51 protein-coding genes (2 of these 51 running past the window's edge) are annotated in these 57,671 nt (G+C 57.0%); 43 read left to right on the top strand and 8 right to left on the bottom strand.

What is annotated here, in order from left to right:
- From G439_RS0104050 to G439_RS0104005, 10 genes are all read left to right on the top strand, one after another.
- Nucleotides 1-390 carry the final stretch of a carboxylate--amine ligase gene (locus G439_RS0104050; RefSeq protein ID WP_022867910.1) on the top strand. The gene continues 867 nt to the left of window position 1, outside the view, so the window shows 390 of its 1,257 coding nt (coding positions 868-1,257); the start codon falls outside the window, past its left edge; the stop codon is at nucleotides 388-390.
- Between the two features lie 18 nt (nucleotides 391-408).
- Nucleotides 409-1,428: a lipid II:glycine glycyltransferase FemX gene (locus G439_RS0104045; protein WP_022867909.1), complete on the top strand. Its 1,020-nt coding sequence runs from the start codon at nucleotides 409-411 to the stop codon at nucleotides 1,426-1,428.
- A gap of 98 nt (nucleotides 1,429-1,526) precedes the next feature.
- Nucleotides 1,527-3,551: a threonine--tRNA ligase gene (gene thrS, locus G439_RS0104040; protein ID WP_022867908.1), complete on the top strand. Its 2,025-nt coding sequence runs from the start codon at nucleotides 1,527-1,529 to the stop codon at nucleotides 3,549-3,551.
- Between the two features lie 14 nt (nucleotides 3,552-3,565).
- Nucleotides 3,566-4,129, top strand: a complete 564-nt coding sequence (locus G439_RS0104035) for an HIT family protein (RefSeq protein ID WP_026459372.1) — start codon at nucleotides 3,566-3,568, stop codon at nucleotides 4,127-4,129.
- A complete protein-coding gene (gene pgsA, locus G439_RS0104030; protein WP_022867906.1) occupies nucleotides 4,129-4,746 on the top strand; it encodes a phosphatidylinositol phosphate synthase in 618 nt (205 codons plus the stop codon). The genes G439_RS0104035 and pgsA overlap by 1 nt, the downstream gene beginning before the upstream one ends.
- Entirely contained in the window at nucleotides 4,743-5,675 is a 933-nt protein-coding gene (locus G439_RS0104025; RefSeq protein ID WP_022867905.1) for a phosphatidylinositol mannoside acyltransferase, read from the top strand. Before pgsA ends, G439_RS0104025 begins: the two co-directional genes overlap by 4 nt.
- A complete protein-coding gene (locus G439_RS0104020; protein WP_022867904.1) occupies nucleotides 5,672-6,844 on the top strand; it encodes a glycosyltransferase family 4 protein in 1,173 nt (390 codons plus the stop codon). The genes G439_RS0104025 and G439_RS0104020 overlap by 4 nt, the downstream gene beginning before the upstream one ends.
- Complete coding sequence (locus G439_RS0104015; RefSeq protein ID WP_022867903.1) at nucleotides 6,841-7,449, top strand: hypothetical protein; 609 nt, start codon at nucleotides 6,841-6,843, stop codon at nucleotides 7,447-7,449. The genes G439_RS0104020 and G439_RS0104015 overlap by 4 nt, the downstream gene beginning before the upstream one ends.
- Nucleotides 7,446-8,753 carry a PrsW family intramembrane metalloprotease gene (locus G439_RS0104010; protein WP_022867902.1) on the top strand — a complete coding sequence of 436 codons (1,308 nt, stop codon included), beginning with the start codon at nucleotides 7,446-7,448 and terminating at the stop codon, nucleotides 8,751-8,753. Before G439_RS0104015 ends, G439_RS0104010 begins: the two co-directional genes overlap by 4 nt.
- On the top strand, nucleotides 8,750-9,286 hold the full coding sequence (locus tag G439_RS0104005; protein ID WP_022867901.1) for an NUDIX hydrolase: 537 nt from the start codon (nucleotides 8,750-8,752) through the stop codon (nucleotides 9,284-9,286). The genes G439_RS0104010 and G439_RS0104005 overlap by 4 nt, the downstream gene beginning before the upstream one ends.
- A gap of 24 nt (nucleotides 9,287-9,310) precedes the next feature.
- On the opposite strand, the gene serB is transcribed toward G439_RS0104005, so the two are convergent.
- Together serB and glgC are read right to left on the bottom strand one after the other, a co-directional pair.
- Nucleotides 9,311-9,988 (bottom strand): phosphoserine phosphatase SerB, encoded by a 678-nt coding sequence (gene serB, locus G439_RS0104000; protein WP_022867900.1) that lies wholly within the window; start codon nucleotides 9,986-9,988, stop codon nucleotides 9,311-9,313.
- Nucleotides 9,985-11,223 carry a glucose-1-phosphate adenylyltransferase gene (gene glgC, locus G439_RS0103995; RefSeq protein WP_022867899.1) on the bottom strand — a complete coding sequence of 413 codons (1,239 nt, stop codon included), beginning with the start codon at nucleotides 11,221-11,223 and terminating at the stop codon, nucleotides 9,985-9,987. Before glgC ends, serB begins: the two co-directional genes overlap by 4 nt.
- A gap of 165 nt (nucleotides 11,224-11,388) precedes the next feature.
- Between glgC and glgA the strand changes: the two genes are divergently transcribed.
- The 9 genes from glgA to G439_RS11090 all read left to right on the top strand — a co-directional run bounded on the left by glgA (nucleotide 11,389) and on the right by G439_RS11090 (nucleotide 20,930).
- Nucleotides 11,389-12,609: a glycogen synthase gene (gene glgA / locus G439_RS0103990; RefSeq protein ID WP_022867898.1), complete on the top strand. Its 1,221-nt coding sequence runs from the start codon at nucleotides 11,389-11,391 to the stop codon at nucleotides 12,607-12,609.
- A gap of 43 nt (nucleotides 12,610-12,652) precedes the next feature.
- Nucleotides 12,653-13,474 carry an ABC transporter ATP-binding protein gene (locus G439_RS11095; RefSeq protein ID WP_022867897.1) on the top strand — a complete coding sequence of 274 codons (822 nt, stop codon included), beginning with the start codon at nucleotides 12,653-12,655 and terminating at the stop codon, nucleotides 13,472-13,474.
- Complete coding sequence (locus tag G439_RS0103980) at nucleotides 13,471-13,911, top strand: NfeD family protein (protein WP_022867896.1); 441 nt, start codon at nucleotides 13,471-13,473, stop codon at nucleotides 13,909-13,911. The genes G439_RS11095 and G439_RS0103980 overlap by 4 nt, the downstream gene beginning before the upstream one ends.
- Nucleotides 13,912-13,940: 29 nt before the next feature.
- Entirely contained in the window at nucleotides 13,941-14,840 is a 900-nt protein-coding gene (locus G439_RS0103975; protein ID WP_022867895.1) for an SPFH domain-containing protein, read from the top strand.
- Nucleotides 14,841-14,873: 33 nt separating this feature from the next.
- Nucleotides 14,874-16,208: a glutamine synthetase family protein gene (locus G439_RS0103970; RefSeq protein ID WP_026459369.1), complete on the top strand. Its 1,335-nt coding sequence runs from the start codon at nucleotides 14,874-14,876 to the stop codon at nucleotides 16,206-16,208.
- Nucleotides 16,208-19,147 carry a bifunctional [glutamine synthetase] adenylyltransferase/[glutamine synthetase]-adenylyl-L-tyrosine phosphorylase gene (locus tag G439_RS0103965; RefSeq protein WP_022867893.1) on the top strand — a complete coding sequence of 980 codons (2,940 nt, stop codon included), beginning with the start codon at nucleotides 16,208-16,210 and terminating at the stop codon, nucleotides 19,145-19,147. Before G439_RS0103970 ends, G439_RS0103965 begins: the two co-directional genes overlap by 1 nt.
- Before the next feature lie 6 nt (nucleotides 19,148-19,153).
- Nucleotides 19,154-19,846, top strand: a complete 693-nt coding sequence (locus G439_RS0103960) for a histidine phosphatase family protein (protein WP_022867892.1) — start codon at nucleotides 19,154-19,156, stop codon at nucleotides 19,844-19,846.
- A gap of 89 nt (nucleotides 19,847-19,935) precedes the next feature.
- Nucleotides 19,936-20,517 (top strand): hypothetical protein, encoded by a 582-nt coding sequence (locus G439_RS0103955; RefSeq protein ID WP_022867891.1) that lies wholly within the window; start codon nucleotides 19,936-19,938, stop codon nucleotides 20,515-20,517.
- Entirely contained in the window at nucleotides 20,514-20,930 is a 417-nt protein-coding gene (locus G439_RS11090; RefSeq protein ID WP_022867890.1) for a hypothetical protein, read from the top strand. The genes G439_RS0103955 and G439_RS11090 overlap by 4 nt, the downstream gene beginning before the upstream one ends.
- Here the strand turns inward: G439_RS11090 and G439_RS12350 are convergent.
- Complete coding sequence (locus G439_RS12350; RefSeq protein ID WP_083940774.1) at nucleotides 20,904-21,173, bottom strand: hypothetical protein; 270 nt, start codon at nucleotides 21,171-21,173, stop codon at nucleotides 20,904-20,906. The genes G439_RS11090 and G439_RS12350 overlap by 27 nt on opposite strands.
- A 39-nt stretch (nucleotides 21,174-21,212) precedes the next feature.
- Between G439_RS12350 and G439_RS0103945 the strand changes: the two genes are divergently transcribed.
- The 18 genes from G439_RS0103945 (at nucleotide 21,213) to G439_RS0103860 (ending at nucleotide 42,981) form a co-directional block, all read left to right on the top strand.
- Complete coding sequence (locus G439_RS0103945) at nucleotides 21,213-21,701, top strand: SixA phosphatase family protein (protein ID WP_022867889.1); 489 nt, start codon at nucleotides 21,213-21,215, stop codon at nucleotides 21,699-21,701.
- A 104-nt stretch (nucleotides 21,702-21,805) separates the two neighbouring features.
- Nucleotides 21,806-22,567 (top strand): YebC/PmpR family DNA-binding transcriptional regulator, encoded by a 762-nt coding sequence (locus G439_RS0103940; RefSeq protein ID WP_022867888.1) that lies wholly within the window; start codon nucleotides 21,806-21,808, stop codon nucleotides 22,565-22,567.
- Between the two features lie 87 nt (nucleotides 22,568-22,654).
- Nucleotides 22,655-23,284 (top strand): crossover junction endodeoxyribonuclease RuvC, encoded by a 630-nt coding sequence (ruvC, locus tag G439_RS0103935; RefSeq protein WP_022867887.1) that lies wholly within the window; start codon nucleotides 22,655-22,657, stop codon nucleotides 23,282-23,284.
- Nucleotides 23,285-23,335: 51 nt separating this feature from the next.
- A complete protein-coding gene (gene ruvA / locus G439_RS0103930; protein ID WP_022867886.1) occupies nucleotides 23,336-23,938 on the top strand; it encodes a Holliday junction branch migration protein RuvA in 603 nt (200 codons plus the stop codon).
- Nucleotides 23,939-23,957: 19 nt separating this feature from the next.
- Nucleotides 23,958-24,986, top strand: a complete 1,029-nt coding sequence (ruvB, locus tag G439_RS0103925) for a Holliday junction branch migration DNA helicase RuvB (protein ID WP_424133826.1) — start codon at nucleotides 23,958-23,960, stop codon at nucleotides 24,984-24,986.
- Between the two features lie 136 nt (nucleotides 24,987-25,122).
- Nucleotides 25,123-25,551, top strand: coding sequence for a preprotein translocase subunit YajC (locus tag G439_RS0103920; RefSeq protein WP_022867884.1), 429 nt, complete (start codon nucleotides 25,123-25,125; stop codon nucleotides 25,549-25,551).
- Nucleotides 25,552-25,582: 31 nt separating this feature from the next.
- Complete coding sequence (secD, locus tag G439_RS0103915) at nucleotides 25,583-27,616, top strand: protein translocase subunit SecD (protein ID WP_022867883.1); 2,034 nt, start codon at nucleotides 25,583-25,585, stop codon at nucleotides 27,614-27,616.
- Nucleotides 27,616-28,695: a protein translocase subunit SecF gene (gene secF / locus G439_RS0103910; protein ID WP_022867882.1), complete on the top strand. Its 1,080-nt coding sequence runs from the start codon at nucleotides 27,616-27,618 to the stop codon at nucleotides 28,693-28,695. The genes secD and secF overlap by 1 nt, the downstream gene beginning before the upstream one ends.
- Entirely contained in the window at nucleotides 28,692-29,231 is a 540-nt protein-coding gene (locus G439_RS0103905; protein WP_022867881.1) for an adenine phosphoribosyltransferase, read from the top strand. Before secF ends, G439_RS0103905 begins: the two co-directional genes overlap by 4 nt.
- Nucleotides 29,232-29,275: 44 nt before the next feature.
- Nucleotides 29,276-31,603 (top strand): RelA/SpoT family protein, encoded by a 2,328-nt coding sequence (locus tag G439_RS0103900; RefSeq protein WP_026459368.1) that lies wholly within the window; start codon nucleotides 29,276-29,278, stop codon nucleotides 31,601-31,603.
- Between the two features lie 148 nt (nucleotides 31,604-31,751).
- Nucleotides 31,752-33,146 carry a DUF349 domain-containing protein gene (locus G439_RS0103895; RefSeq protein WP_022867879.1) on the top strand — a complete coding sequence of 465 codons (1,395 nt, stop codon included), beginning with the start codon at nucleotides 31,752-31,754 and terminating at the stop codon, nucleotides 33,144-33,146.
- A 5-nt stretch (nucleotides 33,147-33,151) separates the two neighbouring features.
- Nucleotides 33,152-33,871 (top strand): MBL fold metallo-hydrolase, encoded by a 720-nt coding sequence (locus G439_RS0103890; protein ID WP_022867878.1) that lies wholly within the window; start codon nucleotides 33,152-33,154, stop codon nucleotides 33,869-33,871.
- A 110-nt stretch (nucleotides 33,872-33,981) separates the two neighbouring features.
- Nucleotides 33,982-35,331, top strand: coding sequence for a histidine--tRNA ligase (hisS, locus tag G439_RS0103885; protein ID WP_022867877.1), 1,350 nt, complete (start codon nucleotides 33,982-33,984; stop codon nucleotides 35,329-35,331).
- Nucleotides 35,332-35,335: 4 nt separating this feature from the next.
- Nucleotides 35,336-37,015, top strand: coding sequence for a dynamin family protein (locus tag G439_RS0103880; protein ID WP_026459367.1), 1,680 nt, complete (start codon nucleotides 35,336-35,338; stop codon nucleotides 37,013-37,015).
- A complete protein-coding gene (locus G439_RS11085) occupies nucleotides 37,012-38,637 on the top strand; it encodes a GTPase (RefSeq protein WP_051125690.1) in 1,626 nt (541 codons plus the stop codon). Before G439_RS0103880 ends, G439_RS11085 begins: the two co-directional genes overlap by 4 nt.
- Nucleotides 38,638-38,924: 287 nt before the next feature.
- Complete coding sequence (locus G439_RS11080; RefSeq protein ID WP_051125702.1) at nucleotides 38,925-41,189, top strand: DEAD/DEAH box helicase; 2,265 nt, start codon at nucleotides 38,925-38,927, stop codon at nucleotides 41,187-41,189.
- A gap of 125 nt (nucleotides 41,190-41,314) precedes the next feature.
- Complete coding sequence (locus tag G439_RS0103865; RefSeq protein ID WP_022867875.1) at nucleotides 41,315-41,620, top strand: hypothetical protein; 306 nt, start codon at nucleotides 41,315-41,317, stop codon at nucleotides 41,618-41,620.
- Complete coding sequence (locus tag G439_RS0103860) at nucleotides 41,620-42,981, top strand: tripartite tricarboxylate transporter permease (RefSeq protein WP_022867874.1); 1,362 nt, start codon at nucleotides 41,620-41,622, stop codon at nucleotides 42,979-42,981. Before G439_RS0103865 ends, G439_RS0103860 begins: the two co-directional genes overlap by 1 nt.
- Before the next feature lie 195 nt (nucleotides 42,982-43,176).
- On the opposite strand, the gene fni is transcribed toward G439_RS0103860, so the two are convergent.
- The 5 genes from fni to G439_RS0103835 all read right to left on the bottom strand — a co-directional run bounded on the left by fni (nucleotide 43,177) and on the right by G439_RS0103835 (nucleotide 48,916).
- Nucleotides 43,177-44,301 (bottom strand): type 2 isopentenyl-diphosphate Delta-isomerase, encoded by a 1,125-nt coding sequence (fni, locus tag G439_RS0103855; RefSeq protein ID WP_022867873.1) that lies wholly within the window; start codon nucleotides 44,299-44,301, stop codon nucleotides 43,177-43,179.
- Nucleotides 44,298-45,398 (bottom strand): phosphomevalonate kinase, encoded by a 1,101-nt coding sequence (locus tag G439_RS0103850; RefSeq protein WP_022867872.1) that lies wholly within the window; start codon nucleotides 45,396-45,398, stop codon nucleotides 44,298-44,300. The genes fni and G439_RS0103850 overlap by 4 nt, the downstream gene beginning before the upstream one ends.
- Before the next feature lie 13 nt (nucleotides 45,399-45,411).
- Nucleotides 45,412-46,413, bottom strand: a complete 1,002-nt coding sequence (gene mvaD, locus G439_RS0103845; RefSeq protein WP_022867871.1) for a diphosphomevalonate decarboxylase — start codon at nucleotides 46,411-46,413, stop codon at nucleotides 45,412-45,414.
- Entirely contained in the window at nucleotides 46,410-47,372 is a 963-nt protein-coding gene (mvk, locus tag G439_RS0103840) for a mevalonate kinase (RefSeq protein ID WP_022867870.1), read from the bottom strand. The genes mvaD and mvk overlap by 4 nt, the downstream gene beginning before the upstream one ends.
- Before the next feature lie 149 nt (nucleotides 47,373-47,521).
- The gene (locus G439_RS0103835; protein ID WP_022867869.1) at nucleotides 47,522-48,916 is read right to left on the bottom strand and encodes an MFS transporter; all 1,395 of its coding nucleotides are present in this window, start codon (nucleotides 48,914-48,916) and stop codon (nucleotides 47,522-47,524) included.
- A gap of 95 nt (nucleotides 48,917-49,011) precedes the next feature.
- On the opposite strand from G439_RS0103835, the gene aspS reads away from it, so the two are divergent.
- The 6 genes from aspS to alaS form a co-directional block, all read left to right on the top strand.
- The gene (gene aspS / locus G439_RS0103830; protein ID WP_022867868.1) at nucleotides 49,012-50,823 is read left to right on the top strand and encodes an aspartate--tRNA ligase; all 1,812 of its coding nucleotides are present in this window, start codon (nucleotides 49,012-49,014) and stop codon (nucleotides 50,821-50,823) included.
- 125 nt (nucleotides 50,824-50,948) lie between these two features.
- Entirely contained in the window at nucleotides 50,949-51,566 is a 618-nt protein-coding gene (locus tag G439_RS0103825; RefSeq protein ID WP_022867867.1) for an L-threonylcarbamoyladenylate synthase, read from the top strand.
- A 242-nt stretch (nucleotides 51,567-51,808) separates the two neighbouring features.
- A complete protein-coding gene (locus tag G439_RS12135; protein WP_131333511.1) occupies nucleotides 51,809-54,577 on the top strand; it encodes a hypothetical protein in 2,769 nt (922 codons plus the stop codon).
- Between the two features lie 31 nt (nucleotides 54,578-54,608).
- The gene (locus G439_RS0103815) at nucleotides 54,609-55,952 is read left to right on the top strand and encodes a replication-associated recombination protein A (protein ID WP_022867865.1); all 1,344 of its coding nucleotides are present in this window, start codon (nucleotides 54,609-54,611) and stop codon (nucleotides 55,950-55,952) included.
- Between the two features lie 125 nt (nucleotides 55,953-56,077).
- Nucleotides 56,078-56,701 carry a 30S ribosomal protein S4 gene (gene rpsD / locus G439_RS0103810; protein ID WP_022867864.1) on the top strand — a complete coding sequence of 208 codons (624 nt, stop codon included), beginning with the start codon at nucleotides 56,078-56,080 and terminating at the stop codon, nucleotides 56,699-56,701.
- A gap of 110 nt (nucleotides 56,702-56,811) precedes the next feature.
- Nucleotides 56,812-57,671 carry the 5' portion of an alanine--tRNA ligase gene (gene alaS / locus G439_RS0103805; protein ID WP_022867863.1) on the top strand. Its footprint extends 1,843 nt past the window's final position, so only the first 860 of its 2,703 coding nucleotides appear in the window; its start codon is at nucleotides 56,812-56,814; its stop codon lies beyond the right edge, outside the window.

Raw genomic sequence — 57,671 nt, 5'->3', positions numbered from 1 at the left:
ATCAAAATTGATCCGCGAGATGGACGCGCCATGTTCTTTGAGGTCAACCCCAGGATCGGGCGCAATAACTGGTACATGAGCGCTGCCGGAGCCAACCCAATGAAGGTTATGGTCGCCGACCTCATCGACCATAGACAGGTTGAGCCGGTTCAAGCTCGTGAAGAGATCCTGTATTCGATGGTGCCCGACCGTCTCCTCTTGCGCTACTTACGCGAGGACGGCCTGCGCTCTCGCGTACGCGAGTTGATTCGGTCCGGCAAACGTTTTGATCCGCTCCTCAACCCTGCGGAGAAAAATCCTTATCGCAATGCCATCGTCCGTCTGCAAAAACTCAACCATTACCGTAAGTTCCGCCGCTATTATCCCGAGGCGACGGACAAGTCCTTCTGAAAGTCGACGAATAAGTAGATGAACGCTCCCTCAGCACGGTTTGAAGAGATCAGTGCCCGTGATATGCGCCAGGCCTTATCAGGAACCGACGGCCTGCCCGTCGAACAATCTGAATGTTGGCAGGCCTTCGAAGAGTCCCAAGGGCGTCCTCTATGGGGACGCTACGCCTATAAAGAAGGCGAGAAAATCATCGCCGTTATTGCTCTATATGAGTACAAGGTTCGCTCGTGGAGCTACTTGTGGGCTAAGTGGGGACCAGTGTGGGTCAAGGAAGCCTCTCCGGCTCGAGAAAAAGCCTTCCGTCAAGCGCTGGCTGAGCTTGTGCGCCAACGCAACCGGCGCATTGTCTTCGTGCGCATGCACGCGTGGTTCCAGTCGCCCGACTTACGCGATCTCCTTCAGACGATGACCTATGACCGCACTGTGGTAGTGGATACCTCCGGCGGTACTGAAGAGTCCATCCTGGCTCAAATGCCAGCCGACGGGCGCAAGATGATTCGACGTGGCAAGAAGAAGGCTGATGAGGCCGGGCTGACCATGGTCGAAGACACTGGAATCGACTTGCGGGGCTTCCAAGCTCACTACGAGGTCTTGCGCCAGACAGCTGAGCGTGACGGTTTCCGCCCGCATCCACCATCGACCTACATGCAGATGTTGGATTGCCTTGGCCCCGACCATGCGCGTCTCTTTTCTATTCGAGACCCGCACGGCAAAGTGCTGTGCTGGGATATCGTCCTGGTTAACGACCGGCGGGCGCAGGCCGAATACGGAGCATCGAATGACGAAGGTCGACGCTTGGGTGCTCCAGGCCACCTCGACCATCTCATCGCAGTCAAACTAGCGGGAGAGGGGATACGCGGTTTTGATCTCATGGGAGCTCATTCGCCGCGCATGCCTGACCTTTTCGCAGTGGGCAAGTACAAGGGTAATTTTTCTTGCCACTACACGGACGTTGCCGGTGGTTGGGACTTTGTTCTTCGGCCTTGTACCTACGCGCTGCTTGAAACCTTACTCAAGGTCAAGCGCCAGCTCGGTTGAGAACCAAGCGATGCCACTCGTGCCACTCCCGTAGGGGGCAAGCGTCGAGGACGGGTAGCATGGAGTCGAATTACTAGACTTTCACCGAGGAGAAGAACGTGCCCAGCATTGACCTCGTCATTGACGGAACCAGCCAGAACATTGAGGCTGGAACCACCGGCACCACCTGGTACGACGGGCGTCGCGACGTTGTCGCCATCCACATTGATGGACAGGCTCGCGATCTCGATACGGAGCTGACGGCAGGCACAACGGTTGAAGCCATCACCATCGACTCTGAGGCGGGACTACAGATTCTTCGCCACAGCGCTACCCACGTCCTCGCCCAAGCCGTCCAGGATGTTTTTCCCGATGTGAACCTGGGAATCGGCCCCTTTATCACCGATGGTTTCTATTACGATTTCGGCAACATTGACGCCGTCACCCCCGAACTCATGCGCGACCTCGAAAAGCGTATGAAGAGGATTATTAAGGAAGGACAAACCTTCCGTCGCCGCGTGATTAACGAGGCCGAAGCTCTCGTCGAACTCGCCGATCAGCCGTACAAGCTGGAATTGGTCACCACGAAAGGATCTGGCGCTGAAGGCGCATCCGTTGAGGTGGGCGGAGCCGAACTGACGATGTATGACAATGTGCGTCGCGACGGGCAGGTTGCGTGGAAAGACCTGTGCCGTGGCCCCCACTTGCCCTCCACTCGACTCATTGGCAACGGTTTTGCGCTGACGAAGTCCTCGGCCGCCTACTGGAAGGGCGATCAGAACAACGATCAACTTCAACGCATCTATGGGACTGCTTGGGCGTCCAAAGAGGATCTGGTTGCCTATCAGGAACGCATTAAAGAAGCTGAACGCCGCGACCACCGCCGCCTTGGGGCTGAGCTTGACCTCTTCTCCTTCCCAGAAGAGATCGGCCCCGGCCTCGTCGTCTTCCACCCCAAGGGGGGAATGCTGCGTCACGAGATCGAGTCCTACGTCATCGAGCGCCATAAGCGAGCAGGATTCGACTTCGTTCACACGCCCGAGATCTCCAAGGGCGGCCTGTTCCACACCTCCGGCCACCTGCCGTATTACGCTGACACTATGTTCCCGCCCATGCTGGCTGACGAGGAACGAGACGCGGAAGGCAACATCACCAAGGAAGGCCAGGAGTATTACCTCAAGGCCATGAACTGCCCAATGCACAACCTAATCTTCCGCTCCCGAGGCCGCTCCTACCGCGAACTCCCGCTACGCCTCTTTGAGATGGGACATGACTACCGCTACGAAAAGTCCGGCGTCGTTCACGGCCTGACCCGTATGCGCGGCTTCACGCAGGATGACTCACACACCTACTGCACGCGCGAGCAGGCACCCGAAGAGATCCGTACCCAGATCAACTTCTTCATCTCAATCCTTCAAGACTTCGGTTTGACCGACTTCTATTTGGAACTGTCCACTCGCGACGAGGACGGCGCCAAGAAAGACAAGTTCATCGGTTCCGATGAAGACTGGGAGAACGCAACCCGCACACTCGAAGAGGTTTGCGCCTCCACAGGTTTAGACCTGGTCCCTGATCCGGGCGGCGCCGCCTTCTACGGACCTAAGGTCTCGGTACAGGTCAAGGACGCGATCGGGCGTACCTGGCAGATGTCGACCATCCAATATGACTTCAACCAGCCTGAACGCTTCGACCTCGAATATACGGCACCTGACGGATCACGTCAGCGTCCGATCATGCTTCACTCCGCCAAACTGGGATCTGTCGAACGCTTTATTGGCGTATTGACCGAACACTACGCAGGAGCATTCCCCGCGTGGCTGGCTCCAGTGCAAGTCAAACTCATTCCGGTGGCTGAAGCCTTCGACGCCTATGTTGATTCTGTTGCCGCTAAACTGCGCGAACGCGGTATCCGTGTTGAGGTTGATCTATCCGACGACCGATTCGGTAAGAAGATCCGTAACGCTTCCAAGGAGAAAGTGCCTTTCACACTGATCGCTGGTGGTGACGACGAGGAAGCACGTGCGGTGTCCTTCAGGTACCGAGACGGCGCGCAAGAAAACCAAGTGCCGCTCGACCAGGCTGTTGACTTGATCGACGAACATATCCGTACACGCAATAACTCCGATCGATTCTCTTACCTGTGACGGTCGGAGCGGCGATGGATCAGATGCAGCCTCTGCCCGTTGAGGACTCGCGCACGTTGGCGGGTGTTCCAGATTCTTTCAACCGTTTCTGGACCCCCTATCGGATGGCATACATCAACGGCGAAGGTAAGCCCACGGATGCTTCTGGCGAGCAGTGTCCTTTCTGCGCCGCACCGTCTAGGAGCGACGAGGACGGGCTCATCGTTCACCGCGGCTCGACGTGCTACGTACTGATGAATCTCTTCCCTTACAACTCCGGGCACCTATTGGTGTGCCCGTACCGTCACATCTCGCTGTATACGGATTTGACCCGAGATGAACGCGTGGAGTTTGGCGAATTAACGGCAACAGCCATGAGAGTTGAACGCGAATCGGCTCGTTGCCAAGGCTTCAACATTGGTATGAACCAAGGTGAAGTCGCAGGCGCTGGCATTGCCGCGCACCTGCACCAGCACATCGTTCCGCGTTGGTTGGGGGATGCAAATTTCCTGCCAATTGTTGCCAGAACCAAAGCCGTCCCAGAATTGCTTGAGGATGCTCGCGCTCGCCTTGCAGCGGCGTGGCCGAAGGAGGCGTAATGCTGGGAAATCATGGACGTTCAATCACGACAGCGATCTTTACTCCGCTGGCTAAAGTTCTCGCTGCATTGCATATCACGCCCAATATGGTCACAGTCGCGGGCACAGTTCTTTCCATTGCCTTAGCCGTGACTCTCTTCCCGTTGGGATACATCTGGCAAGGTGTGGTGGTCCTGGCGATCGTCCTCTTTTGTGATTCGGTGGACGGAACACTCGCGCGCATGACTACGGGCGGCACAACCTTTGGGGCCTTCCTCGACTCAACCCTGGATCGTTTGGCTGACGGGGCTGTATTCGGTTCGCTCACCGCTTTCACAGTGTTCTCTATGGAGCCCTCCGCGGCGCGCACTGTTGGGATTTGTGCGGGTCTGATCGCGATGGTGGGCGCTGGAACGGTGCCCTATGCTCGCGCCCGAGCAGAATCAGTTGGGGTGGTTGCCAAGCTCGGCATTGCCGAACGAACCGACCGACTGGTGGTTGCGTTACTGGGGGCGCTTCTGCTCGACCTCGGATTAAGTCCGTGGTTCTTGACAGCGGGACTGAGTTGGGTGGCTTTTGCCTCTCTCGTCACCGTCGTCCAACGCATATGGTTTACAGCCAAGGAGCTCAACGGGTGACCTTTTCTCCGCTCGCAGCAGCATTCTCAATCGTTCCGCACCTGCCTTTAGGACTCGTCCTGAAAGCCAGCGACGTTATTGCTGATCTGACGACGCTCAGGGGCGGCACCTCGGTCGCTATGTTGCGAAAGAACCTCACCCGGCTCACGGGTGTGCAGCCGTCGAAAGAACTCCTTCGAAAAGCTGTTCGCTCGCATATGCGTAACTATGCCGAACAGCTTTTGCTGGGAGGAAAATCCGGTGACCGCCTTGCTTCTAATGTGGTTTTCAATGGATTCGACGACTTGCTGGAAGCTTCCCAAGATGGGCCCGTCGTTTTGGCTTTGGGCCATTCGGGTAGCTGGGATCGTGTGGGAGCCTGGGCGTGCTCGCACGGGCGCACGGTACTGACAGTTGCAGAAAAGCTCGACCCTCCCAAGCTCTTCGATGCCTTTGTTGAACTGCGTGAAGGTCTGGGTATGGAGATTATTGGCGCGGGCAAGAATGACTCTGTCTTTCCTGCTTTGGTGTCGCGGGCACGAGGCCGTTCAGTCATCGTCGCGCTGCTTGCTGATCGTGATATTTCTGGCTCGGGTATTGAGGTGAATTTCGGTGGACAGCGGGCGCTTGTGGCGGCCGGCCCGGCCGCCCTCGCACGTCGGTTGGACTGCCCCCTGTACGTTGCGTGTCTGTCTTACGACCACAGCCAAGCGGTGCCGGTGATCGCGCGAGCTGACGTTGCGGGTCCGGTCACTCTTGAAGGGCGAGACGCTGGGGACTACAACGAGGTCGAAGCTCTCACTCAGGCATGGGTTGACCTGTATGTCCCCATGCTTGAAGAACATCCTCAAGACTGGCATATGATGCAACGCGTCTACGTTGAAGATCTTGATCCACAACGTTTGGCTCGTGCTCGTGCCAAACACCGCGCAAACGGAGGACACCCGTGAGAATTGGAATCGTCAACCCTTACTCGTGGGATATCCCCGGCGGCGTCGGATACCACATTCGTGACCTTGCGTTGTCGCTCATGGGAATGGGGCATTACGTCAATGTTTTAACCCCCTCGACCGACGACAACCTGCCCGAATGGGTGACAAGTATCGGCCCCTATAAGTCGATCCCTTACAATGGGTCGGTGGCCAATGTCTCCACAGACCCTCGCACGGTCATTGTTAGGACCCGCGCGTGGCTTGATGAACACGATTTCGATGTTGTTCACGTCCATGAGCCAGCTGTTCCTTCTGCATCCATGGCCGCGGTGATCTGGTCGAAAGCGCCCCTTGTGGGAACTTTCCATTCAGCTATGGATAAGTCCAGGGCTCGAAGCCTCGTGTCCATGCCGATGCGTCCATACATGGAACGTATTGCGGTTCGTATCGCCGTGTCTCAGGAGGCGCGGCGTACTTTGCGTGAACATCATGGCGGCGATGCGGTCATCATTCCTAATGGAGTGGAGACGACTTCGTTTAGGAATGCTCAGCCTGTGGCTCAGTGGCAACGCACACCCGACCGTCCTGTTTTCGTTTTCTTGGGCCGTCTGGATGAGTCACGTAAAGGACTGTCGGTTTTTGCTGGGGCAGTGAGTCGGGTCATTGCCAAGGTTCCTGGAGCCCGCTTCCTAGTGGCTGGACGCGGCCAAGCTGACGATATTCGCGAAGAACTGGCTCAGTATGGGGACGCTGTCGAATTTCTTGGTGAGATCTCCGATGAAGACAAAGAGTCTCTCCTTTCTGGAGCCACTGCCTACGTCGCACCCCAAAGGGGAGGCGAATCCTTTGGGATCGTGTTGGTGGAGGCTATGGCAGCTGGATGTGCCGTTGTCGCTTCCGATATTGAAGCTTTCCAAGCGGTGCTCGAGTATGGAAACGTCGGAAAGCTCTTTGCCAATGGTGATAGCTCGCAGCTTGCGCAGATTCTTATTGACTTGGTTGAGGATCCCATCCAGCGTGACAACATTGCTCTGGCCGGCCAAATCGCTTCACGGCAGTACGACTGGGATGTGGTGACGGAAAAAATCCTGGCTACCTACCGTGCGGCGATTGACACGGGAAGTCCGGTGTTAGCCGGTGTGCGTGAAACCCTCAGTTCCCTCTTCATGCGTGAGGACGGACAATGAGCAACGCGGATCCGGTGATGTGGTGGTGCATGGGTGGGGTGGTTGTGCTCATCCTCGTCCTCGTCTTGTGGCTTGTGTCCCTGGCTCGACGCATTGACAGGCTGCACAGCAGGATTATCGCTGAACGAGCTGCGCTTGAGCGCTTATTGCTGCGCCGATCCTCTGAAGTAGCGCTGCTGGTTCAAGCCGCTCCTTCGGAGGTTGATTTTGCCGAATGCGACCGCACTTCATCTGAACTTTTGCAGTCTCCTCACGACCAAGTCAGCGACGACGGGCTTGACCGACGTGATGTCATACGAGGCCGAGCCGACCGTGTCGATGTCGAAGCGTATTTGCGCCAAGCATCAGCTCTTTCCCAAGCTCTGCGTAGTGAATTGACCGCTCAGGTACGCGCAAAACTGGAAATACAAGAGGTGACTCGCCGACGGCTCAATGCCGTCGATTCGACGTCATATCGCATCCAACTAGTTCGAGCGATACACAATACGGATGTGGCTCAGGTCCGCGAACTGCGCGGGCAAGCCGTAGTGAGAATCCTGCGCATTGATGGTTTTGCACCGATGCCTCAACCCATTGATTTCGATGACGGGCAGGCCTCAGTATGACGTCAGATTCAAAAGACCGGACCGGGTGGGGAGGCGCGGGCGAGGACTACCGGCTCAAAAAGATCGGCATGTTCCGGGAAGGTAACGCCCCGCAGGTTGAAGCTCCCACCCCGGACAATGTCGCACCGATGTGGTCGGTGCCGCCGGCGGTGCGTGCATTGCCGTGGTTCGAGATCGTGATGATTGGACTGGGACTGATAGGAGTTGCTTTCCTTGCGTGGACCTACGTCCAGATCAATGGGGTCCAGACTGCTCTACTGATGACGGTTCTGGCGATGCTGCCACTTCTATTTGTCATTGCCGTTATGGCTCGCATTGACCGCTGGGAACCTGAACCTGTGTGGTCCAAGATTGTTGCGTTCGTTTGGGGAGCTGGGGTTGCGACGTTGACTGCCTCGATCATCAACACGGCTCTCATGACAGACTTTGCTTTGGCGACTGGCAACTATGTGGCTGCAGAGGTTGCCACCGCTGTAGTTGTGGCTCCCATCGCTGAAGAGATTTTCAAAGGGCTGGGCGTTGCCATTTTAATCGCGGCACGAAGAACGTCTATCAACTCTCTTCTCGATGGAGTGGTCTACGCGGGTTTTGCCGGTGCGGGTTTCGCTTTTGTTGAGAACATTCAGTATTTCTTGAACGCCAGTGCAATGGGCACCAGCGTTTTAACAGTGACGGTTTTCATGCGTGGGGTCTTGAGCCCCTTCGTCCACCCCATGGCTACTTCACTTACCGGAGCGGCCCTGGCCTGGGCAGTGATTCGATCCCGCAGACTCTTGTCGCGTGTCGTTGTTGTGGCCTTGGGTTGGGCCGGAGCGATCTTTGTCCATGCGTTGTGGAACTTTCTGGCCTCGACTGGGGATGTTTTCTCTTGGGTTCAGATGTATGTGGTGCTTGAGATTCCACTATTCTTCGTGTGGATTGCCACGCTCCTCAAGGCTGCTTCGCGTGAGAGTCAGTCGATAGCGCAGGGGCTTGTTCCCTACGTGCGGACTGGCTGGGTTCTACCTGCGGAGATCCCCATGGTGACTGACCGTGGTAGACGCAAAGCTGCACGTCTTTGGGCGCGCACCGGGGGACGAGAATCTGCCAAAGCTATGGATGCATTTCTCACTGAACTGGCTTCCTTGGGCCTCGATCAACACATTCAGGCACACTTGGGCCCAATCCCTGAGCGAATGGCCGAGGATCGGCGTCTCTTACAGTCAGCATGTGATCATCGGCAACGTTTTTTGCACCTGACTTCGGTGGCGGCTGCGTCTTCTGTGGAGCTGAGCACGGGCTCCGGTAGGAGGATTGCAGGATGAGTGGACTTGGTCCCGAATGGCCCATTGACGAGGACGGTTATCCTCATCGCGAAGCAGCACGAGTCGTGCTCTTCAACGAGGACGGCGACATTTTGCTGGCGCGTGGTCATGATCGCGACCAACCTGAACGCCACTGGTGGTTCACGATTGGCGGGGGCATGGAGCCGGGGGAGAGCCCTCGCCAGGCAGCTGTACGGGAACTCTTTGAGGAGACAGGGATTGCTATTAGCGCTGACTCACTCATCGGGCCAGTTCTGCATCGCAGTGCGATCTTTGATTTTTTGAGTGTGACGGCCAAACAGGATGAGTGGTTTTTTATTGGTTACGTCCGCAGTCAAGAATCTCTGGACGACACGGGTTGGACGGACCTCGAACGCGATGTGATCGATGAACAAAAGTGGTGGGATCTTGATGAACTCGAGGCATCCAGCGCGAATCAGGAAGTCTACCCGCGCGATTTAGTGTCAATGGTGCGTTGGTGGAGAAGCGGCTGGGACGGACAGATGCTATGGATCAGCGAGGGCGAGAACTAGCAGCCCGCTAGATCGGGGTGGAAACTAGGCTAAGCCGAGCGGCTCAATGAGCACGTCAAGCCGCCTGATATTGAGGTGGTATTCGACGCGTTCGCGCACGTGGGGTTTGGCGCAAAAAGCTATGCCGATTCCCGCTTCATTGAGCATCGGAACGTCATTAGCACCGTCTCCAATAGCGACAGTACGTTCCATGGGTACTCCGTGGAGGCCAGCCCACTCGCTCAGACGAGCAACTTTAACGTCTGCAGTAACAATGTCACCGAGCACTCGCCCGGTCAGGACTCCGCCGACGACCTCAAACCGATTGGCGGCAAAATGATCGATGCCCATTCGTTGACATAGAGGTTCAACAACTTCAGTGAAGCCACCGGACACAACACCAAAGAATCCGCCGGCTGCGTGAACGGCATCGATCAATTCTTGTGCGCCGGGCGTGACCGTAATGTCGTCGAGCACTTGCGTAAAAACACTTTCAGGCACTCCCCTGAGGGTTTCGACGCGCCGGTGCAGTGACTGGGTGAAGTCAAGTTCGCCATTCATTGCTTGCGCGGTGATCTCAGCGACGAGGGCGCGTGTACCGGCGCGATGCGCTAGCTCCTCGATGACCTCTTCGAAAATGAGCGTTGAGTCAACATCGGTGACGACGAGTCCCGGAGTGCCCTTTGATGGCAGCTCCGGTACGTCGATGTGTTGGCTGGTCACTTGGTAACGACCGCGCCCTTGGGGACGACGGTGATCCCAGATTCGGTAACGGTGAATCCTCTTTCACGGTCACGATCGTGATCGACTCCGACGGCTGCGCCCTCTTCAACCACGACATTCTTATCCAGGATTGCTTTAGAGACGACGGCGTGTCGGCCAATACGGCATCCGTGCAAAACCACTGAATCAGAAACCTGGGCCCAGGAGTGAACGTAGGTGCCCGGGGAAACAATCGAGTGGTAGACCTCGCCGCCCGAGACGATGACGCCGGGGGAGACGAAGGAATCGACTGCGTGACCCATGCGGGAGTGTTCGTCCCCATAGACGAACTTTGCTGGAGGCAAAGAGCCGTCAATGAGGGTCATGGTGGGCCACTTGCGGTTGTAGAGGTTGAACACTGGGTGGACGGAGATGAGGTCCATGTTCGCCTCGTAATAGGCGTCCAAGGTGCCGACGTCGCGCCAGTAGTCGCGGTCGCGATCGGTGGATCCGGGAACGTCATTGTCTTGGAAGTCGTAGACCCCGCATTCACCGCGCTGGACAAACCAGGGGATGATATTGCCGCCCATGTCGTGCTTGGAGTCTTCATTTGCGGCGTCTTCGCGAAGGGCATTGATGAGGGCTTCTGTGGTGAAAACGTAGTTGCCCATCGATGCCAGAACCTTCGTGGGGTCATCCGCTAGGCCTTCAGCGTGCTGAGGCTTTTCCAGGAAGTTCTTGACGATTCCGTCTTGTCCGTCGATGACGCCCAGTGCGGGCGCTAATTCGATGGGCTGGCGGATGCCGGCGACTGTGGCCGGTAGGCCAGAATCAATGTGGTGCTGGACCATTTGCGAAAAGTCCATGCGGTAGATGTTGTCGGCACCAATGATGATGATGTAGTCGGGTTGCTCGTCGTCAACGATATTGAGGGACTGGTAGATGGCGTCAGCGCTACCCAGGTACCAGTGCGGACCGCGGCGCTGTTGGGCTGGCACAGGGGCAATGAAGTTGCCCAATAGTGGAGACATGTACCAGGTCTTGGTGACGTGGCGGTCCAGTGAATGTGACTTGTACTGAGTCAGGACAACTACTTTCATGTATCCGGAGTTCACGATGTTCGACAGAGCGAAGTCGATGAGTCGGAAGTGTCCGCCGAAAGGAACCGCAGGTTTTGCACGGTCTTCGGTCAGCGGCATAAGTCGTTTTCCTTCGCCGCCGGCGAGGACGATTGCGAGCACGTTGTTTTTGGCCATACGCACACAATAGGGGGTGAATGAGGTGTGATCCACCACTATGGCACAAGTGGCGCCAATCACAATAATCTTTTACTCTGATCGCACTGTGCGCGGACGCGGATCGACCTCGGTCAATCGATAGCGATACTCTTGCCGCGTCTGGTCACACGGGAAGGGAAACCCATGCGAATCGATCTGCTCACTCGCGAGTATCCGCCTCACATTTATGGCGGCGCAGGAGTCCACGTCCTCGAACTTGCCAAAGTTCTACGCGACCTCGTCGACGACGTGCGCGTCCAAGCCTTTGATGGTCCGCGTCAAGGCACCGAGGGTGACGATCCAGGCGTGACCGGACACAGCGACATCGCTCAACTTGACAGTGCCAACGCATCGTTGCGCACGCTGGGCGTGGACCTGCTGATCGCTGAAGCAACTGCAGGCACCGACCTCGTCCACTCTCATACCTGGTACGCAAACTTCGCCGGACATCTGGCCGGTCTCCTTCACGACGTCCCGCATGTGATTTCAGCCCACTCGCTTGAACCGTTGCGCCCGTGGAAAGCTGAACAGCTCGGTGGTGGATACAGAGTCTCCTCCTTCGTTGAGAAGACCGCTTACGAGGCCGCGTCAGCCATCATTGCCGTGTCCAATGGCATGCGTGACGACATTTTGCGCTGCTACCCCAACGTTGACCCCGACAAAGTCAAGGTCATTCACAATGGCATCGATCTGGCTAAATGGAGGGCTCCGCAAGGCGATCAGGGGGCAGAGCTCCAAGCTCGCGTTATGGCTGAACACGGCATCGATGCCGAGCGCCGCACGGTTGTCTTTGTTGGAAGGATTACGCGCCAAAAAGGTCTGCCGCACTTCCTGCGCGCTGCACGCCAGCTACCCGAGGATGTTCAGCTTGTCTTGTGTGCGGGAGCACCGGACACACCTGAGATCGCAGCCGAGGTGGACGCGTTGGTGAACGCACTTCGCGAAGAACGCACGGGTGTTGTCCTCATTTCTGAAATGTTGCCACAGCCTGAAGTTGCAGCGATTCTCCACTGTGCAGATGTGTTCATTACGCCCTCGGTGTATGAGCCCCTGGGTATCGTCAATCTGGAGGCTATGGCGCTCGGGCTCCCCGTCGTTGGAACGGCAACAGGCGGTATTCCCGATGTCATCGTTGACGGAGAAACCGGCTATTTGATCCCGATTGAGCAAAAGCAGGACGGAACGGGAACCCCGTTGGATCCGCAGGCCTTCGAAGCCGAGATGGCCGACCGCCTCATTCGCGTCCTCGACAATCCTGAAATGGCGCGGCGCATGGGACAGGCAGGACTTGCCAGAGCTCGCGACCACTTCTCTTGGCAGGCCATCGGAGTCAAGACCGCAGACCTGTACCGCAGTCTGGTCTGAGTTTCGCAGCCTCCAACTGAGCTGTCAACGATAGGGTTGGCATATGGATGAATTGCTCTCGCTCAAGAACGCAACCTGTCAGCGCCAGGGGCGCCGCATCCTTGACTCTGTCACCTGGCAGACTCGCCAAGGTGAGCACTGGGCTGTCCTTGGACCAAACGGTGCTGGCAAGACCACGTTGGTGCGGGCGGCAGCGGGGCGAAGTGGGCTGGACGCCGGAGAAGCCAGTTTTGTTTCCCAACGTCTCGATGTGATCGATGCGGCCGAATTAGCTACACGGATCGGTTTTGCTTCTGCTTCTTTGACAACAAAGATTCGGTCGGGCCACACCGTTCGTGATGTTGTCAGGTCGGCTGCGTGGGGGCTTCACGTTGCTCCAGGTCAAAGCTACGACGAGGTCGACGATCAACGCAGTGATGACCTATTGGCGGCTTTCGGTGTTGGGCATCTGGCCGATAGAAAGTTCTCTACCCTATCCGAGGGTGAATCTCAACGCGTCCTTTTGGCGCGGGCGCTGATGACCGACCCAGAAGTGCTGATCCTTGACGAGCCCACGGCAGGCCTCGATCTGAGTGCGCGCGAAACATTGGTGGGCGCCCTCGCTGAAATTATGGGTGGACCGCGCGCTCCTCAAGTCATTCTCGTCACTCACCAGGTTGAAGAGATCCCTCAAGGCATTACCCACGCGCTTTTAATGAAGCAGGGGCAGATTGTTCATGCGGGGCCAATTGACGAGGTGATGACTTCGGATCGGCTTTCCGAAGTGTTTGATCTGGATCTACGAGTCGGTGCTGACGATGGCCGATGGTGGGCCAGGGCCACAACGGTTACTCAGTCGCATGAATCCCCAGAGGAGACACAATGAACGTTGTTTGGTGGCTGGTAGGCGCCGTAGTCCTAACAATCATTGAGATTCTCAGTGTTGACCTCGTTTTTGCAATGTTTGCGGTCGGTGCTCTTGCCGCGGGTAGTGCCTCAATGCTGGGAGCAGGAACGGGCATCCAGGTCCTGGTTTTCGCATCCGTGTCCGTACTGCTGCTCATCCTTGTTCGCCCCGTCATTAAGAAACACCTAGCGGCCTCGACGCCTGGCGTGGAAACCAACGCCCAGGGTTTGGTCGGTAAAGCCGCGCAAGTTGAACGGGAAGTGACTCGCGAGGACGGGCGTGTGCGCCTCGCTGGCGAAGTGTGGAGTGCGCGCAGCGTTGATGACACAGTGCTCCCAGTCGATGCCCAAGTCGTCGTCATCAGGATCGATGGGGCGACGGCAATTGTTGCCGCTCAGCCCGTCTCGACAAACTGACATTCCCTTCCAACGAAAGGTTTAGCTCTATGTACGCTGTAGAGGCTCTTCTTGGATCCATCGGATCAATCTTTCTGCTGCTGCTAATCGTTCTCGTTGTGATCGGCTTGCTACGGGCCGTCCAGATCGTGCCGCAGTCTCGCGCAATGGTTATTGAAACGCTCGGCAAGTTCCACTCGGTCATGTTCGGCGGATTCCACGTGGTCATCCCCTTCATTGACCGTATCGCCGCCAAGGTCGACTTGCGTGAACAGGTGACAAGCTTTCCGCCCCAGCCCGTCATTACGGCAGATAACGTGGTTGTTTCCATTGACTCGGTCGTCTACTACCAGGTGACCGATCCGATGCACGCGACCTACGAGATTGCCAACTACATCCAGGCCATCGAGCAGCTCACCGTCACCACTTTGCGTAATGTCATCGGCTCCTTGGACCTGGAAGCCACCCTCACCAGCCGCGACTCGATCAACAGTCAGCTTCGTGGCGTCCTTGACGAAGCGACAGGTCGCTGGGGTATTCGCGTTAACCGAGTCGAACTCAAAGCCATTGATCCGCCGCCCTCGATCCAACAGGCCATGGAACAGCAGTTGCGCGCTGAGCGCGACAAGCGTGCCGCGATTTTGACGGCTGAGGGTGTTCGCCAGTCCCAGATCCTTCAGGCCGAGGGCGAGAAGGCTTCGGCGATTCTTAAGGCTGAAGGCCAAGCCCAGGCTGCGATCACGCGAGCCAATGGTGAGGCGCAAGCTATTCAATCGGTGTTTAGCGCCATCCATGAAGGTAATCCCACGCCTGACCTCTTGAGCTACCAGTATCTGCAGATGCTGCCGCAGATCGCTGAGGGAGACTCGTCCAAGATCTGGGTCATTCCCACCGAATTGACGGCTGCTCTCGACGCAGTGGCCAAAGGATTTGGCGGCAGCAAGGAATAGTCGTACGGAGCCGGGAGGCTAGAGAATATGAGCTTGGACTCGCAGCAGGAAAAGGTCTTGCGTGAGGTCGCCCAGCGTGACATTCGATTCATCCGACTGTGGTTCACCGACGTGGCCGGTGTCCTTAAATCAGTGGCAATCGATCCGGGCGAACTTGAAGATGCTTTCATTGAAGGTATCGGATTCGACGGGTCATCGATCGAGGGGCTGACCCGCGTCCATGAGTCAGATATGCTGCTGCGCCCGGATGCAACGACGTTCCAGCTGCTGCCGTGGCGGGCATCCAATGAGATGGTCGCACGCATGTTTTGCGACGTTCTCACCCCTGACGGCAGGCACGCTCCGTCAGATCCTCGCGGTGCACTCGAACGGGTGGTCGAACGAGCCAAGACCATGGGATTTAACGTCATGGTGCATCCCGAAATTGAGTTCTACCTGCTCAAAAAGCCGGTGACCATTGACCACATGGTGCCGGTGGATAATGCGGGGTATTTCGACCATGTTGCGCGCGGTCACTCCAACGATTTTCGTCGCCGCGCTGTTCAAATGCTTGAAGAGATGGGAATTGCTGTCGAATTTAGCCATCACGAGGGCGGGCCTGGACAAAACGAAATCGACCTGCGTGCAGTCGATGCCGTCACGGGCGCAGACAACATCATGACGGCACGAACCGTCATCGAAGAGGTCGCCTTACGTGAAGACCTGGTTGCCACCTTCATGCCTAAGCCTTTCATTGATCATCCTGGCTCTGGCATGCACACTCACATCTCCCTCTTCGAGGGGGATGAGAATGCTTTCTACGACCCTTCGGGTCAATATCAGCTCTCACTGACAGGTCGACGTTTCATCGCAGGCCTACTGGCTCACGCCGGGGAAGTGTGCGCTGTGACAAACCAGCACGTCAATTCCTATAAGCGACTGTGGGGTGGGGGAGAGGCGCCCTCGTATGTGTGCTGGGGCCACAACAATCGTTCAGCACTGGTCAGGGTCCCCGCTTACAAGCCGGATAAAAGACGAGCCGCCCGAATCGAATACCGAGGTCTCGACCCTTCAGCCAACCCCTACTTGGCGCTGGCCGTACTCATTGCTGCGGGACTCGATGGTATTGAACGCGGCCTGGATCTGATGCCCGAGGCCGAAGACAACGTATGGGAACTATCCGATAGGGAACGTCAAGTGCTCGGTATCGAAGCTTTGCCTAGCTCGCTGTCGTCGGCTATCACGCTTATGCGTGACTCTGAACTAGTGGCCCAATCCCTGGGTGAAGAAGTCTTCGATTTCTTTATTCGTAACAAGGACAACGAGTGGCAAGAATATCGCCAACAGGTGACCCCACAGGAGATCCGCCAGTTCCTCAAGGTCATCTAATGGGGTTCAACCCGAAGTTGGCGCGCGGTATTGGTTTCGCCGATCCAGCTAGAGCGGGCTCTTTCCTCGAAGAGATGGGAGTCGAGCTATCGGATTGGGCGCCCGCACTCACGAGTTGCGCAGACCCAGATCAAGCTGTCGTACAACTTCTACGCCTCAACGAGGCTGACCCGACGATCCTGTCAAAGGTTCAGGCTCAAGGCTCAGATGCGCTGCAACGCCTCGTCGCAGTGTTTGGTGCATCAGCGGCCCTAGGCGATTACATCATCGCTAAACCTGAGCGCTGCCAGGGACTGTGGGATACGAAGCGCGACCCGCGGATCAGCCTTCTTCAAGCTGTCGGAGCCGATCCTGGGGCCCCAACTCCCATTGCCCAGCCTGGACGCAGCGGTGACGATCTACGCCGAGCCTACCGGCACATTCTTCTGGGTATCGCCGCTGATGACCTCACCAGCGTTGATCCCATTGAACACATGCCCACCGTGGGGCAACGGTTGGCTGCCTTAGCTGATGCCTCCTTGGAAGCAGCTCTAGCCTTGGCGCGCCGAGATATTGATCCGCAAGGGCGTATCCCCTTCGCGATCATCGCAATGGGAAAAACGGGGGCGCAAGAACTTAACTATATTTCTGATGTCGATGTCGTCTACGTTGTTGACGCGGGACAAATCGACGAACGAGAAGCGGTTGAGATCGGCGCCCGTTTGGCTGCGATGCTTGCTCAGGCCTGCTCCGGTGCGGGCGAAGAACCTCCGCTATGGACGGTAGATGCCAACCTGCGGCCAGAAGGGCGCAACGGCGTCCTCGTGCGCACCATCGACTCCTACTGTGCCTACTGGCAGCAGTGGGCGCAAACCTGGGAATTCCAGGCCCTCCTCAAATCCAGAGCCTGTGCAGGAGATCGCGAACTCGGTGCAAAGTTCGAAGAAGCCGCGGCGCAATTCATATGGTCCGCGGCTAGCGCCGACAACTTCGTCAACGACACTCGAGCTATGCGGCGACGAGTCGAAGACAACATTCCCTCCGGACAAGCCGATCGAGAAATCAAACTCGGGCCCGGAGGCTTACGAGATGTCGAATTCACGGTTCAACTCCTCCAATTGGTCCACGGGCGTACCGACGAAACCGTTCGCACTCGTTCAACAGTGGACTCCTTAGCGGCACTAGCGGCCGGGGGCTATGTTGCCCGAACCCACGCCGCCGAACTGACCAACTGCTACTGCTTCCTACGAGCAGTTGAACATCGAGCCCAGCTTTCGCGCATGCGTCGCACCCACCTAATTCCCCAGTCTCCCAGTGAACTGCGAGTTCTGGGGCGCGCTATTGACACCACCCAGTGGGTGTCGGCCGAAGACTTTCACACCGAGCTGGAACGGGTGCGCTTGCGAGTACGTTCCCTCCACGAAGATGTCTTCTATCGGCCCATCATTCAAGCCACAGCCGACTTATCTGCGGACGAGGCCGCCCTCGACCCGCATGCCGCCCAAGACAGGCTTGCCGCAATCGGATACCTGGATCCCAAAGGTGCTCTCCACCATATTTCTGCGCTGACTCGGGGAACCAGCAGACGTGCCATGATCCAACGTCACCTTCTGCCGGTCTTTATTTCCTGGCTTGCCGATGGAGCTGATCCCGACCTTGGATTACTGAATTTTCGGTCCCTGTCAGAACAGATCGGTGACTCCCACTGGTACTTGGCCCTTCTTCGAGATTCCGGCGCAGCCGCAGCGCGCCTATGTTCGATGCTTCCGAACTCACGTTGGCTGGCAGACGCACTGTCGACACGTCCCGAGGCCGTTGCTTGGCTCGACTCCGACAGTGAACTATCTGCGCGTCCGACTGCTCGCCTTAACGCGGAAGTCGAGTCACTTGTCTCTCGCCACGAGGAAGCAGAATCAGCTGCAACGCGAGTCAGGTCCGTGCGTTCGCGGGAAGTGTTGCGTACAGCCATGGCGGATATGCGTGACGGCATTAGTCCGTGGCGTCCGGCGATTTCGGATGCAACGGATGCGGCATTGGCAGGAGCCCTGGTAATTGCGCAGCGCGAGGAGGTTCATCAGTCTGGTGGCGCTGCCGCTGAGGTGGCTTTCGTTGCAATGGGGCGATACGGGGGACGCGAGTCCTCCTACGCCTCTGATGCTGATGTCATTGCAATTCACCGCAGTGTCAACAGCGCGAGTGAAGCGCAGGCTGCGAAGTCGGCCACTGCGATTGTCAATCGTGTCAAGTCGTTGCTGGGCTCGGTTACGACGCAAATGAGTGTCGCTGTTGATCTCAGTCTGCGTCCAGAGGGCAAGTCTGGTCCAATGAGCCGAAGCGTTGCGTCGTATCGAGATTATTACGAGCGTTGGGCGCAGGCTTGGGAACGTCAAGCCCTCTTGAGGGCGCGGCCGGTTTGCGGACCAGCTGACATGATCGACGAAATCATGGCGATGATCGATTCGATCCGGTACGCGGGCCCACTCGCGGAGCAGGATCTGCGTGACATCCGTTTGCTCAAGGCTCGGATGGAAGCCGAACGGCTTCCGCGTGGAGCTGAACCGACGCGCCATGTGAAACTCGGGCCGGGAGGTCTAACGGATGTGGAGTGGACTGTGCAATTGCTCCAATTGCGTCATGCTCACGAAGTTGTTCAGCTGCGGACCACTTCGACACGGGAGGCGCTTGAGGCAGCGCGCGATGCGGGACTTCTTGATGCCTCGCAAGCTCAGACACTGATGGCATCGTGGGATTTGGCGTCGCGTATTCGCTCCGCCAATGTTTTGACTTCTGGGCGCACCTCTGGAATGAGATTGGATGTGTTGGCCCGCGAGGCCCAAGAACTCGTTCCGGTGGCAACGATGTTGGGCTACTCTGCGGGCGCTGCCTCTGATTTGGAAGAAGAATGGCTGCGTTGTGCACGGCGCTCGCGCGCAGTCATGGACCGGAAATTCTGGGAGTAGGAACCGATGGAAATTGTTCTTGTGCGACACGGTCAGACTCCGGCTAATCGGGTGCGAGCTCTTGACACGTCCCGCCCGGGGCTGCCTCTGAGTGAAGAAGGTTTGATCCAGGCAGATCGCCTTGCTGCGCGCTGGGAGTTAGAGGTGGCCGCCCCGCCAACTGTTGTGGCGGTGTCGCCATTGACGAGGACGCGCCAGACTGCGGCTCCTCTATGTCGCAAGTATGCGATCGAACCACTCCTGCGATCAGGATTGCGCGAGCTGCGCAGCGGAGATATTGAGATGAACGATGATGTTGTCTCCGATATGGCTTATATCGAGGGCACAGGTGCCTGGGCGCGAGGACGCCACAGCCTTCGCATGGGGGGAGGAGAGACGGGGCGCGAAGCCTTGGCTCGCGTGCTGCCTGTGATCCTTGAAGTGGCCAGTCGTGTGCGCCAAGAAGGCGGGGAACGAGGCGTTGGAGTGTGCGTGGCTCATGGGGCAATGCTGCGTCTATTGGCTCCCACTTTGGCTCAAAATGTTGATGGTGAGCTGGTGATGAATCACTTCATGGGGAACACGGGAACAGTGGTTCTAGTCTGGCCAGCACATTTTCAGCCGACCTCGGTCAGCCAGCTTGTTGGTGCTTTGACGGCGCGAACGTGGAACGATCGTCCTATTGACGAGTGGAGCATCCCTAATCAATCAGCCTTTTAAGCTTGATGAAATTAGAGTCAGTCAAATATGCTTGATTTAGGGTCAATCAGCCTTTGGTGGCTGATTAGCTGAAGGGGTGAAATGCTTCAATGATTGTCATCACTGTCGATCAAGTGAACTCGCGTCACGAATTCGATCGCATTCCAACACTCCTTGAAACGCTAACAACATCCACCACACAGCTACTCGAACGGACAGCCGGGGATGAGGCTCAAGGAGTTTTTAGCGATCCAGGTGATGCTCTCAGGGTGATCCTATGGGCCATACGTGATGGACATTGGCATCTTGGCATCGGCGCAGGACAAGCAACAGTGCCCGCTGGCGATACCCCTCGGGCAGGATCGGGGCCAGCATTCATTGCGGCTCGAGAAGCTGTAGAGGCAGCGAAGTCCGAACTCAACTCCATTGCTGTTCGCTCTCAAAGTCATCCGATCGAAGCTAGCCAACTCGAATCACTACTCAAACTTTATGCAGCTCTAGCTCAGCGACGTACCCCTCGACAATGGGAAATTATTGATGCTTTCATCGAAGGAGGCAGCGGTAAGGGTGCAGCCGAGTTGCTGGCAGTAACAGCGCAGACAATCTCCCAATCTCTTCAGGCCTCTGCGTGGAGAGAAGAAGCGGGGACATATGGATTAGCACTTGAACTCCTGAAAAGGATCTCACGATGACTTGGACTCAATTTCTCGTGTTCTTTTCCGGATTGCTTGTGGCTGTCGCACTTGGATGGGCGCTGACAATCCTGGTTCTACGTGTTGCGCGCGTGTCCGATGCGGCCAGTACAACGGTTGAATCTGCCGACGGCCCCGCTCGTCTTCTTGAGTATCAACCTCAACCCAGTCATATCCTACGAGGCGGAAGATGGATCGGAATCCTTGAAAGGATAGCCGTCTACCTGTGCATTGTTACGGGAACTCCAGTTCTCATCTCAGCAGTCATCGCCGTTAAAGGACTGGGTAGATATCCGGAACTCAGGGAAAATCCGGCCGCAGCAGAACGCTTCCTCATAGGTACTGGAGTCTCCATCCTTGTCGCTGTATTAACCGGATTAGCTGCGTTAGAAATCAGCAATCTCTTGACTTAAAGGCATCTGATCGAGAGACGTCGCCCTCGGATCATCCCTCAATGCCACATCGATAATGCGATAGGGGAAAGACCGATACCTCATGTAGTCGGCTAAGAAGTCAATGTGCGCATCGCACGACAGCCATATCTTGGTTCTTTTTCTTCCAATCGCAGGATTGCGCCACACGATCGCCCTCGTTGCCAGCGACTGGCATCCTCTGGCCGAACACGCAAGATCTTCGGGGCCACGCGCTAGAGCCATACCTACCTCCATTCGCTGGATAACTGTAATCTCACAGGCATGGAAAAACGCACCCTCATCCTCGTCCGCCACGCACAGGCAGGCAACGCGGCATCCGACTTTGAACGTCCACTGACCAGGGTGGGAGCTGCGCAAGCCGCAGGATTGGGACGCCAACTTGCCGACGTCGTTCCCGTCGTCAATCAGTGCGCGGTCTCGGCTTCCACACGGGCCGTCCAAACGGCGGCGGCTCTACGGCGAAACCTCGTCATTGAAGAAACCTGGAACGACCTGTCCCTGTATCTTTGTCAGATCGATTCCTTCATTGAAACAGCACGATCTTTCACCGGTGACGTTGCCATGATTGTCGGGCACGAACCAACAGTATCGTCGGCTGGGGCTGCACTGGTGACTCCAGACCTGCGCGCCCAGATCGGATGGGGCGTTGCCACAGCGACGGCGCTGATTTTGGAGTTTGACGGCCAGTGGTCAGATCTCGACTTGGAAATGTGCTCGCTTCACGTTGTCCACCAAGAGTTGTCTGCTTAGAGTTTCGTCACTAGTTGCAGGCCAGCAATGAACCTGGGCCGAGGGCTGGCGGCGCACATGGTTAGAATTGCGTCGAATGTAATCAATCCCCAGAGGGAGCACTGATGTCGGGACACTCTAAGTGGGCGACCACCAAGCACAAGAAGGCGGCCATTGACGCCAAGCGCGGCAAGCTCTTCGCGCGACTCATTAAGAACATTGAAGTTGCAGCCCGAACCGGCGGTGGCGACCCTGCTGGCAACCCGACCCTGTACGACGCGATCCAGAAGGCGAAGAAGAACTCGGTCCCGGCCGACAATATCGATCGCGCGGTCAAGCGTGGCTCCGGTGCAGAAGCCGGTGGAGCCTCCTACGAAACCATCATGTATGAAGGCTACGGCCCCGGTGGTGTGGCTCTGCTTGTCGAATGTCTGACGGATAACAAGAACCGTGCAGCCTCCGATGTGCGACTCGGCTTCAACCGTTCCGGCGGTTCTCTGGCCGATCCAGGATCCGTCGCCTACCTCTTCTCTCGTCGTGGCATCGTCGAGGTAGCAGCCTCTGACGGTGTGGATGAAGACACCATCATGGAAGCCGTCCTTGACGCTGGCGCCGAGGAAGTAACAGACACTGGTGATGGCTTCGTCATCGAATCCGAACCACAAGATGTGGTGGCTGTTCGTACTGCTTTGCAAGAGGCCGGTATCGACTACGATTCCGCGGAAGTTCAGTTCGTTGCCTCCACCGAGGTCGAGATGGACGTTGAAGGGGCACTCAAAGTCCAACGCCTCATCGACTCCCTCGAAGAGTCCGACGATGTTCAGAACATCTACACCAATATGTCTTTGTCTGACGAGGTCCGTGCTGAGCTCGAAGACGCTGAGTAGAAACCAGTAGATTTCTTCAAGAAGACGTGACATCTGCGGGCGCCGGAGGGATCCGGCGCCCGCAGATTCCAATGGGAGGCCAAGAACATGCGCGTGATGGGAATCGACCCGGGTATCACCCGATGCGGCCTCGGCGTCATCGACGTCGACGCAGCCCGACGTGCCACTTTGGTCCACGTGTCTGTAGCTCGATCCCAGCAAGACCTTGCGACACACTTCAGGCTGCGCACCATCGCCGACGCAATCGATGACGTGATCGCAACTTACGAACCCGAGGTCGTTGCGATCGAAAGAGTCTTCGCCCAAGACAACCTCCAATCCGTGACCACAACTATGCAAGTAATGGGCGCGGCAATGACCTGCGTTGGACGCGCGGGGCTGCCTATGGCGGTGCACACTCCTTCTGAAGTTAAATCAGCGGTCTCGGGCAATGGCAATGCTGACAAGGCTCAGGTCCAGGCAATGGTCACCAGAATCTTGCGGCTGGCAAAACCGCCAAAGCCTGCTGATGCGGCAGATGCTCTTGCCATTGCTATCTGTCACGCATGGCGGGGAACTGGCCTGCTGGGAGCAGGCGATGATTCACAGGTGTCTGTTTCTTTGTCGGGCCGATTAACCTCGAAGGGGCAGATGACGCCTGCGCAAAGGGTGTGGGCCGAGGCTGCGGCTGCGCAACGCCGTACAGGTGCAGTCGATCCTCGGCTCAAACGCCGCTAGGATCGTACAGGTGTTCGCATATGGGATGGTTTCCATCGTCAGGAGGAAGCAGTGATTGCACAGCTGAGAGGAACAGTCGAGAGTATTGGCCTCGACGAAGCCGTCGTCCTCACTGCCTCAGGCATTGGATTCCGTGTCCACATCACTCCTGCACTCGCTCAAAATCTGGCTGTTGGACAAGAAACGATCCTTCATACCTCGATGATTGTCCGCGAAGATTCGATGACTCTTTTCGGGTTCCTCACCGCCGACGAGCAACGCGTCTTCGACACTCTCATGACCGTTTCGGGTATCGGACCAAAGATCGGATTGGCCTCCTTGGCCGTTCTGAGCCCCGATGAGTTACGCAGAGCAGTGCGAGATCAAGATATCGCCATGCTCCAACGCATCCCGGGAGTCGGGCAAAAGTCAGCCAAGCGCCTCGCCCTCGAAATCGGCGACAAACTCGGCCAACCCGCGTCGCTGGAACAAGCGCCGGCTCGTACTTCAGGAAGCCCCGACGAAGCGGAACCAGAAGTCAAAGCAGCGCTGATCTCACTCGGCTGGAGCGAAGCAGTGGCAGCAAAAGCCCTTGAGCCGCTCACCGGCCAAGGCCTGGGCCCCTCGGAACTGCTCAAAGCTGCACTTGTGAAGCTGGGAGGCACCCGTGGCTGAACAATTCGACGCTGAGTCAATGGACATGTCTGATGCCTTGCGCATCGTTGCCCCAGACGCTGGTGAACTTGAAAGAGCTGCCGAGGCGGCTCTGCGTCCGAAAAAACTCAGCGAATTCGTCGGCCAGCAGGTCGTTCGTAACCAGCTTCAGCTCGTCCTCGACGCAGCGCGTGCCAGAGCAGTGGCTCCCGATCATGTTTTGCTGGCAGGGCCCCCTGGCCTTGGCAAAACAACGCTGGCCATGATTATCGCCGCCGAGATGGGAACTTCCCTTCGCCTAACTTCCGGACCCGCAATTCAGCACGCTGGCGATCTAGCCGCAATTCTGTCGGGCCTGCAGGAAGGCGACATTCTCTTCATCGATGAGATCCACCGCCTCGCTCGCACCGCTGAGGAAATGCTCTACCTGGCCATGGAAGATTTCAGAGTCGACGTGGTCGTCGGAAAAGGACCTGGCGCAACCTCCATCCCGCTGACGCTGCCACCTTTCACTGTTGTCGGAGCAACCACGCGTTCTGGTCTTCTGCCCGCCCCCCTGCGTGATCGTTTTGGATTCACCGCGCACCTGGAGTTCTATGAAACAGAAGAACTCGAATCTGTAGTCACACGTTCGGCCGGTTTACTGGGAGCACCTATCGAAGGACAGGCAGCTCATGAAATTGCGTCCCGATCAAGGGGTACTCCGCGGATTGCTAACCGTCTGCTGCGCAGAGTTGTCGACTTTGCCCAGGTGCGGGGCAATGGTGATTTGACGCTCGAAGCCGCTCAAGGAGCCCTTGAACTCTTCGAAGTGGATCGCAGTGGATTGGATCGTCTTGATCGAGCTGTCCTTGAAGCGGTATGCAAGCGTTTCGCCGGAGGCCCAGTGGGGCTGACAACGCTGGCAGTCACAGTGGGAGAAGAAGCTGAGACCGTTGAGACGGTCGCCGAACCCTACTTGGTGCGCGAAGGATTCCTGGTCCGCACAAATCGCGGCCGAGCAGCGACAACAAAAGCTTGGCAACACCTTGGATTAACGCCGCCGCAGGAGACGATGCTCTTCAATTAATACGGCTTCTTTTCGATGGATTCGCTCACGGATTTGCATCCGCGCTTCGGTCACATCGACCTAGAAGCCATTCGCCCATTACACTGCAACGGGCGCGCATTTGCGCGGCCGCTTCGACGTCAACGAAAGAGTTCACATGCCCGCCGCGTTCCAGCAGTACTCGATGTACATTCTTATCGCCGTCGTTTTCATCGCGATGATGTGGTACTCCAACCGCTCTCGTAAGCGGATGATGGAACAGCAGCGCAAGCGCGAAGAGGAAATGCTTGAAAAACTCGTTCCCGGCGCATGGGTTCACACGGCGGTTGGTTTCTGGGGCCGTTTTGTCGATGCCGACGGTGATGTCGTCGTCCTCGAAACTGTTGATGGCACCGAAATGTACTGGGATCGCTCAATGCTGCGCGAGGTCGGTACCGAACCTCCCTTCGCATCTGAAGGCGAAGTGATCGACGAAGGAACTCCAGATGAGCAACCAGTCCTAGGACTCAGCCCGGTTAACGACGATGTGATCGTTGCCAACGACGAGGTTATTGACGAGGCTCAGTCCTCCGACGAAAACAAGTGACCCGCTTCGCGGGTGCGTAGAAAGAAATAACGTGGCTACCAAGAAACGCCGACCCCTGCGTTCGCTGGTTTTCCTTGCGGTTACGATCGCGATGGCAGCTGGCACGCTGATTTTCGGAAACGCCTCAAAGGGCGTGTCCTATGTTCCTGACCTGGCCCTCGATCTGCAGGGAGGCACCCAGCTCATCCTCACGCCGACCTCGGCTGATTCGGATGGACGTCAGATCACGGAGGACGACATCGAGCAAGCCATCGCAATTATCCGTAATCGCGTCGATGCTTCCGGTGTGGCCGAGGCCGAGATTGCCTCAATGGGCACGTCAAATATCGTGGTTTCCATTCCAGGTCGTCCCTCCCAGGAGACACTGGATCTCATTCGTAAGTCATCGCAGATGAACTTCCGTCCGGTCCTTCAGGTCGGCTCGGCACTGACGACCGCCACTACTGGCTCAGAGCAGGCTCCTAGCGTGGATTCGGCTGCAAGTAGTCAAGCGCCACAGTCAGGGCAAACCAGTGACGATGCTGCGCAGTCAGCGACACAGGAGTCGTCTGAGTCGGCCCAGTCGAGTCAGTCTGGCGAACAGAACGCCCAATCTGCACCCCAGGTCCAGTCCAGTGCGATCGATGAAGAGACAGCCTTGACCCTGGCTGATCGTGATCAGGATGGACAGCTGTCGGCCGAACCGGCTGACGCTCCAGAAAATGCGTCCGATCTTGGGTGGGTCACGGAACAAGTTCTTTTTGATTTCTACACGCTTGACTGTTCGGTAGCGGGACGCACTGAAGGAACGCCCGAACAGCCCTATGCCGCTTGTGACGCCAATGGCATGTACAAGTACATTTTGGGGCCGGTTACCGTTCCTGGTTCTGATCTTGTCGCGGCTGGCGCAGCCCAGGTCCAGGCCAATGGTCAGGCCACAGGTGAATGGGGAGTCGATCTGCAATTCAATAGCGATGGCACGAAGGCTTTTGCTGATTCTTCGCAGATTCTCTTCTCCTTCCACGACTCGGACCCAGAGGGCCAAACTTCCGCTTTCCGGACCCCTGACCGCAATCACTTTGCGGTGGTTCTTGACGGCGTCGTCATTACTTCGCCTTCGATGAACGCGGTGATCACCAACGGCCAGGCACAAATCACTGGTTCTTTCACCGCTAGCTCGGCAACAGCGCTGGCTAATCAGCTCAACTTTGGTTCACTACCGTTGAACTTCGAGGTTGAATCCGAGCAGCAAATCTCAGCCACCCTGGGTTCTGACCACCTGCGTATGGGCCTGTACGCCGGCGTCATCGGTTTCCTTCTGGTCATCGTCTACCTGATTTGGCAGTATCGAGGACTCTCTCTCATTGCGGCCGGCTCCCTTCTCATTGCCACGCTCGTGACCTACTTGACCATCACCTTGCTGTCATGGGGTATGGGTTACCGCTTGTCCTTGGCGGGCGTTGCTGGCTTAATCATGGCGATTGGTGTCACAACTGACTCCTTCATCGTGTACTTCGAAAGAATCCGAGACGAAGTTCGCGACGGTCGTCCACTAACTGCCGCCGTTGAAGAAGGATGGGATCGAGCGAAACGAACCATTCTGGTCTCCGACGCCGTGAACCTGGTGGCTGCCATCGTTCTCTACATGTTGGCCGTAGGCGGTGTTCAAGGCTTCGCCTTCACCCTGGGCGTAACCACTGTGATCGACCTTGCGGTGATCTTCCTCTTCACCCACCCCGCAATGGAGATGCTCATTCGCACGAAGTTCTTCGGTCAAGGGCACAAGCTCTCCGGCCTCGACCCGGAGAAGCTGGGTGCAGCCTCGTCTTTGGCTTACGCCGGTCGTGGTCGCGTCGTGTCAAGGGGCGCAACATCTGCCTCCAGCCCGTCGTTGGCTGGCAACACTAGCAACGAGGACGAGGCCGCTCCGAAGTCACTGGCTGAACGCAGGCGACAAGAACGGCTCGCCGCCCAGGCAGCTCAGTCGCAAGAAGAAGACGACGCTTCGGCAGCTGAAACGCTCAGCAGCGGTGAAGACGTGATCGAATCGGACTCCCAGTCCATGGATCAGGAAGGGGAGAAGTGATGATGAGCTTCGCCCAGTGGGGTAATGCCCTGTACGCAGGGGAAAAGTCCTATTCCGTCGTCCCCAACCGCAAGAAGTTCGTGTCGATCGCAGCAGCGGTCATCGTCCTGGGCTTTGTTTTGGCGGCTGTCCTTGGTCTGAATCGTTCGATTGAGTTCACCGGCGGCGCCCAATTCGATGTCACGAACGTATCCGACCAGTCCGAAACGAAAGCTGTTCAGATTGTTCGCGAATCAGGGTTTGCTGAAAGCACGAAGGTGACGCGAGTCGGTACCGATGGTGTGCGCATTCAGACCGAGGCCCTCGAATCAGCTGATGCGGCCGCATTGCGTGACGCTCTGGCTCAGGGATACGGCATCTCCGAAGCTGATGTCCAGTCTTCCTCGATTGGTCCCTCGTGGGGCGCATCTGTGACGGCCAAAGCCGCTCAGTCCCTCGTGATCTTCTTCGTCTTGGTCGCGATCCTCATGACGATCTATTTCCGATCATGGCAGATGGCGGCGGCAGCTCTCTTGGCGCTGGCTCACGATATTGCCGTCACCGTTGGCGTTTTCGCTGTCCTCCAATTCGAGGTGTCACCGGCCACCGTCATCGGCTTCCTGACCATTCTGGGCTATTCCCTTTATGACACCGTGGTGGTCTTCGATAAGGTCCGTGAACTAACAACCGGAGTCTTCGATCAGAAGCACTTCACTTTCGCCGAATACGTCAATCTGGCTGTCAATCAGACGCTTGTGCGTTCGATCAATACCTCGGTTGTGGCTCTGCTACCCGTTGGAGCAATTCTTTTCATCGGCCTTGCCACTCTGGGATCAGGCACACTGACGGACATCTCAATGGCACTATTCATCGGCATGATCGCGGGTACCTACTCATCGATCTTCATCGCTTCTCCGCTGCTGGTTCTGTTCAAGGAACGCTCCAAGCAGACCATCGAACACAATGAGTTGGTGTGCAAGGCTCGTTCGGGGGCTTCACCTTCGAATGAGTCCGTTCAGGCGGTTCGCGTGGCGCCCATTAAACCAGGACAGCGCCTCAATAACGACCACCAGCCTAAGCGGAAGAAGTCTCACCGGTGAGCGAAGAACTCAAGCACCTCGTTGGCGACCTCGTCGAGAAGAACCTCGGCTTAGTTGAGGATTTTCCCGAACCGGGAGTCCTCTTCCGAGATATTACGCCGCTGATTGCCAACGGACCTGCTTTCAAAGAACTTGTTTCAACCATTGCCGCCCACTATCGCGGCAAGATTGACGCTGTTGCCGGCCTCGAGTCTCGCGGTTTTATTCTTGGCGCTCCGCTTGCAGCCGAACTGGGAGTTGGCATGCTGACGATTCGTAAGGCAGGCAAGCTACCAGGACATGTCATCGGGGTGGATTACGCCCTCGAATACGGGACTGCTCGGATGGAGATTCATCCTGAATCCGTGTTTCCTGGATCGCGCGTCCTCGTCATCGACGATGTCTTAGCCACCGGAGGTACGGCCTCAGCGTCAGTGGAGTTGCTGCGGCGATGCGGGGCAGAAGTTACGGCTGTGGCCGTTCTTCTCGAACTCGCGGCCTTTAATGGGCGAAGCCAACTTGAAGGTGTTCGAGTCGAGTCGGCTCTTCTCGTCTGAGATACGATTCTGTACGTCAGATCACACGCGGTTATTATGACGCTATGACCGAAAATGCCTCGCCTAAGGGAACCAGACCTCCTGCCGCTAGCTCGTTGGTGCGCTCTGGCCTGGTATGGTTTGGCGCTCGGTCCAAGCCGACGATCCCTCAGATCGAACCTCTGATTCGTGCCCTTCGGGCAAACCATCCGAAAGCGGATGTCAGCGTCATCGAGCGGGCTTACCGCACAGCCGAACGATGCCACCGAGGACAGACCCGCAAGTCCGGGGAACCTTATATCACCCACCCTGTTGCGGTCGCCACGATCCTGGCAGAAATGGGCATGACAACACCCACGCTGGTTGCCGCCCTTTTGCATGACACCGTAGAAGACACTGACTACACGGTCGAACAGCTCACCGAGGAATACGGTGAGGCTATCGCTAATCTCGTTGACGGCGTGACCAAGCTCGACAAAGTCCAATATGGGGCGGCTGCCCAATCGGAGACGCTGCGCAAGATGCTTGTGGCGATGAGCCGCGATATCCGCGTACTGCTGATCAAACTAGGTGATCGCCTCCACAATGCCCGCACTTGGCGCTTTGTTCCGGCCAAGTCTGCTCAGGGCAAGGCCCGCGAAACCCTGGAAATTTATGCTCCTCTGGCACACAGACTGGGCATGAACATGATCAAGTGGGAGCTCGAAGAACTCTCATTTAAGGTCTTGTATCCAGAAATCTATGAAGAGATTGATCATCTTGTAGCCGAACGCGCCCCTCAACGCGATGTCTATCTGCGTGAGGTGATCTCTCAGATCGAAGAAGACCTGCGTCGTTCGGGAACCAAAGGAACTGTTTCTGGACGCCCCAAGAATCACTACTCGATCTATCAAAAGATGATCGTACGCGGCAAAGCCTTCGATGAAATCTTCGACCTTGTAGCAGTGCGTATCCTCGTCGATACCGTCAAAGACTGCTACGCGGTTCTGGGAGCTTTGCATGGTCGATGGAGTCCCATTCCGGGGCGTTTCAAAGACTATATTGCAATGCCCAAGTTCAACCTCTACCAGTCGTTGCACACGACGGTGGTGGGGCCCGGAGGCAAGCCTGTCGAGATTCAAATCCGTACATTCGAAATGCACGAGCGGGCTGAACACGGCGTTGCAGCCCACTGGAAATACAAGCAGAACCCGAATGCGGTTGGCCCAGATCCTGACCAGATGAGTTCAGATGAACAGGCCAACTGGCTGCGCATCCTCGTCGAGATGGAACGCGAAACTGGCGATCCAGAAGAATTCCTCGACTCCTTGCGCTACGAGATCGCTGGCGACGAAGTTTACGTGTTCACACCTAAAGGCAAAGTCGTCGTGCTGCCAGCCCACGCAACGCCAGTTGATTTTGCATATGCGGTCCATACCGAGGTCGGTCATCGAACTGTTGGAGCCAAAGTCAATGGTCGCCTCGTATCGCTGGACACCGAACTAGAATCGGGTGAAACCGTTGAGGTTGTCACCTCGAAATCCGACAAGGCTGGGCCATCAAGGGGCTGGTTGGCGTTTGTCGCATCGCCTCGGGCGCGATCAAAAATTAAAGCCTGGTTCTCGAAGGAACGCCGCGAGGAAGCCATTGAAGCCGGTAAGGAACAACTCGCTCGCGCAATGCGAAAGCAGAATCTGCCACTTCAACGGCTGATGAGCCACGAGAGCCTCCTCTCGGTTGCAACCTCTTTAGGGCACGCTGACGTATCGAGTCTGTATGCGGCTGTGGGAGAGAATCATGTTTCTCCCCAAAATGTGGTGTCCAAACTCGTTGAGAACCTCGGCGGTGGTGACGGCACGGAAGAAACCCTGTCCGAAGGAGTCACCCCGGGAGCTCCTCGTCCCAGGAGCCCTGGTGCTGACGGCTCTGGAATCATAGTTGCCGGGGTGAACGCCAACGAGATTTGGGTCAAAATGGCCAAGTGTTGCACTCCCGTACCAGGAGATGACATCGTCGGCTTCATTACGAGGGGAGCGGGGGTCTCGGTCCACCGTTCGACCTGCCACAACGCCATGCGACTCGAAGAATTACAGCCTGAACGCTTCGTTGATGTGTCCTGGGATTCAGACCGTTCAGGCCTGCCCTTCCGGGTTCAGATTGAAATCAAAGCGTTGGATCGGGGAGGTCTGCTTGTCGAACTGACAAAGACGCTGTCTGATTACGGCGTCAACATTCTGTCTGTCTCGATGAGTACCGCTACTGACCAAGTCTCTAACGGACGTTTTAGCTTTGAGCTTGCCGATTTGGGCCATTTGGACGCGGTTCTGTCTGCGTTGCGTCGCGTTGACGGAGTGTTTGAGGCGGTTCGTCTCACGGGGGAGTCTCCCAAGACTCGCCAAGCGGACAACTCCTAGTCAGTGTGCGGTTTTTGGACTCCGCTGTTCTTTCTGCCCTTCCTCGTCCTAGGATAGGAGAGGTGTGCCACACCGGCACCGGAGCATCACGAAGATGCTCGCTACGCGCCCGGGCTAGGACAGCCCCTCGTCCATTTGAAGGAACATCGTGACCGACACTCCGATTCCGCAGACCGATCCCACTGACTTCGATGCAGCCGCTCAGACAATCGTCCAGGCTGCGCCCGAGCATAATTCTGGAGCCGAGGAGACCCGCGCAAATGTGAGCGCCGAACCAACGTCGGCGCCAACGATTTCCTTCGCTGAAGTGCCAGCCCACGATTTTGCCAGGATTGACGAATCGGGGAATGTCTACGTCAAGGACGGCGATTCGGAGCGACTCATCGGAGGATACCCGGAAGGGGTTCCCGCTCAGCCGTATGCACTGTATGAGCGTCGCTTTGCCGACCTCGAGGCGACGGTCAAACTTTTCGAGGACCGGCTGTCCACGCTCTCGCCCAAGGACATCGATCAGACCCTCGTCACCATCCAAGAGGCCGTCGCCCAGCCCAACGCTATTGGTGACCTTCCAGCACTGCGTCTGCGAGTCGAAACTGTTGCCCAGGCGGCACAGGTACGCAAGGAAGAGGCGAAGGCTCAGCGTCAAGCTGCACGCGAAGCCGCCCTCATTGAACGCACGGCAGTCGTGGAAAAAGCTGAAGCCATCGTCGCCCAGGATCCTGAGAAGACCCACTGGAAGCAGTCGGGTCAGCAGCTGCGTGACCTGCTCGAGGAGTGGAAGAACCTGCAGCGTAAGGGGCCGCGCCTCGACAAGAGCACCGAGGATGAGTTGTGGAAGCGTTTCTCATCTGCTCGCACACAATTCGACCGACACCGTCGTCAATATTTCTCCCAGCTTGACCAGGCGCAGTCCGATGCAAAACGAATCAAAGAATCCCTGATCGCCCAGGCTGAGGCTCTCCAGACCTCCACTGATTGGGGCGCAACCTCAGGCGCCTACCGTGATTTGATGAATCAGTGGAAGGCTGCCCCGCGTGCCTCACGGAAGGAAGACGACGCTTTGTGGGCCCGTTTCCGCGCCGCTCAGCAGGTATTCTTTGACGCTCGTCGTGCCAAGGATGAAGCGACGGACGTGGAGTACAAGGCGAATTTGGAAGCCAAGGAGAAAATCCTCGTTGACGCTGAAGCCATTCTTCCCGTGACTGATTTGGACAAGGCCAAGGCTGCTCTTCGTGACATCCAGGACCGCTGGGACGAAGTCGGCCGCGTGCCTTCTGCTGACGTTCACCGTATTGAGGGGCGCCTGCGTGCCGTGGAGAATGCTGTGCGTCAGGCTGAAGAAAAGGAATGGCAGCGCACCAATCCCGAGACCAGGGCCCGAGCTGAGGGTATGCTCGGCCAACTCGAGGATCAGGTCGCTCAACTCGAATCCGATCTTGAGGCCGCCCAGAACGCCGGTGATACTCGCAAGGCTGACTCTGTGCGAGAGACGTTAGCAACAAAGAAGGCGTGGCTTGATCAGATCCGCGCATCGATGGCGTGAGCCATATGCGGATCCATATCCTTGTCTCTGACTACTATGCGTCCAACTGCTACATCTTGATACCCGACGGGCACCCGGGTGCTCTTGTAGTCGATCCGGCTGCTGGAATAACAGGTCAGATCCGTAAGGTCCTTGATGCAAGCAATGCTCGCGTTGGGGCTGTGCTGGCCACACATGGCCATCCTGACCATGTGTGGGATTGTGCGCAGGTGGCATCCTGGGATCAACCCGAGGGGGGACAGGCTCCCGTATACGTTCCCGGACCTGATATGTATCGAATGGAAGATCCGGCAGCGCACATTCCAATGCCGCCTCCCTTTGATATCGGGCCGTGGGTCAAACCTCAACACCTCGTGGAGTTTCCCGCTGGCTCGGTAGAGGTAGTGCCGGGAGTCTGGATGAAGATGGTGCCTGCCCCAGGTCATTCGGAAGGGTCAGCAGTGTTTATCGGACATTGCGACATCGAGGTCCTTGGAGTCGAGGCCACAGTGGATTCTCAAATTCCCGTCCCATGGGCACTCAGCGCAGATGTCCTTTTTGCGGGCTCAGTGGGCAGGACTGACATGCCCGGTGGAGATGAAACACAGATGCGGCATTCGCTTCGTACGATCTCCAACGCTCTTGATCCAGAGACGATCCTGCTTCCCGGGCATGGTCCCTCGTCAAAGCTGGCTCATGAGATTGCCTCCAATCCCTATCTGATCCGAGCAAGAACCGTTGGTTAAGAAGCTGCGCACACTGTTGGTGCCCGGTCCTGCATCAGGGCCGGGCACCGCTGTTGTGGTTGTGCCACTTTCGATTCAGCGGATCGGCATATGCATGGGACAATGGCCTCATGGCACGTACATCTCTTTCTGGATTCCCCGAATGGCTGCCCGAAGGGCGCATCATTGAACAGGCTGTTCTGGATCATCTGCGTGAAATCTTTGAATTACATGGGTTCAGTGGGATCGAAACACGAGCCGTTGAGACCCTGGAGCAATTGGAATCCAAGGGGGAAACTTCCAAAGAGATCTACCTTTTAGACCGTCTCCAGGCTGTCAAGGATGCGCAGGAAGGACGCCGCCCATCCAAAGAGCGGCGCATGGGACTCCACTTCGATCTCACTGTGCCATTCGCACGCTACGTCATCGAAAATGCCAATGAGTTGGATTTTCCTTTCAAGCGCTACCAGATTCAGAAAGTCTGGCGTGGTGAACGGCCACAAGACGGTCGTTTCCGTGAATTCACGCAGGCCGATATTGACGTCGTAGGTAATGGGGAACTCCCGTTTCACTATGAAGTCGAATTGCCTTTGGTCATGGCGCAAGCCTTGAACTCGCTGCCGATCCCGCAGGTCACGGTTTTTGTCAATAACCGCAAGGTTGTTCAGGGCGTATGCGAGGCAGTCGGAATTGAGGATGTTGAAGCTGCTCTGCGTGGCCTGGATAAGTTGGACAAGATCGGCGCTGACAGAGTCATTGCCGAACTTGGGGCAGCAGGAATCAGCGGTGAGCAGGCTGACACCCTTTTAGCTATGGCCAAGATTCGTTCTGACGACTCCAACGTGATTCGACGCAGTATCGAAGCGCTGGGTGTCACCGGAGAGCTGCTGATGGAGGGCTTGGACGAGTTGTGTGCGCTCCTTGATCGAGCTGGTGAGCGCATGCCTGGCGCGATTGTGGCCGATCTCAAGATCGCTCGCGGTTTGGATTATTACACGGGTTCGGTTTATGAATCGGCAGTCGAAGGTCACGAGGATTTAGGGTCAATCTGTTCGGGTGGACGCTATGACTCCCTGGCTCAAGACGGCAAACGTACCTACCCCGGCGTCGGTCTGTCGATCGGCGTGTCGCGTCTGGTGTCACGCATGATCTCTGCCCCGATGGTTGCCGCGAGCCGCAAAGTTCCCACCGCCGTCCTCGTTGCCGTTACAGACGAGGCTGATCGCCAGCGCTCCGATGAGATTGCTGCGCACCTACGGTCTCGGGGTATTGCCACCGATGTGGCTCCGTCTGCCGCGAAGTTCGGCAAACAAATTAAATTTGCAGACAAACGCGGCATTCCTTTCGTCTGGTTCCCATCTGACGAGGGCGAAACTGACACTGTCAAAGACATACGTAGTGGTGAACAGGTTGAAGCCCACGCTCACGAGTGGATGCCGCCAGAGGAGGACTTGCGGCCACGGGTTGAGGCTGTGAGCTAGTTCAATGACGCAGATCGAGCGGGTTGAACACCTCCGATCGGTTCTGACTCAGGTCAGACCGCTTCTAGATGTGTCGTCGCGCCAGGAAGGCGAGGCTGCTCGAGATCGCGCCTTGCGGCGTATCGACGACCACGTGATTCCACGCTTGGAGTCCCTTGATGCGCCGTTGGTGGCAGTAGTGGGAGGCTCGACGGGAGCGGGCAAATCCACCCTCGTCAATACTCTGGTGGGGCGAGTTGTCTCTACTGCTTCGGCTGTGCGCCCCACGACCCGGCGGCCACTTTTGGTCGCTAGTGAGCAGGATCTGCACTGGTTTGAAACGTCGAGGATTCTGCCGTCGTTGGCGCGGGTTCGCCTGGGTGACACTACGCGCGACGAATCGGCATCGTCGACAACAAGCCTTGGTATGACAACCTCCGAGGCGCTACCTGAATCTATAGCCCTCATTGACGCCCCCGATGTTGACTCGATTGCCGTAGATAATCGCGAACTGGCCAGACATTTGCTCGACGCGGCTGACCTATGGATTTTCGTCACGACTGCGGCTCGCTATGCCGATGCTATTCCGTGGCAAATCTTGGACGAAGCTGCCACACGTGGCATCGATATCGCAGTTGTGCTTAATCGTGTGCCCGAGGGTGCCAGGCAAGCCGTTGAGTCTGATTTGCGCCGAATGCTCAACGAAAGGCAGTTGGGACGAGCTCCGATCTTTACTATCGATGAGCAACCCTTGGAGGGCTCCCTTCTTCCGCAGCACAGCGTTGCCCCATTGGTTGAGTGGCTCCAAAGCCTGGGCGCAAGTGCTCAAAATAGGGCCCAGATTGCTCGTCGAGCTTTAAGTGGTTCGCTGGCGTCGGTGCGTAGTGAATGTCAGGTCGTCACGCAAACGATCGACGACCATAATGAGGCGGTAGAGCGGGCGCACAATATTTTGGCCGAGGAGATTTCGACCAGTGGGCAGCGGATCGCCACCTCGATTGGTGACGGGACTGTGCTACGTGGGGAGGTCCTAGCTCGGTGGCAGGAAGTCGTTGGCACTTGGGACATCAGCAGGAAGATCGACCAGACCGTCTCACTGCTACGAGATCGTCTAACGGCAATGATTAAAGGACGTCCTGCGCCGGTCGCTCCCGTGGAGGACGCGCTCGAGGACGGATTAGCTGCGATTTTGCGCGAAGAATTTTTGCGCGTACGAGAACGCAGCGAGGATCGATTTTTACAAGATCGTGCGTTGGCCCCGATCGTCGTCCACGCGGATACAGCATCCGAACTGGAGGCTGACTCTTTAGCCCGAGATGTCACTATTTCCTGGCAGCGACAGCTCCTTGAACTTATTCGCCATCAGGGCGGCTCGAAGAAGACCACGGCCCGTGTCATGGCGATTGGCGTCAATATCGTTTCCGTCGCGCTGATGATTGTTATTTTCTCTACCACGGGCGGTTTAACTGGAGCCGAGGTCGGCGTCGCTGGAGCATCTGCGGCGCTGGCCCAGCGTTTGCTCGAATCAGTATTTGGAGACCAAGCGGTGCGCGCTATGGCAGCGCGAGCCCAAGACATGCTCCTAGAGTCCAGCCAAACCGTCCTCTCGCAGCGCGTGGAGCCTCTGCGTCAAATGCTTCCTGGAACCATTGATGCTCAGACCCTTCAGGAGGCGACCGAAGGGGTACGGGGGCGGGAAGAATGAAGATATTACGCTCCAAATCGGCGGCTCCAACTATTGAGGAGCGCGCAGATGCGCTCGATCGTGTCCTGGAGCTAGCAGGGCAGGATCTTGATCCGCATACGCTGACCGATGTTCGTTTAGTGATGGATACCGCTGTTCAGAGGCGAGGCCTGGATCCGGCGACAACAGTGGTGGGATTGCTGGGAGCGACGGGGTCAGGAAAATCGTCCCTCGTCAATGTCCTGGTTGGTTCTGAGGTTGCTCGCACCGGCGTGACGCGGCCAACGACAACCCAAGCGTTGGCTCTTGTGAGTCCAGATACTCAGGCTGGCGATCTTCTTGATTGGATGCAGATTGCACATCGCCACGAATTAGATGCGGATTCACCGTGGCCTAGCGGAGTTGTTTTGGTCGATCTTCCTGACATTGATTCAGTGTCGGTTAGCCATCGGCAACTCTCTGGACGTTTAGCGCAACGTCTTGATCTGGTCATTTGGGTGGTTGATCCTCAAAAGTACGCAGATGGTGTCATTCACGAAGAGTGGATCATTCCATTGCACTCGCGCCAGGCAGAAGCGGTTGTTGTCCTCACTCATATTGACGAACTGACCCCATCGGATCGAAATGCGGTTGAAAAGGACCTGCGAAGACTCGTTGAGGCTGATGGCGTCAAGGGAGCGCGGTTCGTCTCGACCTCGATTATTACCGGCGAGGGCGTCGATCAATTGCGTGGGATTATCGCCGACGTTGCGGTCAGGATCCGTCAACAGTCGTTAAAGATCCATGCCGATTTGACGGATATTGCCAATCGGATCGGTGATGATTTAGGGATCACTGGGCCGGTTGATTGGGTTGATACCGACGGACTGGCTCAGGCTCTGGTCTCTCAGGCTGGGGATGCGGTCGGTGTACCCCGGGTGATTGACGCAGTGGGCGCGTCATACCGGCATCGTGCAGGACAACATACTGGCTGGCTGGCTTTGCGATGGTTACGCTCCTTGCGTGCCGATCCTTTGGCTGTTTTGGGTTTGCGCCCTCGCGATCGGTCTGGGGACGTGTCGTCACTGCATGTGCCTGACCTTCCGGCTGCTTCGATGACATCTGGACCGGCTCTCATGCGGTCTTTACGCAATGTGTCAACGGCTGTGACGCAGGACCGACCCGAGACATGGCAACGCCGAATGAAAGCGGTGATCCTGGAGCAGGCAGACGAGTTAGCCCATGAGCTTGATACCGCGGTAGCAGGAGCAGACTTGGGGCCCGTGACTAACCCACGGTGGTGGTCGGCTTCCAATGCACTCCAGTGGATCGGATGGTTGGTTGCTTTGGCTGGAGTGATCTGGTTGGGAGCCGTTCACTTGATGCGCCAATACTTCTTGATTCCTTGGGATCCACCACGGTGGCACGATATTCCGATTCCCGTATGGCTCCTTGTGGGGGGCGTGGTCGCGACAGTGTTCATTGCTTGTGTGAGCTGGTTATTGACACTTTTGGGGGCAGCGGGACGCAGACGGCGGGCACGAGCCAGCATTGACAAGTCCATCACAGAGGCAGTTGAGGCAACTATTGTTGCTGCCATAGTGGCCGAGGACGAACGCCAGGGTGCGATTGCAGATTCTTTGGCCCTTGCGCGCGCAAAGTGACGGATCCGAGGTTTTGTTCCAGGGCGAAGTTTGCGAGCTCGGGTCAGAGCTTGTGGCTCTGGATGCGCGGTGAGGGAATTCACCGGAGGCTAGAGGATATTGAAGTGTCAAAACAGATAGGGTGAGGGAGCGATGAGGCGCAGCCCCCTGTGATGGTGCCCGGATTTTCCGGTGAGTGTTGTTGTGGATGAGCGGAGCCGCGCCGAAGGTCGACCCCGACCCGGCCCGGGCCACTGGGCTTCGAAAAACCTGCTATCCCACAAGGATGAACTGTGCCTGAAATTAATATGTCCTCTAACGGTGAAGACCTCACCAACGACTCCGGTTTTCCGCAAGATCTTGACGTTGAAGATCTTGAGGAAAACGAAGGCGAAGACGACTTTGACAATGACGACCTCGAAGATCAGGAGATCGCCGAAGATGAGCTCGACGACGAATCTGATGAGGAGGCCCACGACGAGTCCGATGAATCTCTCGACGAAGAGCCCTCAGTAACCTTTGCCGATCTTGGGCTGCCTGACGATATTTTGGCAGCCATTACGGATATGGGCTTCGTGACTCCTACGCCCATCCAAGCTGAGGCAATTCCTCCTCTGCTCGAATTGCGTGACGTAGTGGGTATCGCCCAGACGGGAACCGGTAAGACTGCGGCTTTTGGGCTGCCGATGCTGTCCATCGTTGACGCTGAAGAAAAGGCTGTCCAGGCACTGGTTTTGGCTCCTACTCGTGAGCTTGCGATGCAGTCGGCGCAGGCAATCGAAGACTTCGCTTCGCGTACGCGCGGCCTCGTTGTTGTTCCTGTCTACGGCGGTTCTCCCTACGGTCCCCAGATTGGCGCGCTTAAACGTGGTGCCCAGGTCGTGGTGGGCACACCGGGGCGGGTCATCGATCTCATTGAGAAAGGCGCATTGGATCTTTCTGGCATCCGTATGCTCGTTTTGGACGAGGCCGACGAGATGTTGCGTATGGGATTTGCTGAAGACGTCGAAACCATTGCCTCATCCGCTCCCGAAGACAGGCTTACGGCTCTCTTCTCAGCGACCATGCCTTCAGCGATTGAACGCGTCGCGAACAACCACCTCAACGACCCTGTCAAGGTTGCTGTCTCGGTAGAGTCCTCAACCGTCGATACCATCCATCAGACCTACGCGGTGGTGCCCTACAAGCACAAGATCGGTGCTCTAAGTCGGGTCCTGGCTACTCGTGCACAGCACATTGCCGAAGGCCAAGAAGATGCGGACGCAGCCATCGTTTTCGTGCGCACCCGTGCAGATGTTGAGGAAATTTCCTTGGAAATGTCGGCTCGAGGCTTTAGGGCCGCCGGTATTTCGGGCGACGTTGCGCAAAATGAGCGCGAACGCATGGTGGAGCGTTTACGTTCAGGCTCGCTGGATGTACTCGTTGCGACAGACGTTGCAGCTCGTGGCCTGGACGTTGAGCGCATCTCCCTGGTCGTTAACTTCGATGTTCCGCGTGAGCCCGAAGCCTATGTCCATCGCATTGGGCGAACGGGACGAGCAGGTCGCCAGGGACGATCTTTGACATTCTTTACTCCGCGTGAACATGGACGTCTTCGTCGTATTGAAAAATTGACTGGCACTGCGATGGAGGAGATCGCGATTCCTTCGCCTGCCGCAGTGTCTCAGTTCCGTTCTCAGCGACTCCTGGAAGGACTGGGGGAGCGGATCGAACGTGGACGCCTTGACATGTATAAGAGCCTGTTGACTGAAGCTAGCACCGAGGGTGGCAGCGACGTCCTCGATATTGCAGCAGCCCTGATGGCCAAGGCCGTGGGGGATGAGGGTCCTTCTCTTCGTGTGGAAAAGGATCGCCGCGGTGGAGGAAAGATTCGCCGTGAAGAAGAAGTCGACGAGTCAGGCGAATTCGTCGGTGCCAGCTTCGAAGGCGGACGTGACAAGGATCGGCCGCTTAAGGGAGGCCGGGATGGAGCTCGGCGGCGAGGTGGTGGACGCAGCTTGGCCGGCGGGACTCGCTACCGTGTGGAAGTCGGGAAGAAGGATCGAGTTAAGCCTGGTTCAATCGTGGGTGCCATTGCCGGTGAGGGCGGTGTCGATGGAAAGGATATTGGTCACATTGAGATCTTCCCAACCTTCTCCCTTGTGGAGATTTCAGGGGACCTCAGTGACGATCAGATGCGTCGTATCGGCAAGGGGTATGTCCAGGGTCGGCCGCTGCGTATTCGAGTGGATCAGGGGCCTGGAAAAGGTCGTTCCGACTACGAGCATTCTTTCGATCAAGCCAAGAAATTTGATCGTTCGGACCGTCCCGCTAGGGATCGCTCAGAGCGTGAGTATTCGCGACGCTACGAAGGCCGTCGAGTTGAAAACCCCCGTGACGAGGGTGGACGTCCTCGGTCCGTGCGTTCGGAGCGATGGGAAAAGGAGACGCGTCAACGGCGCGAGAACTTTTACGACGACTCAGCGTCCGGCTCTCGCGGTTTCAAGGGACCGCGTCCGGATCGACGCAATCGTGACCAGCAGGGAAACTCTGGTAGTCGACATTTTGGTGGGAAGCGTCCTTTCAAGCACTGACATCTGCCGGCGGGATCGGTCTCTTATTGAGGTGGGCGATCCCGCAGAGCGCGGGCCTTTTCATGGTGCAGGTCATGCACGAAGGTCCTGGAGTAAACGCGTTGCGTTGAATAAACTCTCACTTCGTGCATCAACATATAGAGAACACGTCATCTACAGATGATGAACCCAATATCGAGGTATGGAACGACCTAGTCTCTCCTCGGGACCTCGTCATTTCCCTGGCAGTATCCGCAGTATGTGCAGCCGCTGCCTTGATCATTGCCGAGTTCATTGGCGGCCAACTCCTCTTCTGGGGACTCGGCGGCGCAGTGCTCGGCTTTATCGTCAACTGCTTCATCGTCACACCCAAACGACACGTTTCCATTGTCGACATCAATGAGCACGGAGACCCTATCGATAGCACGCCCCAGGCGGAGGTGAAGGCCTGATGGAAGCCTCGATGCTTTTGATGATGTTGGCTGCGGTTCTGGCAGCCGTTGTCCTCTACTCTTTCATCGGTTTCATTCCGGGAACCGACGAAACCTCGGTCCTTGCTCCCGTGACGCTCGCTCTGGTCCTTTCTGGTGCGGCGCCGGAAGTGGTCCTGTCTTTCTTCATCTCAGCGATCGTCACCCTCAACCTCATGAATGCCATTCCGACGGCACTTGTGGGCCTGCCCGGTGGCGTCATGTCAGCCCCACTGATGGAACATGCGGTCTTACTGCGTTCAAAGGGCCTTGCATCTACGACGATCCGCAAGATGGCCGTTGGCTCGGCGATCGGCACGATCGTTTCGATCCCACTGGCTTTCGTGCTTGCGGCGATCGTTGCCCCAATCGCAGAACCGATCAAGAGCCAGGCTCCGATCATTCTTGCCATCGGTGCTTGCTTGCTTGCGCTTCTCGGTTCGAATCGGATCCTCGCGCTGCTCTCCATCATTCCGTTGGCATTCCTATTCCGCGGTCTGCCATCCGTTTACGAGGCGATGGGGATCATCGAGCCGGGTAAGAATGTCAATATTTCTTTCTTCCTTGGGATCACGGTTGGCCCGATGCTGGTCACGCTTCTTGAATTGCTCAATAAGAAGAGGCGCGGCGCAATGCCTCACGGTCATTTGACGGATGCGCGTTTTTCCTCCGATGGTTTCCGTTCTCGTGAACTGCGACCGCATCGTTTAATTTCCAAGTCGGAGAGCTGGTGGAGTGCAGGCATGGCTGCGGCATCGACGCCGCTGTTCGTGCTGTCTCCCGTGGGTTTGACATTCATCTTGGGTGAAGCTTCCACGGCTTCCCTCAAGGATCCGGTGGAAAAGGCTAAGCGTGCCGTCACGGTCATGAGTTCTTTGACGCACTCAACCTATCTTGCCGGCGTCATCATTCCCTTGGTGGCACTGGGCATCCCGATTTCAGGTGTTTCGGCCGGACCGGCTGGACCGCTTTTTGAAGCTCCGGGAGTCTTTTCCGTTGACAAGAACATTCACCACCTCCTGTCCATGCCGCAATTTATTGTTGCGACAACCCTAGGTGCCATGGTGGCTGTGGTGATCACCTATGTGGTGGCCGTGCGTTGGTCGAGCCAGATCACCCACTTTGTTATGAGGCGCATCCCGCACGAGGCTGTTCTTGCCCTCTTCACTTCGCTGATCCTTGTACTGGCCTACATTGATGCAGGTATTCCCAACATGTTTGGCGTTCTACTGGTGGGTATCGTGTGTGGCTCTCTCAATCGTTTGGGAGTGTCCTACGGTGTTCAATTCATGACGCTCTATGCATCGCCAGGCATTATTGGTTGGTTGGCTCTTCTCGCCTGATGCAGGCAATTTGAGAGTTTCGGGGTCTCGTCCGGTTCGCCGGTACGAGACCCCGTTTCTCCAATCCCCGCGAGGGACGCCCAAAACCTCCGCGAGGGACGCACAAAACTTTCCCGAGGGACGCACGTGTGAGGCAGCGAACGCAAAGAACTCACACGAGACCGCGGTTAACCTGCACGAGGCGTACCGTGATGCTCAGCTGAACCGCGATGCTAAACGCTCAAGATCAATGCCGAGCAAACGAGCACGCTCGCCAGTTGTCCCCGTAATGAATAGGTCTGTGGTGCTCAAAGAGGCGATATTTTGGACACCGAGGAGAGCCATAACTGATCGAATCTGCTCACGCCACGACACAATTTCCTCGTACAAAGCCTCATCACCCAGTTCAGTCAGCGTATGAAGAAAATGTGCCGAAGCACCCACAGCACAGGCTCCGAGGGCGAGGCCACGTACCACATCGAGCGGAGTACGAACAGCTCCAGAGGCAAGAACCGGTAGAGACACTGGGGATCGGCCGTGCAAGGACTCCAAAAGACACAGCGGAGCAGACTGGCCCCATCCAATGAGATCGCGGAAGGCCCCATCTGGACGTCGTGAGGTTTCGATTGCGATGAAGTCAGTCCCGCCATTGCCAGCGACATCGATGGCGCTGGCACCAAGATCAACTAGACACTCGATCGTGCGTCGAGATAAACCAAAACCAACCTCTTTAACAATCACCGGCACGTCCACAGCCTCGATGATCGCTTCAATCGAGTTCTCCCAGCCCGTGAAATCGCGGTCGCCCTCGGGCATGGGGATTTCCTGGGCAACATTGATGTGAATCTGTAACGCATTAGCCTCGAGCATGTCGACGGCACGCACAGCGTCTCGAGGTGACACGGTCGGCCCCACATTAGCCATGACGAAACCGGAGGGAGAAGCCTGGCGGATCACCCGGAAAGTGTGCTCACGGGAAGGGTCGCGCAACGCAACGTGCTGAGAACCAGAAGCAATGGCGACGCCTGCGCTACCAGCAGCACGAGCCAAAGCGGCGTTGAGACGGCCAGTAGCTTCAGTGCCACCCGTCATCGCATTGATGTAGAAAGGACACGGCCACGCTGTTCCAAGGAACTCAGTCTCAATGTCCACGTCGTCTACGCGGGTATCAGGCAATCCGTGATGCACGAAAGACACATCGGCCCAAGGAGTTAATCGACTAGGGTCGTGAAGACTCATCGCCAAGGAAACATGCTGATCTTTGCGGTCGCCGTGAGAAACCAGCGAAGCAGACTGGGACTGCGCGGCCTCGGAGGATTCGCAGGAACGAGCTGGCTTCACCGGGACTCCTCAGGACGCGTCCAGACCACCAAATCCAGCGGCAGAATGCCCGCTTCGGACCAGGCTTTGCGCAGTGCATCGGCGCTCGTATGTGAGCCGTGCAGTGCGATTCCACAGTCACCGCCTCCGGCACCGGAACTCTTCGCAGCTGCCCCGTGGGCGCACGCAATCTCGACCAAACGCGTCAATTCCGCGGTCTCGATGACAACACCACTTGCGCGCATCAAATCCTGGAGTAGGTGGCGACTCACGGCAACTGCCTGGGCAACTGCCGCGAAATTGCGTGACTGCAAAGCATGAACTAATTCGTCAACGCAGGCATCCGAAGATGCGAGAAATCCCTGATAGTCGTTGACCGAAGTCGCATCTTCTTGAGCCCGATCCTGCACATTGGCAACCAGGTAGGGGGTAGACGCAGGTTCTCTCGTCCACCCCACCAACAGGTTGATATCGGCTGGGATATTGATACGCTCAACTCGTAACCCTGGCCATTCACTGCGGACAAGATCCGCCACCGACATTGTGCGGCGCTTTCGCCGTAGCCATTGACGGTCAGGAGATGAATACCGAACCCAACCGGTGAAAGAACTGGCGGCAATATCACCACCTGAACCAATGGGTTCAACGGTGTCAGAGGCCAAAAGCGCCATTTTGCACACGTCTAGGTCGCTGACTTGCAGTCCATGAAAGGCGGCCACAGCGCGCACAGTTGCTACCGTCACTGCCGCCGAGGATCCTAAACCGAGTTTGACTCCCTCATCATCAACGAGCTGAGAATCCACATCGAGGTGGAACATCTCGGTGACGAGGCCGCCAGTGCGCGCAACTTCTTCAACGACGCGTAAAGCCGACAGGACGTAGTCCAAGTCGTCAGGTTGCTGAATGGCGACGCCGTGGGAATCTCGAGTCCAGGTTCGCTGCCCGCCCTCGTAGAGGGTGGAAGAAATACGTGCGGCAGGTCCCTCAGTGGCGGTTGCAGTCACCGTAATAAAACGATTGACGGATACTAAGAGGGCGCTGTGCCCGGGTTCAACAACCGCATATTCGCCGGTGATGAAGAGCTTTCCCGGAGCTTGACAGGAAACGGACCGAGTCATGGTTCTAAGTAAATCAGGCGCGGGCCTGGTCAAAGCGGATTCCCTCGCCGGATAGGCGAAGCGTCACAGAGGCGTTGGGCACATGTTGCGATAATGCTGCGCATGCCTGTTGGGCATGAGCGCGGTCGGTGAGCACCTTGACGTTTGGGCCGGCATCAATCGTCGCCCACACGGGCAGGCCTTCAGCTCGCAAACGTTGCACGAGGCTCAGGACTTCAACGGTGCTTGGCAGCCAGTACATGACTGCGGGTCGGGCGGCAAGCATCGTGGCGTGCATTCCAAGCGCGTTGGCTTCTGCGATATCTCCGAGTCGCTGTAAATCTGCGGTCGCTGCGGCGTCGAGTGCATCGAGGACATCTGTGGCGCTGGACTGGACCCAGGAAGGATAAAGAGGAGAGGTTGTCAGGGTGTGCTTCATCGCCCGGCTTGAAGAAATCGACTTTTTACCCGATTCGACCGTGACGACAACCATCGCAAGGTTCAAATCGGTGGCGACTGGTTCAGCATAGGAGCTGTGGTCGTCTGTGCCTTTATTCCATAGGACGAGGCCACCGAAGATTGACCGGCAGGCGGAGCCAGAGCCGCGTCGAGCTAAACGAGACAAGTCGCGTTCATCCAGATCCAGGCCGGCAGCGCGCGAAGCTGCTCCCGCCAACGCAGCAAAACCAGCGGCTGATGAAGCTAGGCCAGCAGCGAGGGGAACAGTCGAGTGTGACTCAACGGTTGCGGCCTGGTTCAGTCCGGCGCGTTTGCGAACGAGGTCGAGGAAGCGGCTGACTCTCTCCAGAGAGGTTCCGCTAGCTTGTTTGCCGTTAATGGATACCTGGTCGAGCCCGTGATTGCCGTCGTCAAAGGACACCCTTGTCGTTGTCCAGGTGTCGTCTAAGGTCAACGAGAGCGATGAGGTTGTCGGCAGTGAGAGAGCCGGATTGGCTTTACCCCAGTATTTAATGAGTGCGATATTCGAGTTCGCACTGGCTGTGGCCGAAGCGGAGCTGGTTGACGAGGTGGTCACATCTCTCCTTCGCTGACGCGCAGCTGGTAGGTCCAGGTTCGGGCGGCACCCGCTTTGATCAGCGCCCGACGCACTCGCGCAGTGGCTTCGTCGGAGTCAGTCAAGCTAATGAGACACCCTCCCAGGCCGCCTCCCGTCATCTTTGCCCCTAAGGCTCCAGCCTGACGCGCCGCCTGGGTGAGGGAATCGAGGAGGTCGAGGCTGACTCCGCAAAGTCGCAGGACGTCGTGAGCCTCGTTCATGACAGTGCCGAGGACGTCGATTGTGCCGTGAGCCAGGGCTTCAATTGATGTTTGGGTAAGTTCGCCCAAACGATTGATGTAACTGCCGTAACGGTCAGGGTCGGCCTCGTACCTGGTGCGCAGACCGGATACGGCTTCGCGGGTGGAACCGTGAACACCAGAGTCGGCGATAACGAGTTGGCTGCCACGGATGCGTTGGCTTAAAAGTTTCATTTGGCCGGATTGGAAGCGAATGGGGGAGGGGGCGGTAGTGGCAGCTGCATCAAGTCCTGAGGGACGCTCGTGGGCAATGAGCTCGGCCTGGTGAATCATAGCGAGCAGTTCTTCACGAGTCGGTTCGAGGCCGCATGAGTCCATGACTGCGCGGATGATTGATCCGGCCGATGCTGCTGATGACCCAAGGCCGCGCTCGTGGGGGAAATCTGACTGTGTCCTGATGTGGAACGACTGGTCGAGACAACCGGAGCGTTTACGGGCGACCTCGAAAGCGCGCGCAACGCAGGCGAATTGGGGGCCCGCCTGTTTGAATGGTCCGTCGTAGCCAAGCGAGGTCAGGCGCGATGGCCCTTCGGTTGGCGTCGCGGTGGCTCGCATTTGCAAGTCGTGAAGAGGAAGAGCGACTGCCGGATACCCATAAACCACGGAATGTTCGCCAATAAGTATGGTCTTAGCCCACGCCAGGCCGTGGCCAACGCGCACGGCGGAATGACGATCCATGCTGAGTTTCCCTTGGTCGACTACCATTTCAGGCCCTTTGCCTGAAAGGCGCACTCAAGGGCACCTTTTGAGCGTAGTGATCGCTTAGGCGCGCTGCAAGCCAGGCACACCGCGAGTTTCCAGCATATTTGGCTTTGGTGAAGCATGAATCAGAGGTTTGTTACCTCACTCGAAGCGGTATCGATTCGTCGTGCGGCGATGACAGCGATTATCGCCACTGCAATGGCGGTGACCATGGCTGGCAGGTATCCCAACGATCCACTGATCCCCATGGACGCCCACAGTGCCATCAGTATCGACACCACGGCCAATTCGACAGCCGAGCCAGCCGAATCTGCCACTTGGAGCCAACTCGAGACCTTGCCGTGTTGAGATTGCGGAGTCATACCTAAGGTCAGCACAGAGAGCGAAGCGTGCATGAGCCCAACGCCCATTCCTGAGATCATCCAGCCGAGAATGGAGATCCACACGGGAATGTTCTTGAAGAGCAAGGCCAACATGATCGTGACCCCAACGAGCATGAGGATGGTGCCGATCAAGGGTAGGCGAATCCGCCATTGAGGATTCTTGATCCGTGCTTGAGCCACCGCGCCGACCGACCATGACAAAGATCCGAGGGTCACTGAAAGCGAGGCCGCATCGGCTTGCCAGCCGTGGACTCGCTGGAGAACGAGAGGAATGAAAGCTCCCGCACTGGCTTGAACTCCCATAGCCAGCATTCGTGTCACGATGGCCGTTGGAACTCCTCTTTTGAGAACGAACGCCCCTCTTGGCAGGAGTCGAGGTAGGGCCCAGGTGGTGGCTGTAATTCCGAGGACGAAGAGGATTACAAGCTTGAGTCCCGAGACTGCACCTGACAGTTGGAAGAATACGACTCCCAGTCCACCCACGATTGCCATGGCACTCAAGGAGGCAAGAGATGACGGGGCTGTACGGGGTCGGCCAGCAAACTTTGCGAGTACCGACAAAAGTGGGATGACGGCAATGATGGCCAGGATCGGTACTGCCCAGAACACGGGACGCCAGCCAAAGGACTTGGCGACGAATCCGGCAATGGCGGGGCCGATGAGTGAGGGCAGTGCCCAGGCGAGGGAGAAAGCCGCGAAGTAGGTAGGACGGCGAGCGGGGGCCGCAACTGACCCAATGAGGACGTATAGGGGAACGATGAGCAGACCTGCCCCAAGGCCTTGGACGATGCGGCCAAAGACGAATGGCAAAATTGCCCAGGCCCACGCCGATACGAGCAGTCCTATTGTGAAGAGTGCGAGACCGCTGAGCAGGACGGTGCGAGGACCCTTCCAGTCAGTGAGTATTCCGGCAATGACTGTGGCGGTGAGTTGGGCGGCGAGGGAAGATCCTGATGCGACGGAGAACCAGGCATCCGCATCCAAGTCGGCGACAACGTTCGGCATGATGGTCGTTGTCGCGAGGCCTTCGAAGGCACACAAGGTGATGAGCAGGACTGCACCGACCATGAGGGAAATCTCAATGGGCTTCCATTTCGAGGCGGTTGGAGCTGAGGGTGATGCTGGCACGGTGAGCATCCTCCCACCGTGGGCGGCGGTGGGGCAAAGTCTGCGGGCGTAGAATCGGGGTGCCGCCGCCTGTCTCGCGGATGGTACCGACGAAAGGAATACCAGTGCTTCGCACTCACAACATCGCAGAGCTCGGAAGCGATCTCATTGGCCAGACAGTCACACTGACCGGATGGGTGGATCGCAGGCGCGATCACGGAGGCGTTGCCTTCGTCGATTTGCGTGATGCCTCCGGAATTGCTCAAGTGGTGGTCCGAGATGAGTCTGTCGCCCACGAATTGCGATCAGAGTTTGTTTTGAAGGTGACGGGCGAGGTTTGCGCCCGCCCCGAAGGCAATGAGAACGCCAATCTTGCCACGGGTGCCATTGAAGTGATGGGTGATGACATCGAGGTCCTCAATACTTCAGCTCCTCTTCCTTTCCAGGTGTCGGCTAACGCTGAGGATTCGGGCAATGTGGGTGAAGAGACCCGTTTGAAGTACCGCTATCTTGACCTGCGTCGTGAACCCGAGCAGTACGCGCTGCGCTTGCGTTCGAAAGTCTCGAGGGCGGCTCGTGACACCTTGTACGACTACGATTTCGTTGAGATTGAAACGCCAACCTTGACGCGTTCGACACCCGAAGGAGCTCGCGACTTCATTGTTCCGGCTCGTTTGTCTCCCGGTTCCTGGTACGCCCTTCCCCAGTCGCCTCAGCTGTTTAAGCAGATGCTGATGGTTGCCGGTATGGAACGATACTTCCAGATTGCCCGCTGTTACCGCGATGAGGATTTCCGTGCGGATCGTCAGCCCGAGTTCACCCAGCTCGATATTGAAATGAGCTTCGTGGACCAAGACGACGTTATTGAGGTTGCCGAATCGGTCATGAAGAACGTTTGGGCCCTCATTGATTATGAGCTCCCGACACCTCTACCTCGCATGACGTATAAGGACGCGATGGAAAAGTACGGTTCGGATAAACCGGATCTTCGATTTGGTCTCGAGCTGGTTGAGCTCACCGACTACTTCAAGGACACCACCTTCAGGGTGTTCCAAAGTGAGTATGTGGGCGCAGTGGTGATGCCTGGGGGTGCGTCTCAGCCGCGTCGTACATTCGACAAGTGGCAGGAGTGGGCCAAGGCTCGCGGAGCTAAGGGTCTTGCTTATGTGACGATCGGCGAGGACGGAACCTTGGGTGGTCCTGTCGCCAAGAACATTACCGAGGACGAGCGTGTCGGGCTTGCTGGGGCAACTGGCGCCAAGCCGGGTGACTGTATCTTCTTCGCTGCAGGTAAGCCCACGCCCTCGCGCGAGCTCTTGGGTGCAGCGCGCCTGGAGATCGGCAAGCGATGCGACCTCATTGATCCAGATGCGTGGGCATTTACCTGGGTCGTTGATGCGCCCTTGTTTAAGCCAACCGGGGACGCTGAAGCGGAAGGTGACGTGGCCTTGGGTCATTCATCGTGGACGGCCGTTCACCATGCCTTTACGTCTCCTAAGCCTGAGTGGATGGATTCTTTCGATACCGATCCTGGAAATGCTTTGGCGTATGCCTACGACATTGTGTGTAATGGCAATGAGATCGGTGGCGGTTCCATTCGTATCCATCGTCGTGACGTTCAGAATCGCGTTTTCAACGTCATGGGCATCGGGGACGAGGAAGCTCAAGAACAGTTCGGTTTCTTGCTGGATGCTTTCAAGTTTGGTGCTCCGCCCCACGGTGGTATCGCATTTGGGTGGGACCGCATTGTTTCTCTCATGACGAAGTCCGAGTCGATTCGTGATGTGATCGCTTTCCCGAAGTCTGGTGGCGGCTACGATCCACTAACCGATGCTCCGGCTCCGATTACGCCGGCACAGCGCAAGGAAGCAGGAGTTGATGCTGAGCCCAAGAAGCGTGGCGAACAGGGCGAGCAGGTGTCTTCTGAGCAGGAGTGACCTGACGGAGCGTTGCTGACGCATCGTTGAGGTTCTTCTGTGAGCGGCCTCGGGGTTACCCGAGGCCGCTCTTTTGTCTTAAGCAAAGTTCTGAAGAGTAACGTGACCTGGGGCACAATGGTGTTATGTCGTACGTAGAGATGCACCCAGTGAACCCCCAAGCCCGTTTTGTGACTAAGACAGTCGATATTCTGCACGGTGGCGGCACCATCGCCTTGCCCACCGACTCCGGATATGCCATTGCCTGTAAACTTGGAAACAAGGCTGGAATGGATGTCATTCGTGAGGTGCGTAAACTCGATGACAAACACAACTTCTCTTTACTGTGTCATTCATTCGCCCAATTGGGCGACCTCGTCATCGTTGGGAATTCAGAATTTCGTGCAATCAAAGCCTTAACCCCCGGGCCTTACACTTTCATCCTGCCCGGCACTAAAGAGATCCCTCGGATGACACTCAACAAGAAGAAGCACACGGTTGGGGTGCGTATTCCCGATCATGCGATCACGCAGGCTGTGGTCGCTGAGCTCGGTGAGCCTCTGCTGTGTTCGACTCTCATCATGCCGGGTGAAGACGAGCCGTTAATCGATGGTTTTGAAGTCGATGACAAGATTGGTCGCCAAGTCGACCTCGTGCTGGTTGGTCCCGTTGGTGATGCGGGGGCTACAACCGTTGTTGACTTTACTTCGGGCGTGCCCGAGATTGCCCGCTACGGTGCCGGTGACACCGCGATCTTCGAATAAACCGAGAGTCCTCGTATTGTGCGAGGTCGCTGTGCGTTGAGTCGTGTTCTTCAATCCCGTCAGCAGGTGGGGTTTCCGTGGGCATGACCTTGGAGATATGCCTAGATGTGCGATTGGATACCCGATAAGTTCAAGTGAGGTTTGGGCTGATAAAATTTCAGAGTTCGTGATCATGAACTGACGGCATTCATTCAGACAGTCTGTGTGCCGTCGAGACGATCCTCAGTCCAAGGAGCCCCCCCATGTCCAACACTACGCCTATGAGTTTTGGCGAGACCATGACATCGGCGATGGCCGTTGGACGAAAGATTCTCACTGCTGTTCTGGCGATTTTCGTCATTGCGCTACTCGTTGCATGGCCAGCGGCGGCTGCAACACTGCGCGAACCCACTGCCGATGACACCATTAAAGAAGTCGTGCCGGGGCAGACCAGCAGTCGATGGACGGTGTACTCAAGCTCTCCGACTGCGATCTACGCTTTCGCTGTCCTCGATGGGGGGAGTCCTGTAGGGGAATGTGAATTTGGTGAGATCACGGTTGAAGCTGCCCAATGTTGGCAAGCTCAAGCCATGGGGCCTAATCAAACGAGTCAAAGATCTGACATGGTGGCCGCAGCCCCAATGGATGTACAGATCCCAAATGGGGTCAACAACGGCGAAGGAGTCGCCTGGCAAGTTGGAGGAGTGCACCAAGTCGACTTCTATGTTGTCTACAACGATGCTGCGGGCCTCAGGATCCAGGACGCTGGAACTGGCTTCATTCGTATGGCTAACAGTGCCCAGGGCACCGTCCGGACAATCACGCCTGTCGAAATTGAGACTTCCGAGGATCTTTCCGACGAGGTAAGCGCTGAGTTCGTCGACAACTTCCTCGATGTTGAAGTCATCGGAAGCGAAGGTTTCGGTGAAAATACACAAGCCTATTTGGTTCGTCAGGACTCATCCGTGACCAAGCTGACGATCGCGGATAGTTCAACGACGGCCCATACCTGGCGAGTGCGTATCGCTGATCTAGATAGTGACTCTTTGGTCGGAGCTCGCATTGTTTTCGTCGGTGAGAACGAAGCGGCTCTTGGATGGATCTCCGGGGACGCTCTCTATGCGCGCTTCGTTAACCCGAAGCCTACCGGGGACAAGGAAGACCCGATCGGTCTCATCGATATTTCTGAATTGGCCAACACAAGTCTTGACTGCGTGACATCTAACTACTCTGATGGAATCTTGACGATCAGTGCTTGCCACAGTGCCGGTTTTGATGCAAAGACTCGGGTTGTCCTTGTACCGGCGGATCCCCAAGCTTCTCCTCTGGAACTCGAAACCGAACCGACAATCTATCCGGACGGTAGCTGGCACGCATGGATCCCCGAAGCAATCGACGCCGGTTTAGAAAAGGCTAAGATCGTCTTCACTGACGAGGCAGGCGGAGTCATCGGCTGGACACCGGCGCTCAAAGAAGAATCCACACCACTTTTCTCAGTCGACGAGATCGCCCACTCTCAAGAAGTCAAACCGGTATCGGTTGAAGTCCAATCACAAGACGGAATAACCGGATACGTTGTGACGCTGAATGCCCAAGCAGGCCTCACCGACCTCACCAATGTCGCCCTCGTCGATAAGGACGGCCAGACCACACTCCTAGACCTCGACGTCGATTCGCTTGACCAAGATGCCTGGCGAGCATGGATCGTCGGAATCGACAAGACAGCGCTGACCGGCTCGAAGCTGGTCTTCTTTGACCCCGAGCTGCACACAATTACGGGGTGGATGCGCGCGGAACTTTTGACTCAATCTCGTCAGGACGCAGGCCACGAACGTGCCGCGGACATTGCCCATATCGATCCGTTAACCTTCACAAGGCCAGCTCTCGAGGGGATCGCCATCCATTACCACGAGGGAAACCTCAAGGTCATCGCTGCCCCTTCGCTCGCATTCGATTCAGCCACCGAGGTCATCCTGGTACCCGCTGGTGAGCAAAGCGGCGAAGGAAAGATCCGCGCGAGCGGCAGTATGGATGAAAAAGGGTACTGGACGGCAGAACTTCCGGGCCTGACTCGCGACGATATTTCCGGCGCACGACTTATCTTCCAATCAAGTGACTCCCAGATCGTAGGTTGGGCCTGGGCGAATGAAACAACACCGTCGCCTGAGGAAATCATTCCCATGCCCGGCCCGATCCTTGACCCCACTCCCGCACCCACCGAGCTTCCTCTTCCCGTCGTCGATCCGATCAAGATCGATGTCCCCGCGCCTGCTGAGGAGCCCGCCGTTGACGAAATCCATGGAGGACGCGAGAACAAAGAGCCCTCAGAATCCGACAGAGAGAGCTCAAACGACTCACAAGCCGGTCAAGCGCCGTCAGCGCCGCTTAGAGGTGATGGAGACACGACCGTTGAGACTCAGAACTCTCGTCGTGGTCCTCTGGGATCTATTACTCTTCGCCCATCCGCCGGTGACATCCAGACGCGAAACGGATCTGGGGGAGTCCAGGTCAATAGTCAGCGACCGGAGACACAACCGAAGTCCGTTGTGTCCGGTACGGGTGAACTCAAAGACTCTCAGCGGGCAGATACGGGCGTGAGTATCCATGGCGCCAACTTGATGGTTCGTATTCCCTCTCAAGTCGCCCCTGCGGGCTCGTGGGTGTCACTGACAGTGTTCCCCGGTGGTCAAAGCGTGTGGGCGCAAGTTGGAGCGGACGAATCGGCCTCACTGGATATTTCGACCTTTGCAAATGGGCATTACACCGTTATTGTGGGAGACCGTGAGAATACGGCTGTGTTGGGTTGGGCCGACTTTGAGATATCCAATGCTCTCTTTGCCAGTTCGCGTTCATCCGATACAGCCGACGCCTCATCGATTATGGCAGCGCACGCTCAGTCGTTGACCCAGTCAATGGGAGGTGACGCCACCGCACTGAATGGCTACATTCTTGGAGCCGCAGGTTGTTTGGTGTTCCTGGGCGCCTTGGTGATCTTCCAAGTGTTGTCAGGGCCTTCGCTGACTCGCCGATAAAGCGTCGGCGGCTGCGCGCTAGTGTGGAGTTATGGATCTCTTCGACGCACAGAGTTTCGCAAATACCGGTATCCCCGCTTATTCACCGGACGCACCGTTGGCGGTGCGCATGCGTCCCACAAGCTTGGATGAGGTCGTTGGCCAGGACCACCTCCTGGGCGAGGGCGCTCCTTTGCGTCGTCTGATCGAACCGGCTCAAGAGGGCAGTCCGTCGGTGTCGTCGGTTTTCCTTTGGGGTCCTCCTGGGACCGGAAAAACTACTTTGGCGTACCTGGTGGCACGTGCTTCTGGTCGCCACTTCGAGGAGATTTCGGCAGTATCAGCTGGGGTTAAAGACATTCGCGAGGCAGTGGCAGCTGCGAAACGTCGAACCGGAGCAACTCGTCAAGACACAGTGCTATTCATTGACGAGGTTCATAGATTTTCTAAGTCCCAGCAAGATGCGCTTCTGCCCGCCGTCGAGAACAGGTGGGTGACGCTGATTGCCGCGACCACAGAGAACCCCTCTTTTTCTGTAATCTCTCCTCTATTGTCGCGTTCGCTGTTACAAACGCTTCATCCGTTGAGTGAAGAAGCTATTGGTGCACTCATGACTCGCGCCCTCGAAGATGAGCGCGGATTGAAGGGCCGTTTCGAACTACTTGACGATGCACGCAAAGCCCTCATTCGAGTCGCTGGATCGGATGCCCGCAAGTCGTTGACACTACTGGAAGCGGCTGCCGGCGCGGCCTCGCAGACAGGTCAATCGACGATCAGCGTCGATCACGTTCAGACAGCAGCAAACCAGGCCCTCGTGCGATGGGATGAGGATCAGCATTACGACGTTGCGTCAGCTTTCATCAAATCAATGCGCGGCTCCGACGTGGACGCAGCCCTGCACTACCTTGCCAGAATGATTGAAGCGGGGGAGGATCCGCGTTTCATTGCCAGAAGAGTCATGATCCATGCGGCCGAAGACGTCGGTATGGCAGCCCCTGAAGTATTGCAAACAGCCGTTGCTGCTGCTCAGGCCGTTGCAATGATCGGCATGCCCGAAGCACGGATTGTTTTAGCCGAAGCCGTTATTGCCGTTGCAACCGCTCCGAAGTCAAATTCGGTGTGCGTAGGCATCGATGCGGCTCTGGCAGATCTTCGTGCAGGTAAAGGTGGGCCGGTTCCTCTGCACCTGCGCGATGCCCACTATTCAGGGGCCAAAGATCTTGGGCATGGTCAGGACTACATCTACGCTCATGATGCTCCTCACCATGTGGCTGCACAGCAGTACATGCCTGATGACTTGGTGGGGACTCAGTACTACGAACCCAGCACGAACGGTAATGAGGCGATGATCACGAAGCGCCTTGCAGCGATTAGAGATCTGCTCCAGATGCGTTAAAGTATTCGGGCTGCCGTCATACGGCGCACCTGGGGTCTTAGCCGAAGGATAAGAAATCCGGGAGTTGACCCCATGCAGCCCGCACCCGCGGGTGGCATGACACACGAAACAGGAAAGAAGAGGAAATGGCTCAGAACCGTTCCCGCAAGCAGGTGCGCGAGTCGCGCGCCCTCGGCCTCGCCTTGACTCCCAAGGCCGTCCGCTATTTCGAAAAGCGCCCCTACGGCCCCGGTGAGCACGGTCGTTCACGCCGTCGCCAAGAATCCGACTACGCCGTTCGTCTCAAGGAAAAGCAGCGTCTGCGCGCCCAGTACGGCATCCGTGAATCGCAGATGCGCCGCGCCTTCGAAGAGGCTCGTCGTCTTTCAGGTTTGACGGGTGAAAACCTGGTCGAGCTGCTCGAGATGCGCCTGGACGCCCTTGTCCTGCGCGCAGGCATTGCTCGCACTATTCAGCAGGCTCGTCAGTTCGTCGTCCACCGTCACATCCTTGTTGACGGCAAGATCGTCGACCGCCCCTCCTTCCGCGTCAAGCCCGGCCAGACCATCCAGGTTAAGCCTAAGTCGCAGACCACCGTTCCCTTCGAGATCGCCGCTGAGGGCATCCACCGCGATGTTCTCCCCGCCGTTCCCGAGTACCTCGATGTCGAACTCGAGCGCCTCAAGGCCACGCTGGTTCGTCGCCCCAAGCGCGCCGAGGTCCCCGTGACCTGCGACGTCCAGATGGTCGTCGAGCACTACTCGCGCTGATCGCTTTTTAGCGGGCCCCGGAACCTCATAGGCTTCCGGGGCTCCGCTGTTTCTTTCATCCCGCGGTGCAAATGTGCCTTGCGCCGCCTCCACGTCTACGATGAGGACCCATGCGCACCTCTGAGATTCGCTCCCGTTGGCTTGACTTCTTCGCATCGAAGGATCACGAGATCCGTCCATCGATTTCGTTGATTTCTCCCGAGCCGTCAATTCTGTTCACCGTGGCCGGAATGGTTCCCTTCATTCCGTACATCCTTGGGACAGAACCCGCACCCTGGCCCCGGGCAGCCTCGGTACAAAAATGCATCCGCACCAATGACATTGACAATGTCGGCAAAACGACGCGCCACGGAACGTTCTTCCAGATGAATGGCAACTTCTCTTTTGGAGACTATTTCAAAGAAGGCGCCATTCAGTACGCGTGGGATTTGCTGACCTGTCCAGTGACCGCAGGTGGTTACGGTCTAGACGGAGATCGTCTCTGGATGACGATCTGGGAAGAAGACCGTGTTTCGTGGGATTACCTGACTAAAACCATTGGAGTGCCCGCCGAGCACGTCCAAAAGTTGCCCTTTGCTGAGATTTCCTGGTCGACAGGCCAGCCCGGTCCGGCGGGTGCGTGCTGCGAAATCCACTACGATCGCGGACCCGAGTACGGGCCGGACGGAGGCCCCGTAGCCGACGTTGTCGGAGATCGCTTCTTGGAAATCTGGAACCTCGTCTTTGATGAGTTTGTGCGCGGCGAAGGTAAAGGCCACGATTTTGAACTGGTTGGAAAGCTCGACCAGACTGCCATTGATACCGGAGCCGGCTTGGAACGCCTCGCATTCATCATGCAGGACAAGCCGAATATGTATGAGATCGACGAAGTTTTCCCCGTCATTGCTGCAGCCGAGCAACTGTCTGGAAAGACTTACGGTTTAGGTGCTGCCGGCCCCAGCGCGGGCGCTGCTTACGACGATGATGTGCG

Source organism: Schaalia vaccimaxillae DSM 15804 (genome assembly GCF_000420425.1).
GTDB lineage: Bacteria > Actinomycetota > Actinomycetes > Actinomycetales > Actinomycetaceae > Pauljensenia > Pauljensenia vaccimaxillae.
Note: the sequence above shows the minus strand (reverse complement) of the source record. Positions and strands in the feature narration are given on the sequence as shown.

What these genes read in the sequence shown, in the direction of transcription:
- G439_RS0104045 (WP_022867909.1), top strand. Translation starts at nt 409, where the DNA reads ATGAACGCTCCCTCAGCACGGTTTGAAGAGATCAGTGCCCGTGATATG.
- G439_RS0104035 (WP_026459372.1), top strand. Translation starts at nt 3,566, where the DNA reads ATGGATCAGATGCAGCCTCTGCCCGTTGAGGACTCGCGCACGTTGGCG.
- pgsA (WP_022867906.1), top strand. Translation starts at nt 4,129, where the DNA reads ATGCTGGGAAATCATGGACGTTCAATCACGACAGCGATCTTTACTCCG.
- G439_RS0104015 (WP_022867903.1), top strand. Translation starts at nt 6,841, where the DNA reads ATGAGCAACGCGGATCCGGTGATGTGGTGGTGCATGGGTGGGGTGGTT.
- G439_RS0104010 (WP_022867902.1), top strand. Translation starts at nt 7,446, where the DNA reads ATGACGTCAGATTCAAAAGACCGGACCGGGTGGGGAGGCGCGGGCGAG.
- G439_RS0104005 (WP_022867901.1), top strand. Translation starts at nt 8,750, where the DNA reads ATGAGTGGACTTGGTCCCGAATGGCCCATTGACGAGGACGGTTATCCT.
- glgC (WP_022867899.1), bottom strand. Translation starts at nt 11,223, where the DNA reads ATGGCCAAAAACAACGTGCTCGCAATCGTCCTCGCCGGCGGCGAAGGA.
- glgA (WP_022867898.1), top strand. Translation starts at nt 11,389, where the DNA reads ATGCGAATCGATCTGCTCACTCGCGAGTATCCGCCTCACATTTATGGC.
- G439_RS11095 (WP_022867897.1), top strand. Translation starts at nt 12,653, where the DNA reads ATGGATGAATTGCTCTCGCTCAAGAACGCAACCTGTCAGCGCCAGGGG.
- G439_RS0103980 (WP_022867896.1), top strand. Translation starts at nt 13,471, where the DNA reads ATGAACGTTGTTTGGTGGCTGGTAGGCGCCGTAGTCCTAACAATCATT.
- G439_RS0103975 (WP_022867895.1), top strand. Translation starts at nt 13,941, where the DNA reads ATGTACGCTGTAGAGGCTCTTCTTGGATCCATCGGATCAATCTTTCTG.
- G439_RS0103965 (WP_022867893.1), top strand. Translation starts at nt 16,208, where the DNA reads ATGGGGTTCAACCCGAAGTTGGCGCGCGGTATTGGTTTCGCCGATCCA.
- G439_RS0103960 (WP_022867892.1), top strand. Translation starts at nt 19,154, where the DNA reads ATGGAAATTGTTCTTGTGCGACACGGTCAGACTCCGGCTAATCGGGTG.
- G439_RS0103955 (WP_022867891.1), top strand. Translation starts at nt 19,936, where the DNA reads ATGATTGTCATCACTGTCGATCAAGTGAACTCGCGTCACGAATTCGAT.
- G439_RS11090 (WP_022867890.1), top strand. Translation starts at nt 20,514, where the DNA reads ATGACTTGGACTCAATTTCTCGTGTTCTTTTCCGGATTGCTTGTGGCT.
- G439_RS12350 (WP_083940774.1), bottom strand. Translation starts at nt 21,173, where the DNA reads ATGGCTCTAGCGCGTGGCCCCGAAGATCTTGCGTGTTCGGCCAGAGGA.
- G439_RS0103945 (WP_022867889.1), top strand. Translation starts at nt 21,213, where the DNA reads ATGGAAAAACGCACCCTCATCCTCGTCCGCCACGCACAGGCAGGCAAC.
- G439_RS0103940 (WP_022867888.1), top strand. Translation starts at nt 21,806, where the DNA reads ATGTCGGGACACTCTAAGTGGGCGACCACCAAGCACAAGAAGGCGGCC.
- ruvC (WP_022867887.1), top strand. Translation starts at nt 22,655, where the DNA reads ATGCGCGTGATGGGAATCGACCCGGGTATCACCCGATGCGGCCTCGGC.
- ruvB (WP_424133826.1), top strand. Translation starts at nt 23,958, where the DNA reads ATGGACATGTCTGATGCCTTGCGCATCGTTGCCCCAGACGCTGGTGAA.
- G439_RS0103920 (WP_022867884.1), top strand. Translation starts at nt 25,123, where the DNA reads ATGCCCGCCGCGTTCCAGCAGTACTCGATGTACATTCTTATCGCCGTC.
- secF (WP_022867882.1), top strand. Translation starts at nt 27,616, where the DNA reads ATGATGAGCTTCGCCCAGTGGGGTAATGCCCTGTACGCAGGGGAAAAG.
- G439_RS0103900 (WP_026459368.1), top strand. Translation starts at nt 29,276, where the DNA reads ATGACCGAAAATGCCTCGCCTAAGGGAACCAGACCTCCTGCCGCTAGC.
- G439_RS0103890 (WP_022867878.1), top strand. Translation starts at nt 33,152, where the DNA reads ATGCGGATCCATATCCTTGTCTCTGACTACTATGCGTCCAACTGCTAC.
- hisS (WP_022867877.1), top strand. Translation starts at nt 33,982, where the DNA reads ATGGCACGTACATCTCTTTCTGGATTCCCCGAATGGCTGCCCGAAGGG.
- G439_RS0103880 (WP_026459367.1), top strand. Translation starts at nt 35,336, where the DNA reads ATGACGCAGATCGAGCGGGTTGAACACCTCCGATCGGTTCTGACTCAG.
- G439_RS11085 (WP_051125690.1), top strand. Translation starts at nt 37,012, where the DNA reads ATGAAGATATTACGCTCCAAATCGGCGGCTCCAACTATTGAGGAGCGC.
- G439_RS11080 (WP_051125702.1), top strand. Translation starts at nt 38,925, where the DNA reads ATGTCCTCTAACGGTGAAGACCTCACCAACGACTCCGGTTTTCCGCAA.
- G439_RS0103860 (WP_022867874.1), top strand. Translation starts at nt 41,620, where the DNA reads ATGGAAGCCTCGATGCTTTTGATGATGTTGGCTGCGGTTCTGGCAGCC.
- G439_RS0103850 (WP_022867872.1), bottom strand. Translation starts at nt 45,398, where the DNA reads ATGACTCGGTCCGTTTCCTGTCAAGCTCCGGGAAAGCTCTTCATCACC.
- mvk (WP_022867870.1), bottom strand. Translation starts at nt 47,372, where the DNA reads ATGGATCGTCATTCCGCCGTGCGCGTTGGCCACGGCCTGGCGTGGGCT.
- G439_RS0103835 (WP_022867869.1), bottom strand. Translation starts at nt 48,916, where the DNA reads ATGCTCACCGTGCCAGCATCACCCTCAGCTCCAACCGCCTCGAAATGG.
- G439_RS0103825 (WP_022867867.1), top strand. Translation starts at nt 50,949, where the DNA reads ATGTCGTACGTAGAGATGCACCCAGTGAACCCCCAAGCCCGTTTTGTG.
- G439_RS12135 (WP_131333511.1), top strand. Translation starts at nt 51,809, where the DNA reads ATGTCCAACACTACGCCTATGAGTTTTGGCGAGACCATGACATCGGCG.
- G439_RS0103815 (WP_022867865.1), top strand. Translation starts at nt 54,609, where the DNA reads ATGGATCTCTTCGACGCACAGAGTTTCGCAAATACCGGTATCCCCGCT.
- rpsD (WP_022867864.1), top strand. Translation starts at nt 56,078, where the DNA reads ATGGCTCAGAACCGTTCCCGCAAGCAGGTGCGCGAGTCGCGCGCCCTC.